This is a genomic window from Thermanaeromonas sp. DSM 22490, assembly GCF_056378755.1.
Genome location: NZ_JBJHHE010000015.1, coordinates 1 through 55200, shown reverse-complemented (window position 1 = coordinate 55200; position 55200 = coordinate 1). Strand labels below are relative to the sequence as shown.

Here is a 55200-nt window from a genome sequence, read left to right as displayed (position 1 = left end):
CGCTTCCGAGGTTATGAGCAAGGCATGCCCCCTGGCATGGTAGCCGCCGGAGTGAATGCGGCTTATGGTGCCGGGAACCCCTGGACTTTGATCGGCCGCGGGTTATCCGCCTTCTATCCTATGGGTGCTAGCACCCGTAAATGGGAGAAAGGAGAGCCCCTGGTAATCGATTATGCCGGAGTATACGGCGATTATCTTGTAGATCAAACGCGAGTATATTTTGCCGGAGAAGTTCCCCGACACTTGCGGGAGGCGCAAAAAGTGGCGGAGGAAATTGCTGTCCTGGTGGCAGATCGGGCCAGGCCCGGAGTAACCGCGGGAGAACTTTACGATCTGGCTTTGAGGAAGGCCCAAGAAGCTGGGCTGGCCGAACACTTCATGGGCTGGGGCAAGCAGGCGGTTTATATCGGCCACGGCGTGGGGCTGGAACTTAACGAGTGGCCGGTTCTGGCTCGAGGGGACAGGACTGTACTGGCTTGCGGTATGGTCATTGCCGTGGAACCCAAATTTGTCTTCCCCGGCATAGGAGCGGTAGGAGTAGAGGATACTTACGTAGTGACGGAAGCCGGCGCAGAAGCTTTAACCAGTTGCTAAATTATACTCTGGATCTTATAATGGCAGGAAGAAACCGAGGTGGCTAAAATGGAACCAAAGGAATTGCTGCGCCGTTTGCCGGCTGTCCATGAAATATTACAATGTCCGGAACTGGCCACGGCTGTGGAACAGGACCGGATAAGGGCCAGGACTTGTGTCCGGCAGGTGCTAAATAATTGGCGGGAACGCATTTTGCGGGAGAAAATAAATCCTCCTCTACCCCAGGAATTGGCAGCTGAGGCAGCTGCCCTTTTTAGCCATATGGACCGGCCCAGCTTGCGCAGGATAATTAACGCTACCGGAGTTGTCCTACATACTAATCTTGGCCGAGCTATTTTAAGCCCGTCGGCCTTGGCTGCTGTAGAGATGTGCGCGGGGCATTATACCAATTTAGAGTTAGACCTAGCTACCGGGGAAAGGGGCAGCCGCTATAGCCACGTGGTGGGTCTGCTCCGTGAGATCACCGGCGCCGAGGCGGCCCTGGTGGTAAACAACAATGCTGCAGCGGTACTCCTATGCCTGGCAGCCCTGGCCGCCGGGCGGGAGACCATCGTGTCCCGCGGCCAGCTGGTGGAGATCGGAGGCGCTTTTCGGGTGCCGGAAGTTATGGCCCAGAGCGGCACTCGGCTGGTAGAAGTCGGCACTACCAATAAGACTTATATTAACGATTATGAAAGGGCTATTACCCCCGATACTGCTTTGCTCCTCAAGGTCCATCCCAGCAATTACCGGATCTTGGGCTTTACCCAGGAAGTAACTACGGCCGAACTGGTAAGCCTTGGCCGCAAGTATAATATCCCTGTAATGGAAGACCTAGGCAGCGGCTGCTTCCTGGACCTGAAAAGTTACGGTTTAAGGGACGAGCCTACTGTGCAGGAAGAAGTCGCTGCCGGTGTGGACCTTCTTACTTTCAGCGGGGACAAGTTGCTGGGCGGACCGCAGGCAGGGATCATTGTAGGCCGGGAATATCTAATTAAAACTATTGCCAAGCATCCCTTAAACCGGGCCCTGCGCATAGACAAGATGACCCTGGCCGCCTTGGAAGCTACCTTAAGGGCCTACCGGGACCCGGAGAAGGCGCGCCGGGAAATACCAGCTTTGTGGCTTTTAACTATGCCCCAGGAGGAGCTCAAGCAGCGGGCAAAAAAGCTGTATCAACTTTTGGCGGAAAAATTGGGGCAGAAAGCCGAACTCAAGTTAAGCCAAGTGTTCTCCCAGGTCGGAGGCGGCGCGTTGCCCCTAGCCGAGATACCTTCGTGGGGGATAACAGTGCGGCCCTTCCAATTCAGCGCGGCCCAAACGGCAGAGCGGCTGCGCCAGGGAGAACCTCCTGTCCTCACCCGAATACAGGAGGATGCCCTCGTCCTGGACATACGCACTGTTTTACCAGGGGAAGAGATAGAGTTAGTCCGGGTTTTGGTCAAGGTTTTAGAATGAGGGGGAAGCACCTTGGATTATGTGGTCATAGGGACGGCTGGCCATGTAGATCACGGCAAAACAGAGCTAGTCAAGTCCTTAACCGGTGTGGATACCGATCGGTTAAAGGAGGAAAAGGAGCGGGGTATTTCTATAGAGTTGGGATTTGCGCCTTTAAGTTTGCCCGACGGTCGCCAGCTAGGGCTGGTAGATGTGCCGGGCCACGAACGTTTTATCCGCCAGATGTTGGCCGGAGTGGCAGGCATTGATTTGGTGCTTTTAGTGGTAGCCGCCGATGAGGGGGTTATGCCTCAAACTAAGGAACATCTGGCCATAATCGACCTTTTGCAGATCAAGAGGGGTATCCTGGTCCTGACCAAGATAGATCTGGTGGAGGAAGAGTGGCTGGCCTTGGTAGAAGAAGAGGTGCGAGAGGCGGTTAAAGGGACCGTACTGGAAAACGCTCCCCTAGTGCGGGTTTCGGCCCTGACGGGGGAGGGGATACCGGAGTTAAGGGAGCTCTTAGCCAGGCTTACCCGGGAGATACCGCCACGACCAGTGGCGGGCAGGATAAGATTGCCCGTTGACCGGGTATTTTCCCTGCCCGGTTTTGGCACTATTGTGACCGGAACCTTGTGGTCGGGGACTATTAAGGTAGGCAGTGAAGTAGAAATCCAGCCAGAGGGCTTAAAGAGCAGGGCGCGGGGTCTACAGGTTCACGGCCGGCCGGTGGACCGGGCCCAGGCGGGCCAGCGGGTTGCAATTAACCTTTCGGGGATAGAAGTAGAAGACGTTCACCGGGGGAGTGTTTTGGTGGAGCCAGGTCTGTGGCAACCGGTCCTGAGGCTGGATGTCAGTCTAAAACTTTTGCCTGAGGTAAAGCCCTTAAAGCACAGGCAGCGAGTACGCTTTTACCTGGGCACCAAAGAAGCCTTTGGCCGGGTGGTTTTGCTGGACAGGGAGGAGCTGGAAGGCGGCGCAACTGCTTTTGCCCAGCTCCTGTTAGAGGAACCGGTGGTAGCCGCACCCCGGGATCGTTTCATCCTCCGCACTTATTCTCCCCTGGAGACCATCGGTGGGGGTGAAATCATTGCCGTAAATCCGCCCCACCACCGGCGCTTCCAGGAGGAAGTGATTAAAACTCTGGCCAAGCGCCTGACCGGCACGTCTGGAGATATCCTGCTGTCTATAGTTGGTGAAGAAAGGGAAGGGGTGGAACTCCGCCGGGCAGCAGCCCGCGCAGCTCTGGGCTGGCAGGAGGCCCAGCAAATTTTAACACAGGCGGCCCAGGAGGGGAAGGTTATCCTTTTGCCGGCGGCTGAGGGGGATTCCTATGTGGTTACCCCAGCGGTTTTAGAACGCTGGTGGAAAATGGCCCGCGAGGCCCTGGAAGAATTTCACCGGCGTTATCCTTTAAGGGCTGGACTGCCCAAGGAGGAGTTGAGGACGCGTTTCTTTGACCGACTCGACTGGCGTACCTTCCAGGGATTGCTGGAACATTGGGTAAAGAAAGGGAAAATTGAGCTAGCTGGCAATAGTATTGTATTGGCCGGTTATAGGACGGAAATGGATGCTCGCCAGAAGAAGGCTGTAGAACAGCTCGTGGAGAGGTATAGGCAAGGCCATTTTCAACCGCCTTCGCCAGAAGAGGCCTGTAAAGATTTGGGTTTATCTCCGGCTGAACTGGAAGAATTGTTACATTACCTCGCTCGCCAGGGTATCTTAGTCAAGGTGACTGAAGGGCTTTATTTTCACCAGGAGGCTCTGAAGGCAGCCCAAGAAAAGATAAGAAAACTAGGAGAGAAGGGGACTTTTACCCTGGCTGAGGCGCGCGACGTTTTGGGGAGCTCACGCAAGTATGTTTTGCCCCTCCTGGAATATTTGGACCAAATAAAGTTCACCCGGCGTATAGGCGATAAGAGGATAGTGGTCGGTTAAAGCTTTACAGGGGTGAAGCAAACATGAAAGTGGTGGTAAGCCTTTCCCGGCGGACAGAGCCCTATTTTTATGCTGAAAGGCTGGCGAGCTTTTTAAGCAGCCGTTATCCGCCGGAGCGAGTCCATACGGTGGTGGTCTGGACCAAGTTCCCCCAGGCGGTTTTAGACCGAATGCGCAGGGTGCTCAAGGCTTACTCCCAAGTTTATGTGCATCTTACCATCACGGGGTTAGGAGGTACTCCGGTAGAGCCCAGGGTTCCTCCGCCGGAACAAACCCTGGCCCAGATTCCAGCCCTTATAGATTTTCTGGGCGACCCCCGTCGCCTAAGGGTGCGACCTGACCCTCTGCTCATTTTCCAGCGCGGCCGGGAGACCTTTTCCAATATAGAAACGGCAGCCGGCATCATACGAGAGGCGGCGGCTCTGGGAGTACAAACCTTTTCCACTTCTTTTGTGGAGCTCTACCCCAAAGTAAAGCGCAGGTTGGAGCAGCGGGGGTGGAGTGCTGCCCCTTTTACTGCGGCGAAGCGTCAACAGGTCTGGAACCAGCTAGCCGGTGTAGCAGCTTTATACGGGGCGACCCTTCATGCCTGCTGTATCCCGGAACGGCCGCTTTCCCGTTGCATTGATGGACACCTTTTAACCGCCCTTCACCCTGGGGGTGAGCCATGCCGCCTGGATAAAGCTCAAGGCCAGCGAACCCGGTGCGGGTGTACCCATTCTGTTGACCTGGGTTGGTATAATATGAGCTGCCCTTCCGGTTGCCTTTACTGTTACGCCAACGCTATTTAGGGATTTTGACTAAAACACAATATTTACGAAGTCTTCCTTCGCTACCACTGGAGCAGAAGGGGAGCAGAAGCGGAGTGGAAGCGGAGAGGGTCTTCGGTACCCAGCGTAATGGATTTAGCGAACAAACTGGATATATTGCAGACAACCGGAGTTGTGGGAAAAAGCCAGCGTCAGACTGGGAATGAGACTTATTATCTTCGGTGAAAAAAGACTTGCTTTCACGATAGGCCTGTGCTAAAATTTGTTGCAAACTAAAGGATAAAGTCAAAGCTAAAATGATGAGGGGGAGGAGGCGCGGCCCACTCCGGTAGGCGAGAGAGCTGGTGGCTGGTGGGAACCAGCCCGGAGGCTGCTGCCAGGCACCCCTGAGTGGCCGGTGAGAAATCCGCTTTGAGGGGTTCCTTAGCGGAGCAAATCGGCCCGGTCATGTCCGTTACGCATGCAGAGGGGGTCAGGATAGGCTTTGAGGGCCTTCCTGGCCAAGTAGGGTGGCACCGCGGGTTAACTCCCGTCCCTGACGAAAAAGGCAGGGACGGGAGTTTTTATTTAGTGAGATTTAAAGCAAGGGGGAAGGATTGGAGTATGACTGACAAGCAAATATTGCTTCTACCGGGGCCTACACCGGTACCGCCCCGGGTGGCTATGGCCATGGCCCGGCCTGCCATCAATCACCGGGGCCCCGAATTCGCCGAACTTCTGCACGAGGTAACCACGGGTCTAAAAGACGTCTTCCAGACCCAAAACGACGTAGTCATCCTGACTGCTTCCGGGACGGGCGGCATGGAGGCAGCAGTGGCCAATCTGCTCTCTCCAGGGGAGAAGGCTTTAGCCGTTACCATTGGCGCTTTCGGGGAGCGGTTTATTAAAATAGCTCGCAGTTTTGAAGTAGAAGTAGAGGTGATGGCCTTTCCCTATGGGCAGGCGGCTGACCCGGAAGCCATCGCTACCAGGCTGGCCAAGGATATACGAAGGGAGATAAAGGCTATTCTGGTACAGCACAACGAAACTTCTACCGGCGTGCTTAATGATATTCGCGCCATCAGCGAGGCCCGCGGTGGACACCCGGCTTTGCTAGTAGTAGATACCATCAGCGGCTTGATTGCAGCCGACTTGCCGGTGGACGCCTGGGGAGTGGATGTAGCCATTGCAGGCTCCCAGAAAGCCTTTATGCTGCCACCGGGCTTGACCATGCTTAGCCTAAATGAGCGAGCCTGGGAAGCGGTTGAACACTGTACTAATCGGCGGTATTACTTGGACCTTAAGGCAGCCCGGAATTATGGGGCAAGGGGGCAGACACCTTATACGCCTGCAGTCTCCCTTCTCTTCGGCCTTAAAGAGGCCCTCAAGATAGTGTCTGAGGAGACTTTAGCCGGCAGCTTTCGGCGCCATGCCCTGCTGCGGGATATGGTGAGGGCCGGCCTGCGAGCCCTGGGGCTGGAGCTTCTGGCGGCGGATGAAGTGGCGTCTCCTTCTGTAACTGCAGTAAAAGTGCCGGAGGGGCTAAGACCTTCCGCCATAACCGTGCCTTTAAGGGAGAAGCACGGAGTAGTGGTAGCCGGCGGTCAGGGGCAGGCAAAGGATAGCATCTTCAGAATCGGCCATTTGGGTTACGTCAACTGTAACGATATTTTAGCCGGCCTGGCTGCCCTGGAAGAGGTTCTGGGTGAGCTGGGACTGCGGAGTCCCGATGGTGCCGGTGTGGCGGCTGCCCTGAAGGTATATCAGGAACGGCAAGTCTAAGTTATCTCTGGTTTTGAACCCAGACATGTTTGTTTGGCTTGCGCTCGCTTAGCTTCCCTCGCGGCAGGACGTTTGTTAGGGATAAATTGAATATAACTTAAGGGGGAGGATGGTTTGCTGTGCGGGTACTTGCTTTAGATAATATAGATCCCCAAGGGATAAGGGTCCTGCAAGAAGCAGGCTTAGAAGTTGAGGCCCGGGGCAAAATGGACGGCGATGAGCTGAAAAAAGTGTTGTCCGAATATGAGGCCTTGATTGTGCGCAGTGCAACCCAGGTTACTGCTGCCGCCCTGGCCGGGGCTAAAAAGCTACGGATCATCGGGCGGGCCGGTGTAGGTATTGATAATATTGACGTGGCAGCTGCTACCGAAAGGGGTATCCTAGTAGTCAATGCGCCGGAAGGCAATACTGTAGCAGCGGCCGAGCATACCCTGGCCCTTATGCTGGCCCTGGCCAGGAATGTTCCCCAGGCCAATATGCTTTTAAAGCAAGGGGTATGGGAAAAGAAAAAATTCTTGGGAGTAGAGCTGCGCCATAAAACCCTGGGGATATTGGGCCTGGGCAAAATCGGTAGCGAAGTAGCGCGGAGAGCCCGTGCCTTTGATATGCGACTTGTCGCCTATGACCCTTATGTCCAGCCGGAACAAGCAGAGCGCCTGGAAGTAACCCTCTTATCTTTATCCGAGGTATTACAAGAAGCCGATTTTCTCACCATTCACCTCCCGCTAACTAAGGATACCTATCATCTCCTGGGCCGCGAAGAATTGTTTAGACTTAAGCCCGGTGCGCGCCTGCTCAATGTAGCCCGGGGCGGCATCGTGGATGAGGAAGCTCTTTATGAAGCCCTTTGTTCGGGGCACTTAGCAGGCGCAGCTCTGGATGTTTTTGAAGAAGAACCCCTAACCGAGAGCCCTCTCTTCAAATTAGATAACGTTATCGTGACCCCCCACCTCGGCGCCTCTACGGCTGAAGCCCAGGTGGCGGTGGCCCTGGAAGTAGCTCGGGATATTGTCCGCTGCCTCCGAGGTGAGCCGGTCCTAAATGCCGTAAATATACCAGTAGTACGCGGGCCACTTTGGGAAAACCTTAAACCTTATTTGCAGCTGGTGGAGAAACTGGGAAGCTTCTTGTCCCAGCTCATGGAAGGGCCTATCCTGGAGGTAGAGCTGACTACCATCGGGGATCTGGCTCAATATGACCTGTCGCCCTTAACTAATTCTTTCTTAAAAGGGCTACTTAGACCCTTGCTGGGGGATGCGGTCAACTACGTTAATGCTCCGGTGGTAGCTAAGAAGCGGGGTATCCGGGTGCGCGAAAATAAGAGCCGGGAGATGGGCTATTATACTAACTTGATAACAGCAGTTATTAAAGGCAGGCGAGAGAGCTATTCCGTAGCGGGAACAGTAAATCAGGCCGGTGAACCGCGCCTGGTAGGCCTTAACGGCTATAACCTCGATGCTGAGCTTAAAGGGCACATGCTGGTCATACCCCACATCGACCGCCCGAAAATTATCGGGCCCGTAGGCCTGGCCATCGGCAATTATGGCATTAACATTGCTGCCATGCAGGTGGGCCGGCGGGAGGCGGGAGGGGAAGCTGTTATGATTATGAGCATCGATTCGGAAGTGCCGAGGGAGGTACTGGGAGCTATCCGCCAGGTGGATGGTGTGCTGGATGTGCGTTATCTGCGCGTGTAAAATCCGATGGCAGCTACCGAGACGGGTTAAAGAGAATTTGCTAAAAGGCGGAGAATAGTGTAATAATAGTGGCAGGACCAACCAGGGACCTTGGCAAAAGGGGGATGCTTTTTGCTGGATATTAAATTATTACGCCAGAATCCAGAACTGGTAGCCCAGGGCTTAAGGCGCCGGGGTTTAACCGCTCCTCTGGAACATTTTCTGGAGCTGGATGCACGCCGTCGCAGTTTGCTTACCGAGGTAGAAGGGTTAAAGAACAGGCGCAATACAGTTTCTACGGAGATTGCTCGCCTAAAAAAAGAGGGTACTGAGGTAGAGGACTTGATCGCCGAAATGCGGGAAGTCTCCCGGCTTATTAAAGAACTAGATGCTGAAGTCCAGGCTGTAGAAGAAAAGCTGGCCCAGGAAATGCTCAATATTCCTAATCTGCCCCACCCTTCAGTACCGGATGGTCTAAGCGATGCTGATAACCAAGTGGTCCGGGTCTGGGGGGAAAGGCCTGCCTTTACCTTTGAACCGCGACCGCACTGGGAAATAGCCGAGAGACTGGGCATTATAGATTTTGAGCGCGGGTCTAAAGTAGCAGGAGCGCGGTTTGTTTTTTACCGGGGTGCTGGCGCCAAACTCGAGCGCGCTCTCATAAATTTTATGCTGGACCTGCATACGGAAAAACACGGTTATATAGAGGTTTTTCCGCCTTACCTCGTCAACAGCAGTGCCATGATCGGGACGGGGCAACTCCCTAAATTTGCGGAGGACATGTTCCATGTGACCGGTACAGATTATTATCTTATCCCCACCGCTGAGGTGCCGGTAACCAACTTGTACCGCGAAGAGATTCTGGACGGAGATCTTCTACCTATTTATCACGTGGCCTATAGTGCCTGTTTTCGGGCGGAGGCAGGAGCAGCCGGTAGGGAAACGCGGGGACTTATCCGCCAGCACCAGTTTAATAAGGTAGAGCTGGTAAAATTCACCCGGCCGGAAGAATCTTACGAAGAACTGGAAAAGATGACCCGGGACGCGGAGGAAGTGCTCCGGCTTCTGGGTTTGCCCTACCGGGTGGTCCTCCTTTGTGCAGGTGACTTGGGCTTTGCTGCGGCTAAGACCTATGACCTAGAAGTGTGGTTCCCGGCAGCCGGTACCTACCGGGAGATATCGTCGTGCAGCAATTGCGAAGATTTCCAGGCTCGCCGGGCCAATATCCGTTTCCGTCCGGCACCGAAAGGGAAACTCCGCTATGTCCATACTTTAAACGGCTCGGGGGTGGCAGTTGGCCGCACGGTGGCTGCCCTTTTAGAAAACTACCAGCAGGAAGATGGTTCAGTTATAATTCCTCCTGCCTTGAGGCCTTACATGGGCGGACTGGAGGTCATACGGCCGATTAGCCCTTAGGTTAGGGTATCCACCCCTTTGCTTAGGTATAAAGGGGGAATGGGGATGCTAAAGGCTGCTCTGGAGGGCATTTTAAGCCGTAATTGGTACCTTGTATTCTTTATCTATGGACTAGCTTTCTTCCTTATGGGGTTTAGTATTGCCCTCCAGGCTAGGCGTCACAGCGCCTTTCGCCTGGGACAGAATCTCCGCCTGCTGGCCGGCTTTGGCCTGCTCCATGGCGCAGCCGAATGGGCCTATATTTTCCTTTCCCCTAATCTTGTGGCTGAAGGTTGGGAAACCCTTAGGGGAGCTGTATTAAATGGGGGTCATGCCATTTTGATCGCCACTTCTTTTGGCTTTCTGTTGGCCTTTGGCGGCGGCCTTCTAACCAGCACCTGGGGGTGGTCGCGGGGTTGGCAGAGGGTGCCCTTTTTATTGCTGGGGATATGGCTATGGATTTTCCTTGCTTACCGCCCCAGCGATCCCGCCCGGGCGCCGGAATGGCTTGCTTTTACGGAAATAATAGCTCGCTATTTTTTGGCTCTGCCAGGGGCCCTCTTAAGCTCCCTGGCTCTAAATCTTCAGCGCAGCGAAATCAGGGGCTTAAGTTATCCTCCCTTGGAGCGCAGCCTCGGAGGAGCTTCCCTAGCCTTTGCCCTTTACTCTTTGGCTGGCGGGCTCGTGGTACCTCCGGCTCCCTTCTTTCCGGCCAACTTTCTCAATACCTCCCTTTTGCTGCAATTAGGCTTGCCGGTCCAATTTTTACGGGCCATTGCCGGTGTTTTTATGGCCTATTTCATTGTTCGCAGCCTCGATTTGTACGAAATAGAAAGCCAAAGAAGGCTAGAGGATCTGCGCCAGCGAGAGCTGATCTGGTTGGAAAGAGAGCGTATCCGGCGGGACCTCCATGATGGCGTCATCCAGGCTGTCTACGGTCTGGTTCTCGGGCTGGATCACGCTTTGACCCTGGTAAATAAAGAACCCGCCGCCTGTTCAGCCAAGCTTAAAAGTTTAAGGGACCGGGCTGATGCCCTCATTGCCGAGTTGCGCCATTATATCCAGGAGCTCCACATTCCCTCTGATTTGCCGCCTAAGGCAGTAACTATTCTGGAGGATTTGCTGGCTGATTTTACGGCCACCACCCATTTAAGGCCTGATTTCCGCCTGAGGGGTCTGCAGGAAAAGGATCTGGCCCCTAAGCAAAGGGAACACTTTTACCATATGGCGGCTGAGATCCTGAGCAATGTCCGGCGGCACGCGGCTGCTAGCAAGGTAGTGATAGAACTGGATCTGGGAAGTGCCGGGGTGCGCTTGACTATCCGGGATAACGGGGTGGGCTTTGTTCCGGAGAGGGCTATCTCCCGCGGGGGTATGGGGCTTCTTAATTTACGTGAACGGGCCGCCTTGGCCGGGGGATGGGTGGATATTCAAAGCCGTCCCGGAGAGGGTACTGAAGTTTCGGTGTGGGTACCCTATGAGGCGACGGAAGGGGGAGAGGGTCGTGGCCATTAGAGTCATGCTGGTAGAAGATCATGCCATTGTCCGGGAGGGCCTGCAGGCCTTGTTGGCGATGGAGGAAGGCATTGAAATAGTCGGTGAGGCCGGTACCGGGGAGGAAGCCCTGGAGGTGGCGGCCAGGACCAGCCCCCAGGTGGTAGTAATGGATCTACGCCTGCCCAATATGAGCGGTATAGAAGCCACCCGTGCTTTAAAAGAATCCTTTCCGGAAATAAAAGTTGTCGTCCTCAGCATGTATGATGATGAGGAGGTAGTCATGCGGGCCTTGAGGGCTGGGGCAGCAGGCTATGTACTTAAAAGGGCTGGGGTGGTGGAGCTCGTGAAGGCTATTCGCCTGGTGGCTAAGGGTGAGGTTTACCTGGACTCAGCTATTGCCAGGCGGGTAGTGGAGGGTCTGCAGAAGGAAGGAGCAGAAGAGGAACGCAAGAGAGCTGAGATGGGGCATGAACTCACCCCCCGGGAAGAGCAGATCTTGCGGCTGGTAGCCCGGGGGTTGACTAACTCCGAGATTGCCCGCCAGCTATACATAAGTGTAAAAACTGTCCAGGCCCACCGGGCAAACCTGATGAAAAAGCTGGGCGTCCATGACCGGGTCGAGCTGGTGAAATATGCCCTGAAAAAAGGCCTTCTAAAACTAGAAGAGGGAAGGGATTAGCAAGTATAACGACCGGTTTTTAGGGTTAACATCCTAGGGTATACACCTTAGAATAAAATAAGGCCCGTGGCTAATAGAAAGGGCTTCCTCCAGACTTTATAGTAAAGATAGAGATTTCAAGCACAAAGCTGGAGGGGGTCAATATGCTAAATCTTTTGCGGAGCGAACGCCTGGCACTCCTTTGGACCCTGCTCAGGATCTGGCTGGGGTGGCAATGGCTGGAGGCCGGTTTGCACAAGCTTTCGGATCCTAAGTGGATGGCAGGAGGAGAGGCTCTAAAAGGCTTCTGGGCTAAGGCGGTAGGAGCCTTGCCCAATACCCAGCCAGCCATTAAGTACGGCTGGTACAAAGCATTTATCCAGGGTTTGCTGGATGGTAAGCATTATACTTGGTTTGCTAAGCTCGTAGTTTTTGGTGAAATTTTAACCGGCATAGCCTTAATCCTCGGGGTAGTTACTGTGTTTGCCCTTCTGGTCGGCGCCTTTATGAATCTGAACTTTATGTTGGCAGGTACCGCCAGTACTAATCCCGTGCTATATACTGTATCCATCTTACTTCTCCTCGCAGGACCAGCAGCTTACCAGTACGGCCTTGACCGCTACGTGCTCCCTTATCTGCGACAATTCCGTAATAAGAGAGAAGCTTTGGCGAGCTAGTTATAGGGCTGAATCCCTCAACAAGGAGCCTCGGTGTTCTGCCGAGGCTTTTCTGATTCTTGGCCGGCAGCGGGTTTAATAATAACGTTCATTGATCTTTCTTGCTCAATATGCTATGATATCTGCGTTTCTTCAGGCAGGAAGGTGGTTGTACGATGGATCCCCTCCCACGATCATTGGTATATACGTACCTTTTCCCAATCTGTAATAAACTAACTGGTGGGGGATTGCGTCGTTTGGCCTCCTTGCCGTACCGGAATCCCCCGCCTGAAAGGGGGAATTGAAGATAGAGGGTCTGGATTTAACTATCGAGCACTTCCGGCGGTGGATCGAGGAAAGAAATTACTGGGCTTTAAAAGAGCGCCTGATCCGGCTCCCGGTGCAGGATATCGCCGAAGTCTTAAACCAGCTGGATGCCAAAAGCAGCTTGCTGGCCTTTAGGCTTCTACCCAAAGAAAAGGCCGTGGAAGTATTTGCTTATCTTTCAGAAAAGATCAGGACCGCTTTTTCCCAGATGATCGCCGAAGATGAATTAAAGAGCTTAGTGGAAGATCTCTTTTTTGACGACAAGATCGACTTTCTGGAAGAAATGCCGGCCAACGTGGTGAAGAAAATCCTGCAGCGCACGCCAGAAAGCGAGCGGAAGCTGATCAACCAGTTCTTAAATTACCCGGAGGACTCGGCTGGCAGCATAATGACCATCGAGTTTGTGGATCTGTTCCAGGAGATGACAGTGGCTGAGGCCCTGGAACATATACGCTATACCGGGCCAGATAAGGAGACTATTTACACCTGCTACGTCATCGACCAGGAACGCCGCCTGCAGGGGGCTATTTCCCTTAAAGACCTGGTCCTGGCCCGGCCCGAGGTCAAAATTAAAGAAATAATGGCCCGGGAGGTCATTGCCGTTAAAACCTATGAGGACCGGGAGATAGTTGCCGCCCTTTTCAAAAAGTACGATCTCCTGGCCATGCCGGTGGTAGACCAGGAAAACCGGCTGGTGGGTATCATTACCATCGACGATGTGGTGGACGTTTTGGAGGCGGAAGCCACCGAGGACTTTCAAAGGATAGGCGGTATTAGCCCGACGGAAGAGTCGTACCTGGCCCAAAATGTTTTTCGTCTGGCCAGGAACCGCCTATTCTGGCTGCTGGCTCTTATGGTGTCAGCCACCTTTACCGGGAGGATAATACAGCGCTTTGAGACGGTACTGCAAGGGATGGTCATACTGGCCGCTTTCATTCCCATGCTCATGGACACTGGCGGCAATGCCGGATCCCAGTCCTCCACTTTAGTCATCCGAAGTTTGGCCCTAGGGGAACTCAAACCGCGGGATGCGTGGAGGGTATTGGCTAGGGAGGCCGGGGTGAGTCTTATTGTGGGCCTAGTTTTAGGAACTGTTAATTTCCTGCGCCTTGTTTTTTTCGAGAAAGTAAGCCTCAATATCGCTGTAGTAGTGACCGTTACGTTGGTGGTCACCGTTTTCCTGGCGAAAAGCGTGGGAGGCCTTTTACCCCTGATAGCCAAGAGGATTAAAATCGATCCGGCCATTATGGCCAGCCCCCTTATTACTACCATTGTAGATGCCCTGACCTTGATAGTGTACTTTAATGTAGCTTCCTTGCTTCTGGACCTGTAGAGAGGGCTCTTAATAAGCCCTTAAGCGACGGTAGAAAGGGCAAGGGTTTTTGACAGCTTTGTTGACAGGGTATTACTTTTATGCTAAATTAGGTTAGGTATTCCTGGCGCGTTAAACGTTAGAGGAGGTGGCCGGCAGTGCGTATAGGTATAACCCTGGAGTGTACCGAATGCAAGCGCCGGAATTATACTACCACGAAAAACAAAAAGAATGATCCCAATCGCCTTGAGCTTAAGAAATACTGCAGCTATTGTGGCAGGCATACTCTGCATAAAGAAACCAAATAGGATGTGAGGTAAGCATGGTGACCAAATCAGTAGCCAAGCCTGCCAGCAATAAAGCCAAATTGGGCGAAAGAGCGTTAAAGTTTTTTAAAGGTTCCTGGTCAGAACTGAAAAAAGTCCACTGGCCTGCCCGGCGGGAACTAGCCGTCTACACGGGGGTAGTGCTGGTTTCTATACTTATTGTAGGGGTATTATTATGGATTATGGATTCCATTTACAGCTTTTTGTTTAAACTGATTCTGTAGAGGGATAACATTATGGAAAAGGCCTGGTATGTTATCCACACCTACTCCGGGTATGAAAATAAAGTTAAGGCTAATCTGGAAAAGCGCGTAGAATCCATGAATATGGGGGACAAGATTTTCCGCATTGTAGTCCCCATGGAGGATGAAATCCAAATCAAAGATGGCAAGCGGAAAATTACCAAGCGGAGGGTTTACCCCGGATATGTGCTGGTGGAAATGATTTTAACCGATGATTCGTGGTATGTGGTGCGCAATACTCCGGGGGTAACAGGATTTGTTGGCGCCGGCAACAAGCCTATCCCTCTGCAGGAGGAAGAAGTAAGGCATATCCTCCAGCGAACAGGTGTTGATACTCCGCGGCCGCGGATCGATGTTAGTATAGGAGAAAATGTCCGGGTGATAAGCGGCCCCTTTGAAAATTTCATTGGTACGGTGGAGGAGATCCACCCGGACAAGGGCAAATTAAAGGTTCTGGTTTCTATGTTTGGCCGGGAAACACCCGTAGAGCTGGAATTTGACCAGATAGAGAAACTTGATTAAAGATGGGGACGGGAGGTGGTAAGATGGCTAAGAAAGTAGTGGCGGTTGTTAAACTGCAAGTGCCGGCAGGTAAAGCGACACCTGCTCCCCCAGTGGGTCCTGCCCTGGGCCAGCACGGGGTTAATATAATGGCCTTTGTAAAAGAATTCAATGAGCGCACGGCAGCTCAGGCGGGATTAATTATCCCGGTAGAAATTACCATCTATGAAGACCGTTCCTTCACTTTTATCACCAAAACGCCGCCGGCCTCGGTTTTGCTAAAGAAGGCTTTGGGCCTCGAGACAGCTTCAGGCGAGCCCAACCGCAAAAAGGTGGGCAAAGTATCCCGGGCCACCATCAGGGAAATTGCCGAACTAAAAATGAAGGACCTGAATGCCAATGATATTGAGGCGGCCATGAGGATGATTGAAGGGACTGCCCGCAGCATGGGCATTGAAGTAGAGGGCTGAGTTTATGTTTTCCCGGGGTGGGAGGAGCAATCCGCCAGAACCACAAGGAGGAATGTTAATGCCTAAGCATGGTAAAAAATACTTAGAAGCTAAAAAGCTAGTGGACCGCCAGCGGCTTTATGATCCGGCTGAGGCCATTGGCCTAGTAAAAAAGACGGCTATAGCTAATTTTGACGAAACGGTGGAAGTAGCCATCCGCCTGGGAGTTGACCCCCGGCATGCCGATCAACAGGTGCGGGGTACAGTAGTCCTGCCCCACGGCACCGGCAAGACCCGACGGGTTCTGGTATTTGCTAAAGGTGACAAGGCCAAGGAAGCCGAAGAAGCCGGAGCTGATATTGTGGGTGCCGAAGAACTAGTAGAGAAAATCCAGGGAGGCTGGCTGGATTTTGATGTAGCCATTGCCACCCCAGATATGATGGGTGTAGTAGGGAAGCTGGGGCGGATTTTGGGCCCGCGGGGGCTAATGCCCAACCCCAAAACCGGTACGGTAACTATGGATATAGCCCGTGCGGTTAAGGAAGTCAAAGCAGGAAAAATCGAATTCAGGGTGGATAAGGCAGGTATTGTTCACGCACCTATTGGTAAAGTTAGTTTTCCCGAAGAAAGGCTTCAGGAAAATTTTCGGGCTCTTATAGAGGCGGTGATCAGGGCCAAGCCGGCCGCGGCCAAGGGCCAGTACATCAGGGCTATAAGCCTTTCCTCTACTATGGGTCCGGGAGTTAAGGTTAACCCTCTTAAAGCCGTACCGCGCTAATTTAACAATTGAATTATAACTTGGCAACCGGAGACAGCAGGTGCTCCTCTTGAGGAGCTTAAAACAAGCCTGCCGAGGTTGGCGGTATAATACTTCTTTCTTTTAAGCGAGAAAGAAGGGAGCTCCTGCTGTCCTGCAGGAGCTTTATATTTTTTTAGCCCAGGAGAGGGGGTGCTAGGGTTTGAGCAAGCAGCGGGAAGCTAAAGCAGCTGTGGTCCATGAAATAAAGGGTAAACTCAGCCAATCCTTGGCCTTTGTCCTGGCCGATTACCGAGGTTTAAATGTGGCCGAGATTACCCAATTGAGGCGGCAACTGCGGGAAGCAGGGGCAGAGCTAAAGGTAGTAAAGAACACCCTCACCAGGATAGCTGCCCGGGATCTAGGCCTTCAAGGCCTGGACCCTTACCTGGAAGGACCCACGGCCATAGTCTTTACCTATAATGACCCTGTGGCTCCCGCCAAGATACTGTCTGGCTTTGCCAGGACCAAAGAAAACTTCAAACTTAAAGCTGGCATGCTGCAGGGCAAGATCATTAGCCCGGCAGAAATAAGGGCTTTAGCCGAACTTCCGCCCAGGGAAGAGTTACTGGCCAAAGTGGTGGGCGGCTTACAAGGCCCCCTCTACGGTCTGGTCAATGTTTTGGCTGGGCCCTTGCGCAACTTGGTTTATGTTTTGGAGGCCGTACGCAAACAAAAGGAAGCCTCTTAAAGAAGCATTTTAAAAGATTATCGAAGAAATTTTAAAGATTGAGGAGGAACGAAGGGAATATGAGCAAAGTGGCTGAGATTGTAGAAGCTGTAAAAGGGATGACAGTGTTAGAGTTGGCGGAGCTAGTGAAAGCCTTGGAAGAAGAATTTGGCGTGAGCGCTGCCGCGCCAGTGGCCGTGGCTGTAACTCCTGGTGCGGCCGCAGCTCCTGCTGAGGCTGCCGTTGAGGAACAAACAGAGTTTGATGTAATTCTCAAGGCTCCCGGCGACAAGAAGATCAATGTTATCAAAGTTGTGCGGGAGATTACGGGTCTTGGCCTTAAGGAAGCCAAGGATCTGGTAGACGGTGCGCCTAAGCCGGTTAAGGAGAAGGTCAGCAAGGAAGAGGCTGAAAGTATTAAGGCTAAGCTGGAAGAAGCAGGAGCTGTAGTAGAGATAAAATAGCGATCTGGAAAGGAGCAGAAGCTGGTGGTTTGTTAAGTTAACCACCGGCTTCTGCTTTTTGACATTAAAGGTCTTATGGAAACCAATTAAAAATGGAGAAAATGGCACCACGAAAGTATACGATGAGCTGATAACGTTGCTCAAATTATATGGCGGTGCTAAGGATTAATTTACGCAGGTTCTGTAAACCTATCCGGCGGGTTTCCACGGGTATCTGGGCATAATCAAAGAACTCTAGGATTTTTTCTTCCGCCAGGGGTGTTACTCCCGTATCTAGGAGTAGAATTCGATCATAAATGGCAAAATTTTGACGGGCATCAATACTATCCCAACCAAGCCCGTTTATAAATATGTTTTTCCAGTTCTCCAGCCATCCAGGGGTCAGATAAAAGGTCTTGGCTTCCTGATTTAGTTTTATCATTTCTTCTCCTAGTAACATTTCGATGCAATTGCGTGCTGGTATTATTGATGCTCCGCAATGCCGGGCTAATACTTCCATTTCTGGATGACAACTTGTCCCGTAGACCAGAAGTAATTTTTTGCTCTTTCTGGATAAGTTGGCGATAGTATCTTCTAATATGCTGTATAGCTTATTGAGATCCACGTGTAGTGCCGGCTCTAGGTATACACGGGCAGATATATTATTATTGTCCGGGAAACCTTCATTAAAGATTTGTTCCAGTTCCTTTTGTAAAATGCCACAACAAATAAGGCATTTTGACACGTCCGGATCCCCCTTGCCTTTACGATGGTTAGTTATATAATACGTTCGTTTTTCTTCCAGCGATGCTAAAAATTTTACATTAATGTTCGATGGTAATGGCCCTCCTCCAATTTGGACTTAAACGACCAATACTCAGCGGATCGCATTATTGCGCTGAAATTTTTCGTAAAAAGCCCTGGATGTCAGATATTTTAGGTGGTATAGTTGGAACTAAATCAAAACGTAGACTGAAACTTCTTTTTTGTGACGCCAGGGGAAGGTGAAGCCAATGAAACGTTGTCTCCTATGTCTACAAGAATTACCCATATTTCGAGGATTGGACCAATCTGAGTTTGCCAATGTCTGTTATAGCGCAACGAAAAAACGGATTACAAAAGGCAGTTTTTTATTTTTCCAGGGTGAACCGGCCAACACCGTCTATTTAATCAAGGCGGGCAAGTTTAAACTTGTGCAAGTTACTGATGAAGGGCGGGAAAGAATCCTTGATGTCATTGGACCTGGAGAAGTACTTGGTGAGACAGCACTGTTTCAGAAGCAGGGTCAGGAACACCTGTTTAGTGCAATTGCTATGGAAGAAGCCATGGTGTGTTGTTTTAGCCGACAACAGTTTGAAAAACTACTTCAACAAAATCCTGGTTTTGCCGTAAAAATTATCGGTTATCTTGGGCAAAAATTATATGACACTACGCAACAACTTAGTGAAGCGATAGGTATACCGGTAAAAGAAAAATTATTACGGTTGTTAATTAAGTTGGCTGACGAGTATGGACGGAAAATACCCAGTGGAACGATCATAGAGTTGGAGATTACCCAACAGGAATTGGCCAACATGATAGGTGCCTCGCGAGTCATGGTAGCCCAAGTCTTGAAAGAATTAAGGAAAATGGACATTGTTGATCGCCATGGGAAATGTTATATTTTGAAAACCGACCCATGTATTGAAAAGTATTTTTCCTAAAAAACGACTTTCTTTACAAGGAGCTGGCAGACCTCCGGAGGCGGAATCGCATGTTAAGTAAAAAATTTTACAACCTCCGCCTGTTAACTCCTGTATACTTGGTTAAAAACAAGCCTTAAAGGAGGTAAGCCTGATGGTTATCACAAAAGAAATTCAAGAGTTAATCCCCCAGGCCCCTATTATTCCTATCGTTACTGTATCGTCCCAAGGAGAGCCCCACCTGATTGTTGTAGGCCAAGTGAAGGAGGTGCGGGAAGGGGATATTCTCGTTTTCAGCATCTATAAAATGTATAGAACTCAGCAGAATATCCAAGATACCGGAAAAATGCAAATAGTCATTGCTACCCGCGAGGGTAGTCCCAAGGGGTACCGCCTTATCGGAAAGGCATGTGTCGAGGAACAACAAGTTCTATTTAAAGCGGAAAAAGCGGAGGCACTATTATAAAAATAGTGCTGTCCCACGAGGCACCGGCATTTTTGCTGGTGCTTTTTTGTGTGTGCCCGGCAGCGCTAATTCGATGGTGAAAGCCCACTGCAGGAGAGACACCACCAGCCTGCTAGCCAAGGGCAAGGGTGTCCACCGCGAGCTGGAATCTATTGGTGCGCCGGTTCATGAACAGGGCACCGGCCCCCATGGGCGGCTCCTCCTCTACACGCGGGGAATGATGTGGCCACGCAAATCGATGAGCCTGGTCATGGGGGTAGGTAAAAAACTACCAGCCAGTGCCGACAGCCATTGCTACTACTGTAGCTCACGCCGTACTTGCCCTTTGAGCCAGTTCCAGGGAAATACCTGACTGTTTAGTTTCTCGTCAGCAATAATTTGGCCTGCGATTTGACTGAGGGTCGGAGGAGGAAACTCCTCCACCCACTCTATCACCGGAAACAGGAGGGTACAAGGTAGTAAATGCTGGGCTAGCGGTACCTGTTGTAAGAATAAAATACGAGAAAAGAATCAATTTTAAGCAGGAATTTATCTTTAGAAGTAGAATATAGTGTTATTAAAACAGGTTGCCCCACAAAATTCTTGAGGGGAGCGACATAGTTCTTCCATATGAGGGGGCTAGAAAATGGGTGACGTAATGCGGCCGATTCCGTTCAGGAAACTCTTAAACTGGATACTGGAAGAGTACAAGAGATACCAGAGCATGTTTGGTGTACCGCAGGAAAAATTTTTTCAAAAGAGGAGCAACGTCTACCTAAAATTGTTCGGAGAATATTTGGGGAACGCTATTGGACCGGCTGCCGGTCCGCACACGCAACTGGCCCAGAATATCGTGGCTTCCTACCTCTGTGGAGGCAGGTTTTTTGAGCTTAAGACTGTACAGATACTGGACAAACTGGAGCTGGCCAAACCCTGCATCGACGCTGAAGATGAGGGCTACAATGTTGAATGGTCAACCGAACTCTCCATTGAGGAAGCCTTGGAAGAATATGTTAAGGCGTGGTTTTTGCTACACGTTTTAGAGAGAGAAATGGGCGGATTGGGGCCACGCTCCTTTATGTTTAATATGAGCGTGGGTTATGATTTGGAGGGCATTAAGTCCCCTAAAGTTGATAGATTCATAGAAGCGCTCAAGGATGCCACGAACACCCAAATTTTTCAAGGGTGCAAGAGAGTATTAAAAGAAGAAATTAAGAGATTTTCTGGCGTGGATGAAAAATTCGTCGATGAGATTTCACCTAATATATGTAATTCAGTCACCCTCTCTACTCTACATGGCTGCCCGCCAGGAGAAATTGAAGCCATTTGCAAGTATCTTTTAGCCGAGAAAAAGTTGCATACCTTTGTGAAGTTAAACCCCACTCTTTTAGGCTATGAATTCGTAAAAGATGCCTTGAACAGAATGGGTTATAATTACATCCAGCTCAAGGAAGAGTCCTTTGCCCACGACCTGCAATACGCAGACGGCGTGAATTTATTAAAGCGGGTTCAAGCTTTTGCCCAGGAGCAGCAAAGGAGCTTCGGCGTAAAACTTTCCAATACCTTGCCGGTAAAAATAACCAGGGGTGAACTGCCTGGCGAGGAAATGTATATGTCGGGCAGGGCCTTATATCCCTTAACCATTAATTTGGCCTATAAGCTCGCTGCGGAATTTAACGGTCGACTTAAAATTTCCTACGCTGGCGGAGGAGATGCTTTTAATATCGCTCGCATCTTCGAGACAGGAATATGGCCCATTACCGTAGCCACGACCCTCTTAAAGCCCGGTGGTTATCTGAGACTAAGGCAAATGGCGGAGGAGCTGGAAGCCCGCCTGGAGGATGGCCAAAAGGATGTCATAAATTTGGAGAAGCTGGAAGAACTGGCGGCCAGCGTCTTTAAAGATTCGAACTACCATAAAGAAAAAAGAAGGGTAAAAAGCAGGAAAATAGCCAAGGCCCTACCTTTGACTGATTGCTTTGTGGCCCCCTGTACCGTTGGGTGTCCTATCGGGCAGGATGTCCCCGAGTATATAAGGCTGGTCGGGGAAAAAAGATACCTGGAGGCCTATGAACTTATAACTGAAAAGAACCCGCTCCCCTTCATTACGGGAACCCTCTGTCCTCAGTTCTGTGCCTCTAAATGTACCCGTCTCGATTATGAGGAACCGGTGTGCATTCGCGAAATGAAAAGGATAGCCGCCGAAAACGGTTACCAGGATTATCTACAAAAATTAAAGAAAGCAGAGAAGAGGGGCTCTGCCAAGGTAGCAATCATCGGGGCGGGCCCTTCGGGTCTGGCTGCTGGTTATTTCCTGGCCAGGGCCGGCCTGGATGTTACTATCTTTGATCAAAAGGAAAAACCGGGCGGTACCGTACAGTACGTTATTCCGCATTTCCGCATTTCCAGGGAAGCCATAGAAAACGACCTGGAGCTGATCAAGAAGGCGGGTGTCAAGTTTGAGCTGGGCATAAATCCCGATTTTTCCGTGGATAAGCTCAAGCGGGACGGCTATAAATATGTATACCTGGCCCTAGGGGCTACCAAATCTAATCCCTTAGAACTTAAGACCGGCGCAGAGAAGGTAATAAACGCCCTCGAATTCCTGGAACAGTTTAACAAGAATAGAGAAGCCGTGAGGCTGGGCAAAAATGTGGCCGTTATAGGCGGCGGGGACACGGCCATGGATGCGGCTAGGGCAGCTCTGCGGGTGGACGGCGTAGAAAAGGTTTATATCATCTACAGAAGAACTAAAGAGTATATGCCGGCCAACAGAGAAGAACTAAAAGCCGCCCTGGAGGAAGGTATAGTCTTTAAAGAGCTCTTGTCCCCGTATTCCTGGTCTGAAGGTATGCTTAGGTGTCAAAAGATGGAACTGGGCGAACCTGATGCTTCGGGAAGGCTGAGAGCTATTCCTAAAGAGGGTGAGTTTGAAGAAGTTCCTGTGGATGCCATTATATCCGCCATTGGCCAAGCGGTGGACTATGAGATTCTAAAGAAAAACGGTATCCAGGTTAGTGAACGAGGAGAAATTACCGTTAATCCGGCCACTTATGAAACTAATCTGGAAAATGTATTTATTGGTGGAGACGCCCTGCGCGGACCCTCAACAATAGTTCAGGCCATTGCTGATGGAAGCAAGGTGGCCAGGGCCATTTTAGAGAAAGAAGCTATGGCTACCGCCCAGGGCAGGGTAATGCCCTCCTTTGACGAGAAGAAGAGGCTGCAGGAGATTATCCAGAAAAAAGGTATTCTCAAAGGGGCTTCCCCGGACATGAGGGAAGAACATGAGAGATGTTTAGAATGCGGCTTTGTTTGTAATATTTGCGTAGAAGTATGCCCCAACAGGGCCAACATTGCTGTTGGGAACCAGATCGTTCACGTGGACGGAATGTGCAATGAATGCGGAAACTGTGCGACCTTCTGCCCTTATGATGGCGCTCCTTACAAGGATAAATTAACTCTTTTCTGGAGTGAAGATGACTTTGCCAACAGCCAAAACAACGGTTTCCTTTTAGTAGAAGATGGGGAGGAACCGGTCTTTAAGCTGCGGGTTGACAACCGGGTAATGACGGTAAAATTTGATGCAGCTGGCCGGGCTGAGGTGGGTCCTGATGTGGACCTGCTCAAAGGGGTGTTACACCTCATCTGGACGACCTTCAGGGGATACAAGTATTTGTTTTAACTCCGTCTTTCATCGCTAGCTTGAAAACCTTATGGCTGCTGCCTTTCTGGTAGGGGTAACTGATAACCCCTACCAGTTTGTTTTGTTTTATTTTATCCAACACATCCCCCGGTAAGATTCCGTCGTGAGCGATTCATACCCCCTCGGGTTAGACTTTAAATGAGTTACCGCGGGGGCTTGACATCTTTCTGCTCTTATGATAGTATACTACATTGCCATTATTTTGCGGCCCCACGATTAAACTTTTCCTTAAAGGGTAATAATTAGTTCAGCAGCAGTTCTGTCAAAGCAAAAGCGAGGTTTTTAAACCTTGCTTTTGTAATTTCTTTTGGGGGGGGACCTGGCCATGCCTTATCCCATTAAGGTCGGCAATCGGGAACGCTGGAGCTACGCCAACATTAAAGAGGTCCTGGATCTTCCCAACCTTATTGAAATCCAGCGCAAGTCTTACCAGTGGTTTATTGAAGAGGGTATAAGGGAGACTTTCCAGGAGATTTCACCCATTCAGGATTTTACGGGCAATCTAATCCTTGAATTCGCGGATTATTCTTTGGGCGAACCCAAGTACACCATCGAAGAATGTAAAGAGCGCGATATGACTTATGCCGCTCCTTTAAGGGTAAAGGTGCGCCTGATTAATAAAGAGACGGGTGAGGTTAAAGAGCAGGAAGTCTTCATGGGAGACCTCCCCCTGATGACTCCCAAGGGCACTTTTATCATTAACGGGGCAGAAAGGGTTATTGTTAGCCAGCTGGTGCGCTCCCCTGGAGTTTATTATTCAGAAAGCATGGACCCTTCAGGAACCAAGGTCTATGGTGCCACTTTGATCCCCAACCGGGGAGCTTGGCTGGAGTTTGAAACAGATAATACGGGCAGCGTCTACGTGCGGGTAGATCGGACCCGCAAAATACCCGCTACTGTTTTGCTTAAAGCACTAGGGTATAACACTAAAGCCCGTATCTTGGAGCTCTTTGATTATGATGTACGCATCCAGACTACTCTGGAAAAGGATCCTACGGATTCGGAAGAAGAGGCCCTGGTAGAAATTTATAAGCGGTTGCGTCCGGGGGAGCCTCCTACAGTAGAAAGTGCCAAAAATCTCCTGGAATCCCTTTTCTTTGATCCCAAACGTTATGATTTGGGCCAGGTCGGTCGCTATAAGCTGCATAAGAAATTAAATCACGGTGTCCTCACCCAGGAGGTCAACGGCCGGCAGGAATATATCCGCTGGTTGACCAAGGAGGATATCGTGCATATTATAAAATATTTGCTGCGCCTGATGGATGGCCAAGTTAAGCCGGATGATATAGATCATCTGGGAAATCGCCGGGTGCGCTCAGTAGGTGAGCTTCTACAGAATCAGTTCCGCATCGGTCTGGCTAGAATGGAGCGGGTCGTGCGGGAGCGCATGACTATCCAGGATGTAGAAGTGATCACACCACAAGTATTGATCAATATCCGGCCGGTGGTAGCGGCCATTAAGGAGTTCTTTGGGTCCAGCCAGCTATCCCAGTTTATGGACCAGACTAATCCGCTCTCGGAGTTAACCCATAAGCGCCGGCTTTCCGCTTTAGGTCCCGGGGGCCTCAGCAGGGAACGAGCGGGCTTCGAAGTGCGCGATGTGCACACTTCCCATTATGGCCGCATGTGCCCCATCGAGACGCCGGAAGGTCCTAACATCGGGCTCATTGGATCTTTAAGTACCTATGCTCGGGTCAATGAGTTTGGCTTTATTGAGACGCCTTACCGCAAAGTGGATAAAGAGCGAGGTGTGGTTACCGACGAAGTAGTCTATCTTACCGCTGATGAAGAAGACCAGCACGTCATTGCCCAGGCCAATACACCTGTGGATGAAGAAGGCCGTTTCCTGGTGCCTCGGGCTACTGCCCGCTATCACGGCGAGATTGTAGTAGTACCTGTTGAGCGCGTGGATTTGATGGATGTCTCGCCTAAGCAGATGGTGAGCCTGGCTGCCTCCCTGATCCCTTTTTTGGAGCATGACGACGCCAACCGCGCTCTCATGGGAGCCAACATGCAGCGCCAGGCTGTGCCTTTAGTGAGGACGGAGTCTCCTCTGGTAGGGACGGGTATGGAATGGCGGGCGGCTCGGGATTCCGGCGTGGTAATTTTAGCCGAAAATCCCGGTATTGTCGAACGGGTGACTTCCCAGGAGATCGTAATTCGTACCGACAAAGGGACCACCGATGTATATCGCCTCCAGAAATTTGTGCGCTCTAACCAGGGTACTTGTATCAACCAGAAGCCCATTGTGCGCAAAGGACAGCGCGTAGAAAAAGGCGAAGTGATCGCCGATGGGCCCTCCACGGAAAACGGTGAACTGGCCCTGGGAAGAAACGTATTGGTAGCGTTTATGACCTGGGAAGGTTATAACTACGAAGACGCTATTCTGATAAGTGAACGCCTGGTAAAAGATGATGTTTTCACTTCTATTCACATCGAGGAGTACGAGTGTGAAGCCCGGGACACCAAACTGGGTCCGGAGGAGATTACCCGGGACATACCCAATGTGGGCGAAGATGTGTTGAAGGATTTGGATGAGAGGGGCATCATCCGCATCGGAGCCGAGGTCAGGCCGGGGGACATCCTGGTAGGTAAAGTTACTCCCAAGGGAGAAACGGAGCTCACGGCAGAGGAAAGGTTGCTCAGGGCCATTTTTGGTGAAAAGGCGCGCGAGGTTAGGGATACCTCCTTGCGGGTGCCCCATGGAGAATCGGGCAAAGTGGTGGATGTTAAAGTCTTCTCTCGGGACAATGGAGATGAGCTGGCTCCGGGCGTAAACAAACTGGTGCGGGTCTATGTGGCTCAGAGGCGAAAAATTTCGGTAGGCGACAAGATGGCCGGGCGCCATGGTAATAAAGGTGTTATTTCCCGCATTTTGCCTGTGGAGGATATGCCCTTTTTACCTGACGGTACCCCGGTAGATATAGTTCTTAATCCCCTAGGCGTGCCCTCCCGCATGAATTTAGGTCAAATCTTAGAGACGCACTTGGGCTGGGCGGCCAAGACTTTAGGCATTTACATGGCCAGCCCGGTCTTCGACGGAGCAGATGAAGAGGAGATTAAAGAAGCCCTGCGCCGGGCCGGGCTGCCGGAGGACGGCAAGACCATTCTTTACGACGGCCGGACCGGAGAACCCTTTGACCGTCCTATTACCGTAGGCTATATGTATATGCTGAAGCTGGCCCACCTGGTAGACGATAAGATCCATGCCCGCTCTACCGGACCTTATTCCCTGGTCACCCAGCAGCCCTTGGGCGGCAAGGCGCAGTTCGGCGGGCAGCGCTTTGGCGAGATGGAGGTATGGGCTCTGGAGGCTTATGGTTCGGCTTATACGCTACAAGAGATTCTCACCGTCAAATCAGATGATGTGGTGGGCCGGGTTAAAACTTACGAAGCCATAGTCAAGGGAGAAAACGTTCCGGAACCTGGTGTACCCGAGTCCTTCAAGGTTTTGATCAAGGAATTGCAGAGCTTAGGTCTAGATGTCAAAGTGCTCTCGGAAGAAAATGAGGAAATTGAAATCAGGGACGAGGACGAAGACATCGGTGAATCCAGCAAGGAATTAGGTTTTGACCTTCATCCCGAAGAAAAATTAGTTCGCAGAACAGGAGGAAAGACAGAAGAAGAGGCCGAAGAGGAAGAAGCTGAGGAAGAGGAAGTGGTTGAAGAGTTAGACTTAGAAGAACTGGAAACTGATTTTATGGGAGACGTGGAACTGGAAGCAGACGAGGAAGAACCCCTGTCTTATCCGCACCGCTACCAGCGTAAAGTGGTTCCTAATGGCGAATTTGAGGAAGAATAACCCTTTTTGGGAGGGAGTTTCGTGCTGGATGTAAGCAACTTTGATCGTATACGTATTGCCCTGGCTTCTCCCGAACAGATCCGGGCCTGGTCCAGTGGAGAGGTGAAAAAACCAGAAACTATAAATTACCGCACCCTAAAGCCGGAGCGAGATGGCCTCTTTTGCGAGCGCATTTTTGGACCGACTCGGGACTGGGAATGCCATTGCGGCAAGTATAAAAGGGTGCGCTATAAGGGAGTAGTGTGTGACCGCTGTGGTGTGGAGGTTACCCGTTCTAAGGTGCGCCGCGAACGCCTGGGACATATCGAACTGGCCGCACCTGTCTCCCATATATGGTATTTTAAAGGTATTCCCAGCCGGATGGGCTTGCTTTTGGACATGTCTCCCCGTTCTTTGGAGCGGGTCCTGTATTTCGTTTCCTATATAGTAATCGATCCCGGGGATACAGGTTTAACTAAAAAGCAGCTCTTGTCGGAAGCCGAGTACCGGGAATATCGCGAACGCTACGGCAACAGGTTTAAAGCCGGTATGGGAGCGGAAGCCATTAAGGAGCTGCTCCAGGAGATTGATCTTGACAAGTTGGCTCAAGAGTTGAGGCAGGAGCTAAAGGAGAGCACGGGCCAGCGCCGCATCCGCGCTATCCGTCGGCTAGAGGTGGTGGAAGCCTTCCGCCAATCCGGCAACCGGCCGGAATGGATGATCATGGACGTTATCCCGGTAATTCCGCCTGAGCTCAGGCCTATGGTGCAGCTGGACGGCGGCCGCTTTGCCACTTCCGACTTAAACGACCTCTATCGCCGGGTCATCAACCGCAACAATCGTTTAAAGAGGCTCCTGGACTTGGGAGCCCCCGACATTATTGTCCGTAATGAAAAGCGCATGCTTCAGGAAGCGGTGGATGCCCTTATCGATAACGGCCGCCGCGGCCGGCCGGTGACCGGCCCGGGCAACCGCCCCTTAAAATCCTTAAGCGACATGCTGAAAGGTAAGCAGGGGCGCTTCCGCCAGAACCTGCTGGGCAAGCGCGTCGACTACTCCGGCCGCTCCGTCATAGTGGTAGGTCCGGAACTCAAAATGCACCAGTGCGGCCTGCCCAAGGAAATGGCCCTGGAGCTCTTTAAGCCCTTTGTTATGAAGAGGCTGGTGGACAAAGGGTTTGCCCATAACATCAAGAGCGCCAAGCGCATGGTGGAGCGGGTACGGAATGAGGTGTGGGATGTATTGGAGGAGGTCATTAAGGAACATCCTGTACTGTTAAACCGCGCTCCTACTCTGCACCGCTTAGGGATTCAGGCCTTTGAACCGGTATTGGTAGAAGGCCGGGCCATCCAGATCCATCCCCTGGTCTGTACGGCTTACAACGCCGACTTTGACGGGGACCAGATGGCCGTCCACGTGCCCTTATCGGCCGAGGCCCAGGCCGAGGCGCGGCTGCTGATGCTGGCCAGCAACAATATTTTAAACCCCAAGGACGGCCGCCCTGTGGTTACGCCCACCCAGGATATTGTCCTGGGTTCTTACTGGCTAACTGTAGCCCGGCCGGGGGCCAAGGGTGAAGGCCGGATCTTTGCCAGCTATGAGGAAGCCTATATGGCTTACCTGAACAAGATTATCGATCTCCATGCCTTAATTAAAGTGCGCATGGAGGACGGCCAGTTGCTGGAAACCACCATCGGCCGGCTGATTTTCAACAAAGAAGTCCCCATTCCTAAGGAACTGGGTTTCTACAATTGCGAGATAGGCAAAAAGCAGTTGGGCGAGATTGTGGCCCGCTGTTACCGGGAGCTGGGCGCCGCGGCTACGGCCCAGATGCTGGACGGCATGAAGCGATTGGGTTTCCACTATTCCACCCTGGCTGGTATAACCATTGGCCTAGATGATATTGAAGTACCAGACGAAAAACATGAGATAATCCGGCGGACGGAGGAAGAGGTAGAAAAGGTAGATCAGCAGTATCGCCGCGGCCTTATAAGCGAGGAGGAGCGCTACCAGAAGGTTATTAAGCTCTGGAACGAGGCCACCGATTCCGTCACCAAGTGTCTGGTGGAAAAGATGGACAAATTCAATCCCGTATTTATGATGGCTAACTCCGGCGCTCGCGGCAATATCCAGCAGATCCGTCAGCTGGCCGGCATGCGGGGCCTTATGGCCGATCCTTCCGGCCGCATTATCGACATGCCCATCAAGGCCAATTTCCGCGAAGGGCTGACAGTGTTGGAATACTTCATCTCCACCCACGGCGCCCGTAAAGGTCTGGCCGATACGGCCCTCCGCACGGCTGACTCCGGTTACCTCACCCGTCGGCTGGTGGATGTGGCTCAGGATGTGATCGTGCGGGAAGAGGATTGCGGTACAGACGAAGGAATTGAAATTGAAGAACTCCGGGAAGGTAATGAAATCATTGAGAATCTGGCAGAGCGTATTTTGGGCCGCTATGCCGCCCGGGATATCGTACATCCCCAGACAGGGGAGATTATTGTCCGGAAAAACGAAGAAATTACCGAAGAAGCCGTGGAGGCGATTCTAGCGGCCGGGATCAAAAAAGTTCCTGCCCGTTCGGTGCTCACCTGCAAGACCAGGTACGGCGTGTGTTGTAAGTGTTACGGCAGGAATTTAGCCACTGGCAAACTGGTGGAGATCGGCGAAGCCGTAGGTATTATAGCTGCCCAGTCCATCGGCGAGCCGGGTACTCAGCTTACCATGAGGACCTTCCATACAGGTGGCGTGGCCGGGGAAGACATTACTCAGGGCTTGCCCCGAGTAGAGGAACTTTTTGAAGCCCGCAAGCCCAAGGGCCAAGCCTTCATTGCCGAAGCCAGCGGTGTGGTAAAAATCAACGAGGTTAAAGGCCGCCGGGAAATAGAGATTCTGGCCGATAACGGTGAACGTTACACCTACCAGGTGCCTTACGATTCGCGCTTGAGGGTAGAAGAAGGGCAGAGGGTGGAACCTGGAGACGAACTTATGGAGGGTTCGGTTAACCCCCATGACCTCCTCAAGGTTAAAGGTGTGCGGGGAGTACAGCTATATCTCCTGCGGGAAGTGCAGCGGGTTTACCGTATGCAGGGTGTAGAGATCAATGACAAGCATATTGAAATAATGATCCGCCAGATGCTGCGCAAAGTTAAAGTGGAGGACCCCGGTGATACTAGCCTTCTGCCCGGGGGCTTGATAGATGCCTTCGAGTTCGCCGAGGAGAACGAAAAAACAAAGGCCAAGGGGGGCAAGCCGGCTACAGCGCGGCCGATACTTTTGGGCATTACCAAAGCCTCTTTAACCACCGATTCCTTCCTCTCGGCAGCTTCCTTCCAAGAGACCACTCGGGTTTTGACAGAAGCGGCCATAAAAGGGAAGGTAGATCCCCTCATGGGCCTCAAAGAAAACGTAATTATCGGTAAGCTCATTCCGGCGGGAACAGGCATGGCCCGCTACCGGAATATAAAAGTCGTCTTGCCGGAGGTGGAAGAGGCCACAGCCGGTGTTGACTCTGCTGCTGGAAAATGATAATATATGTAAGCGTGTGACTTTAGGAGGGTCGATAAATGTCCTACGAGCGTATACGGGCAGCTAAAAAAAAGACGGTAGGTACCAAGCAGACCACTAAAGCCGTACAAAAAGGAAATGCCCGGGTAGTTTTCGTCGCTCGGGATGCAGAGGCTCACGTTACCGAGCCGCTGTTGGCCCTCTGCCGTGAAAAAGGTGTGGAAGTGGTCATGGTAGATTCTATGGAAGAGCTGGGCCGGGCTTGCGGCATCGAGGTCGGCTCGGCCTCAGCCGCTATCCTAGAGGAATAATAAGCTGGGGAAGGAGGTGGGAAGGAGATGCCGACCATTCAGCAGTTAGTACGCGAGGCACGCGAGAAAGTAGAGAAGAAATCGGCAGCGCCGGCCTTAAAGGGGGCTCCCCAGCGGCGCGGGGTGTGTACACGCGTGTATACTACTACTCCCAAGAAGCCCAATTCAGCTTTGCGCAAAGTAGCTCGCGTACGCTTAACCAACGGCATTGAGGTTACCGCCTACATCCCCGGCATTGGCCATAACCTGCAGGAGCACTCGGTAGTGCTGGTACGGGGAGGCAGGGTAAAAGACCTGCCGGGTGTGAGATACCATATCATTCGCGGTGCCCTGGATGCCGCTGGAGTTCAGAACCGGCGGCAGGGACGTTCCAAGTACGGGGCTAAGCGGCCTAAGAAATAGAAGACCAGACCAGCTTGTGAAGGAGGGATAAAGGTGCCGCGAAGGGGGAGTGTACCCCGGCGGGAGGTTGAACCCGATCCGATTTACGGGAGTACCAAAGTGACTAAGCTCATAAATCAAATTATGCTAAACGGCAAGAAGTCGCTGGCCCAGCGTATTTGCTATGGAGCCTTTGAGATTATACGGGAAAAAACTGGTAAAGACCCGCTGGAGGTCTTTGAGCAGGCCTTAAAAAATGTCATGCCGGTGCTGGAGACAAAGGCACGCCGAGTCGGCGGTGCCAACTACCAGGTTCCGGTGGAAGTCCGGCCGGAAAGGCGCCAGACTTTGGGTATCCGGTGGATTGTAAATTATGCTCGAGAGCGCAGCGGCAAGAGTATGCAGGAGAAGCTGGCTGCTGAACTACTGGATGCGGCCAACAATACGGGCGGCGCAGTGAAGAAGAAGGAAGATACCCACAAGATGGCTGAAGCCAACAGAGCCTTTGCCCATTACCGGTGGTAGCTGTGGGGGTCAGGGGCCCAGGTATGAGGGGGTCCATGAGAATAAGACCCCCGAGGCCTGTAACCTGATACGAAAGGGTGAGAAAGCAATGCCGCGCGAATTCCCACTGGAAAAGACCAGGAACATTGGTATCATGGCTCATATTGATGCGGGTAAAACCACCACTACCGAGAGGATTCTTTTCTACACCGGACGAGTACACCGGATGGGTGAAGTTCATGAAGGCACGGCTACCATGGACTGGATGGTCCAGGAGCAGGAGCGGGGTATTACCATTACCTCGGCTGCTACCACCTGCTTCTGGCGAGGGCATCGTATTAATATTATAGATACGCCAGGGCACGTGGACTTTACCGTGGAGGTAGAGCGATCCTTACGGGTGCTGGACGGGTCGGTAGCCATCTTTTGTGCCGTCGGGGGCGTGGAGCCCCAGTCGGAAACGGTATGGCGACAGGCCGATAAATATGGGGTGCCGCGAATTGCTTATGTAAACAAAATGGATCGCGTAGGTGCCGATTTCTTCCAAGTGGTACGGCAGATAGCCGACCGCCTCGGGGCTACGCCGGTTCCTGTTCAGCTGCCCATCGGCGCCGAAGATAATTTCCAAGGCGTGGTGGATCTTGTCCGCCTGAAGGCCCTTTATTGGGTGGACGAATTGGGGACCGTTATAGAAGAGCGTCCCATCCCAATGGAGATGGCTGACCTGGTGGCTGAGTACCGGGAAAAGGTACTGGAGGCAGTAGCGGAGAGCGACGAAGAGCTTATGCTCAAATATCTGGAAGGCGAAGAACTGACGGACGACGAGATCAAGGCGGGTATTCGGAAAGCGACCATTGCCTTGAAGATGGTTCCGGTCCTCTGTGGGTCCTCCTTCAAGAATAAAGGCGTTCAGACCTTACTGGATGCCGTGGTGGATTATCTGCCGGCACCCACCGATATTCCGGCCATCCGGGGAATAGATCCGGAGACAGGAGAAGAGGATAGGCGGCGCTCTAGCGATAATGAGCCCTTTGCAGCCCTGGCCTTTAAGATTATGGCTGATCCTTATGTGGGCAAGCTGACTTTCATTCGCGTGTATTCCGGCACCGTTCGTTCTGGATCTTATGTCTATAATTCTACCAAGGGTACCCGGGAACGCATTGGGCGTATCCTGCGGATGCACGCTAATCACCGCGAGGAAGTAGGAGAGGCCTTTGCGGGCGATATCGTGGCGGCCGTGGGCTTGAAAGTTACGACCACAGGGGACACCCTCTGTGATGAACAGCACCCGATCGTCCTGGAGTCCATGCAATTTCCGGAGCCGGTTATCTCGGTGGCCATAGAACCTAAAACCAAAGCCGACCAGGAAAAGCTGAGCCTGGCTCTGCAGAAACTGGCGGAAGAAGATCCCACTTTCAGGATGCACACGGATCCTGAAACCGGGCAGACCATTATTTCGGGCATGGGAGAGTTGCACCTGGAAATCATTGTAGACCGGCTGCTCCGGGAGTTTAAGGTCGGGGCTAACGTAGGCAAACCCCAGGTGGCCTACAAGGAAACCATCCGCAAGCCCGTCAGGGCGGAAGGCAAATACATCCGCCAGACGGGCGGGCGCGGCCAGTACGGCCATGTGGTCCTGGAGCTAGAACCCTTGGAGCCGGGCAAAGGATATGAATTTGTCAATAAGATTGTGGGTGGTGTAGTACCCAAGGAGTATATCCCGGCGGTGGATGCCGGTATCCGGGAGGCCATGGAAACAGGTGTGTTGGCAGGCTATCCCCTGGTGGATGTGCGGGCCATCCTGGTGGATGGATCCTACCATGAGGTAGATTCGTCAGAGATGGCCTTCAAAATCGCGGCTTCCCAGGCCCTCAAGGATGGAGTGAGAAGGGCCCAGCCGGTCCTCCTGGAACCCATTATGAAGGTAGAGGTCACCGTCCCCGAAGAGTATATGGGCGACGTAATCGGCGATCTTAATGCTCGCCGGGGACGGATCGAAGGTATAGAGGCGCGGGCGGCATCCCAGGTCATACGCGGGTATGTGCCGCTGGCCGAGATGTTCGGCTACGCTACGGATCTTCGTTCGCGTACCCAGGGCCGCGGCACCTATGTAATGCAGTTCTCGCATTATAGTGAAGTGCCTCAGAACCTGGCTGACGAGATCATCAAGAAGCACCAGGGAGCGTGATTAACTCCGGCGGGCCGACCCGCCGGAGATGAATACTTAAAGTCTAAATCAAGAAATTAAGCAAGGAGGAAATCACTACCATGGCCAAGCAAAAATTTGAGCGTAAGAAGCCGCACGTTAACGTAGGGACGATAGGGCACGTAGACCATGGGAAGACGACGTTGACGTCGGCGATAACGTACTGTTTGTCGAAGATAGGGGGGGCCGTACCGACGGCGTACGACCAGATAGACAAGGCGCCGGAGGAGAGGGAGAGGGGTATCACGATAGCCACGGCCCACGTAGAGTATGAGACAGAGAAGCGGCACTATGCGCACGTAGACTGTCCTGGGCACGCGGACTATGTAAAGAACATGATCACTGGGGCGGCCCAGATGGACGGGGCGATATTGGTGGTATCGGCGGCGGACGGACCGATGCCGCAGACGCGGGAGCATATTCTTTTGGCGCGGCAGGTGGGTGTACCGTATATAGTAGTATTCATGAACAAGGTAGACATGGTAGACGATCCTGAGCTATTAGAGCTGGTAGAGATGGAAGTGAGGGAGCTATTAAGCGAGTATGAATTTCCTGGGGACGAGATACCGGTAGTGAAGGGTTCGGCCTTGAAGGCGATGGAATGCGGGTGTGGTAGTAGGGAATGCGAGTGGTGCGGTAAGATATGGGAGCTAATGGACGCAGTAGACAGTTACATTCCGACACCTGAGCGGGAGGTAGACAAACCGTTCCTGATGCCGATAGAGGACGTATTTAGCATAACTGGGCGGGGGACGGTGACCACAGGGAGAGTAGAGCGTGGGAAGGTGAAAGTAGGGGACGAAGTAGAGATAATAGGGTTACGGGAAGAAGTGAGGAAGACGGTAGTGACAGGGGTAGAGATGTTCCGGAAGGTATTGGACGAGGCGGTAGCTGGGGACAACATAGGGACGCTACTTCGGGGGGTAGAGCGTAAGGAAGTAGAGAGGGGGATGGTGCTGGCCAAGCCTGGGAGCATCAAGCCCCACACGAAATTTGAGGCCGAGGTATACGTATTGACGAAGGAAGAAGGAGGGCGGCACACACCCTTTTTCAACGGTTACCGGCCGCAGTTTTACTTTCGGACTACGGACGTAACTGGGGTAGTGAGGCTGCCGGAGGGGGTAGAGATGGTCATGCCTGGGGACAACATACGGATGACCATCGAGCTGATAACGCCCATAGCCATAGAAGAGGGTTTAAGGTTTGCCATACGGGAGGGCGGCCGCACCGTAGGCGCTGGCGTCGTCACCAAAATTCTGGCGTAGAGCGGTAGTATGGGGATATGTCTCTAGGACATATCCCCCTTATATGAGATGATCGGCAACTTTTAAGGAGGGAAATTAGGCCTATGGCCAGACAAAAAATCCGCATCCGCCTTAAGGCCTTCGATCACCGGGTCCTGGACCAATCTTCCCAAAGGATTGTGGAGACAGCCAGGCGTACTGGTGCGGTGGTTTCCGGCCCCATCCCCCTGCCCACCAAGAGGAGCATTTTTACTGTTTTGCGTTCACCCCATGTGAACAAGGACTCGCGGGAGCAGTTTCAGATGTGCATCCATAAGCGGCTGATTGATATACTGGAACCCACACCCAAAACGATAGATGCTCTTATGCGCTTGGATCTTCCGGCGGGGGTGGACATTGAGATCAAGCTGTAGGGGGTTTTGTCGCGTGCAGAAGGGTATCCTAGGAAAGAAGATAGGCATGACCCAGGTTTTTGATGAGGCGGGTCGCGTTATTCCGGCCACGGTGATCCAGGCCGGTCCCTGTGTAGTAGTGCAGAAAAAAACAGTGGACACGGACGGATACAATGCTTTACAGGTGGGCTTCGAGCCTATAAAGGAAAGCCGGGTCAATAGGCCCTTGCGCGGCCATTTTGCCCGGGCTAAACTAAAGCCCTTTCGTTATCTCCGGGAACTGCGTTTGGAAAACGTAGACGAGTACCAGGTGGGCCAGGAAATCAAGGTGGATATCTTTCGTCCCGGAGAACGAGTGGACGTAACGGGTATTTCCAAGGGAAAGGGCTTTGCCGGCGGAATTAAGAGACACGGCTTTCAGCGCGGCCCCATGGCCCACGGCTCTAAATATCACCGGCGTCCCGGATCGCTGGGCGCTAAAGGTCCGGCTCGTGTTTTCAAAGGGCGGAAATTGCCGGGGCGTATGGGCGGTGAAAGGGTAACTGTGTTGAACTTAGAAGTCATAAGGAGCGATGCGGAACGTAATCTCTTGCTGGTCAAGGGAGCTGTACCCGGCCCGCGCCGTGGCCTTCTGATTATTAAGAACTCGGTGAAGGGGGGCTAAGAGATCCATGCCCAAAGTAGCGGTATACAATACCCAGGGCCAGCAAGTAGGTGAAATAGAACTGGATGACCGGGTCTTCGGGGTGGAGGTAAATGAAGCCGTCCTCCATGAGGCCGTGGTCGCCCAGTTGGCCAGCAAGCGGAGGGGTACGGCTTCCACTAAAGGCTGGGCTGAAGTAAGCGGCGGCGGCCGTAAGCCTTGGAGACAAAAGGGCACGGGCCGCGCCCGTGCAGGAAGCATCCGTTCGCCTCTCTGGCGGGGCGGCGCCATAATCTTTGGCCCTAAGCCGCGGGATTATGGTTATAAGTTGCCCAAAAAGGTGCGGCGGCTGGCCCTGCGCTCGGCCCTGTCCGCCAAAGTCCAGGAAGGAAATATCATCGTGCTGGATGATCTGAAGCTTTCCCGGCCCCGAACCAAGGATATGATCGGCATCCTCAAGGCCCTGAAAGTGGAAGATGATAAAGCCCTCATAGTGACAGCAGAGAAAGATAAGAATGTAGAACTTTCCGCCCGCAATATTCCAGGAGTAACCCTTATGCCTTCTGAAGGGTTAAACGTTTACGATGTTTTAGCCCACGATAAACTCGTTATAACCCGGGAGGCAGTGGAGCGGGTGCAGGAGGTGCTAGTGTAGAGATGCGCGCTCCTCAGGACATTATCATTGCACCCCTGATCACTGAAAAAACGACCAATCTTATGGCCGATAATAAATATACCTTTATCGTAGCCCGGGATGCCAACAAGACCGAAATCAAACAGGCTATTGAGAAATTATTTAACGTAAAAGTCCTTAAAGTGAATACCCTGGTGGACCGGGGTAAACTGCGCCGCATGGGCCGCTTCCAAGGACGCCAGCCTGACCGCAAAAAAGCCATTGTGACGCTAGTGCCCGGGCAGAAAATCCCCATTTTTGAGGGGCTGGAGTAGGAAAAGGAGCGTAGGGGAAGATGGCTATTAAGAAGTTTAAACCGACTTCGCCCGGACGGCGACAGATGACGGTTTCTACCTTTGCCGAAATAACAGTCACCGAACCGGAAAAGTCGCTGCTGGCCCCCCTGACCAAGACTGGAGGTCGTAATAACCAGGGGCGTATTACGGTGCGCCACCGGGGAGGAGGGCACAAGCGCCTCTACCGCCTCATTGACTTCAAGCGGGATAAAGACGGCATACCCGGTCGCGTGGCGACTATTGAATACGACCCCAATCGTTCGGCTAACATCGCCCTCATCCACTATGCGGACGGCGAGAAGCGCTATATCCTGGCGCCGGAAAATTTAAGGGTCGGCGATGTAATATATTCGGGGCCGGACGCGGACATCAAGGTAGGCAATGCCTTGCCGTTGCGGAATATCCCAGTGGGTACCTTGGTGCATAACGTGGAGCTGAAACCCGGCAAGGGAGGCCAAATCGTGCGCTCAGCCGGATCTGCAGCGCAAGTGATGGCCAAAGAGGGGGATTATGCTCAACTTCGTCTGCCTTCCGGTGAAATCAGGATGGTACACCTGGATTGCCGCGCAACCATAGGCCAGGTGGGCAACCTGGATCACGAGAATATTACCATCGGTAAAGCTGGGCGTTCACGGTGGCTGGGCATCCGTCCGACGACCCGCGGTGTGGTCATGAACCCGGTGGACCATCCCCATGGTGGGGGCGAAGGCAAGTCGCCCATAGGCCGCCACCCGGTGACACCGTGGGGCAAGCCGGCCCTGGGTGTGAAGACCAGGAAGAAGAACAAGCCTTCCGATAAGCTTATCCTTAAGCGGCGGAAATAAGGCTTAAATCAAAGGGGGTTACAGCATGGGGCGGTCCTTAAAAAAAGGGCCTTACTGCGATCCTAAACTCCTCCGGCGCATTGTGGAGATGAACGAGAAGGGGGAAAAACGGGTGATCAAGACTTGGTCCCGTCGTTCTACCATTGTGCCGGAGATGGTAGGTCATACCATTGCCGTTCATGATGGGCGAAAACATGTACCCATTTATATTACGGAAGATATGGTAGGGCACAAACTGGGAGAATTTGCTCCTACCCGGATTTTTAGAGGCCACGGTGCTCATACAGAGCGCTCTACAGCTCTGAAGTAATCTTAGGGGGTAAAAAGGCATGGAAGCGAGAGCAGTGGCAAGGTATATTCGTATCTCCCCTCGCCGCGCGCGGCAGGTCGTAGATCTCATCCGCGGCAAGAGCGTGCGTGAAGCGGAGGCGATACTGTGGGCCACGCCCAAAAAAGCGTCCAGAATAATTGCCAAGGTGTTGAAATCTGCCGTGGCCAACGCCGAACACAACTATAATATGGATCGCGATAAGCTTTTCGTTACCAAAGCTTATGTGGATGAAGGTCCCACCATGAAGCGCTACCAGCCGCGGGCCATGGGGCGCGCTGATTTACGCCGTAAGCGGACCAGCCACATCACCGTGGTGGTAGGAGAAAAGGAGGATTGATTACGTGGGTCAAAAAGTTCATCCCAAGGGACTGCGTCTAGGTATCATCCGGGATTGGGATGCCCGCTGGTATGCTGATAAGGACTATAAAGAGCTTTTGCACGAAGACCTAAAGATCCGCAAGTTTATTAAAGAACGCCTGTACCAGGCCGGCGTTTCCGCCATTGAGATAGAGAGGGCTGCTAACCGTATCAAGGTGACTATTCATACCGCGAAACCGGGAGTAGTCATCGGCCGCGGCGGTGCCGAGGTGGAAAGCTTACGCCAGCAGATAGAGAAAATGACCGGCAAGCAGGTGAGCTTGAACATTGCCGAGATCAAGAAGCCGGAGCTAGATGCCCAGCTGGTGGCCGAGAATGTGGCTGCCCAGTTGGAGAAACGCGTGGCCTTCCGCCGGGCTATGAAGCAAGCCGTAACTAGGGCCATGCGCGTGGGCGCAGAAGGCATCAAGATTGCCGTTTCTGGCCGGCTGGCCGGGGCGGAGATTGCTCGGACGGAATGGTACAGTGAGGGCAAGGTACCGTTGCATACCTTAAGGGCAGATATTGATTACGGCTTTGCCGAAGCCAATACTACTTACGGCAAGATCGGTATTAAGGTCTGGATTTTTAAGGGCGAAGTATTACCGGAGAAGTTACAAGAAAAAGTTAAAGGCAGGATAGGGGGACGTTTGAGTCATGCTAATGCCAAAGAGGGTTAAATGGCGGAAACCCCACCGGCCGCACCCCCGCGGAAGGGCCAGCAAGGGCACGGAGATTACCTTTGGGGACTACGGGCTGATGGCTCTGGAGCCGGCCTGGATTACCAGCCAGCAGATCGAAGCAGCCCGTGTAGCCATAACCCGCTTCATAAAGCGGGGAGGTAAGATATGGATTAAAATTTTCCCCGACAGGCCCATCACAGCCAAGCCCGCCGAAACCCGTATGGGCAGCGGCAAAGGCTCTCCTGAGTATTGGGTGGCAGTAGTGAAGCCTGGCCGGATACTCTTTGAATTGGCCGGCGTGACCGAGGAGGTGGCCCGGGAGGCTATGCGCTTGGCCTCGCACAAGCTGCCCATTAAAACCAGGTTTGTTAAGCGGGTAGGATTGGATGGTGAAGTCCATGAAGGCTAAAGAGCTGCGCGAATTGACCACCGAAGAAATTGAACGCAAGGTGGTAGACTGGAAGCAGGAGCTTTTCAACCTGCGGTTCCAGCAGGCTACCGGCCAACTGGATAATCCTATGCGGCTGAGGGAAGTGCGGCGCAACATCGCCCGGGCCAAGACTATTTTGCGGGAAAGGGAGCTGCGGGAACTAAAGGAGCGCCGCCAGGCCTAAAAGCCCTATTTTAAGGCCGCTTAGGGAGGAGGTTTAACCTTGGAGCGAAATAAGCGCAAGACCCGGGTGGGCCGGGTGGTAAGCGATAAAATGGATAAGACCGTAGTGGTGGAAGTTGAAACATTGGTGCGCCACCCGCTATTGGGCAAGACCATCCGGCGTACCAAGCGGTTCAAGGCCCATGACGAGAAAAACCAGTACCGGGTAGGGGACAAAGTGCGCATTATGGAAACCCGGCCTTTGAGCAAAGAGAAGAGATGGCGCGTAGTAGAACTTATTGAGCGTCCCAGTTAATTTGCAGGAAGTTAAGGGTAACCGGGAAGGAGGTAGTCAGCGGTGATCCAGCAGCAGTCCATTCTCAAAGTCGGTGATAACACGGGAGCAAAGAAGATTATGTGCATCCGCGTTCTCGGGGGATCCAAGCGCCGCTATGCCTCCGTGGGGGATGTTATCATCGCTTCAGTAAAAGAGGCTACACCCGGAGGCGTAGTAAAAAAGGGGGATGTAGTGCGGGCGGTAGTAGTCCGTACCACTAAACCCATAAGGCGCGAGGATGGTTCTTATATTCGCTTTAATGAGAACGCGGCAGTTATCATCAACGAGCAGGGTAATCCCCGCGGAACCCGTATCTTTGGCCCGGTAGCCCGGGAGCTAAGGGAGAAGGACTTCATGAAAATTATTTCCTTGGCGCCAGAGGTGCTATAGGTAGCCAGGAAGCGAGGTGGAGGCAAACTTGACCAGGCCTAAAGTTCACGTCCGCAAGGGCGACACAGTAGTAGTTATTACTGGTAAGGATAAAGGAAAAAAGGGCAAGGTCCTTAGAGTTATTCCTTCCCAAAGGCGAGTGGTGGTAGAAGGGGTCAACATAGTAAAAAGGCATACGCGCCCTAACCCCAAGCTCCAGCAGGGCGGCATCATCGAAAAGGAGGCGCCCCTGGACAGCAGCAACGTCATGCTGGTTTGTACTAAATGTGATAGGCCCACGAGGGTAGGACGCCGTCTGTTACCCGACGGCAACAAGGTCCGCGTATGCAAGAAATGTGGTGAGGTTATTGACTAGCCTGGGAATGAGGGGTGAGCCCCGTGGTGGTGGCGAGACTGAAGGAAAAATATCTTAAAGAAATCCGTCCGGCCATGCAGAGCAAATTCGGCTATCGCAATGTAATGGAGATACCCAAACTGGAGAAGATAGTCATCAACATGGGTATCGGGGAGGCAACCCAGAATCCTAAAGCCCTGGACGGAGCAGTAGAGGATCTTATGGCCATTACCGGCCAAAGGCCAGTAGTCACAAAAGCCAAAAAGTCCATCGCGGCCTTCAAACTGCGCAAAGGGACTAAAATAGGGTGCAAGGTGACTTTGCGCGGAGATCGCATGTATGAGTTTTTAGATCGCTTGATCAATGTAGCCCTGCCCCGGGTCCGGGATTTTAAGGGTGTTTCGCCCAATTCCTTTGACGGCCGGGGGAATTACACCTTGGGTCTTAGGGAACAGCTCATCTTTCCCGAAATTGATTACGATAAAATAGACCAGGTCCGCGGTATGGACATCACTGTGGTGACCACAGCCAAGACTGATGAAGAGGCCCGGGAGTTACTGCGACTATTCGGGATGCCCTTCCGGGAGAGTTGATAAAAGGGGGACGAACATGGCCAGGAAAAGCTTAATTGTTAAACAACAGCGGCCACCTAAATTCAAGGTGCGGGCTTATAACCGCTGCCGGCGTTGTGGTCGACCCCGGGCATATTTGCGGAAGTTTGGCCTGTGCCGCATTTGTTTCCGCGAGCTCGCCCACAGGGGGGAACTTCCCGGCATTACCAAAGCCAGCTGGTAACGACCGGGAACAGGAAGGAAGGGGGTAGTTTTATACCGATGATGACCGATCCCATTGCAGATTTCCTTACCCGCATCCGCAACGCCAATATGGCCTATCACGAAAAAGTTGAGGTACCGGCGTCCCGGGTGAAGCGGGCCATGGCCGAGATCCTCAAAAACGAAGGCTATATCAAGGACTATGAATATATCGAAGATGGAAAACAAGGTATCCTGAGGATTTACCTCAAGTACGGGCCCAATAAGGAAAGAGTGATTACCGGGCTAAAACGCATCAGCCGTCCTGGCTTAAGAATCTACGCTAAAAAGGACCAGCTCCCGCGGGTCCTGGGAGGCCTAGGCATAGCTGTGATCTCAACTTCCAAAGGTATTATGACGGACAAACAGGCCCGGCGAGAGGGCTTGGGCGGCGAAGTAATTTGTTATATCTGGTAGGGTGGGTGGTTAAGGTGTCGCGCATAGGCAAGATGCCGGTCAAAATACCGGCTGGAGTAGAAGTAAAAATTGAGGGCAATACCGTTACCGTAAAAGGGCCCAAAGGAGAGCTGACTCGCACCTTCCCGGAGCCTATATCCGTCACCCGGGAGGGGGATGTCTTGAAGGTAACCCGGCCTTCCGACGCCAAACCCCATCGAGCCCTGCATGGCCTATCGCGGGCCCTGTTGAATAATATGGTACAAGGGGTAACTAACGGCTTCCAGAAATCCCTGGAACTGGTGGGTGTAGGTTACCGGGCCAGCAAGCAGGGGCGTAAACTGGTTTTGACTGTAGGATATTCACACCCGGTGGAAATTGAGCCACCGCCAGGGCTGGAGATAGAAGTGCCTGCCCCCACCAAAATTATCGTCAAAGGGATTGACAAGGAAGCGGTGGGTACGCTGGCGGCCAATATCCGCGCTGTGCGGGAGCCGGAACCTTACAAGGGCAAAGGAATTAAATATGAAAACGAATATATCCGCCGTAAAGTGGGCAAGGCTGGTGCCAAAGGCGGCGGCAAGGGCGGTAAGAAATAGGGGGTAAAGGTGTGGTATGATTAAAAAACCCACTAGAAAAGAAATAAGAGCGCGCAAAAGCTTGCGCGTGCGCAAAAAAATCTTTGGCACACCTGAGCGGCCACGCCTTTCGGTTTACAGGAGCCTGCGCCACATTTATGCCCAGATAATTGACGATACCGAGGGCCACACCCTGGTAGCTGCCTCTACCCTAGACCCGGCCCTTAAAAGCGTATTGACCTCCACGGGCAACAAAGAAGCGGCTTTTAAGGTGGGGGAGCTTCTGGCCCAAAAAGCCCTGGAGCGGGGTATTAAAAAAGTGGTTTTTGACCGGGGCGGCAATATTTATCACGGCCGCATTGCTGCTCTGGCCGAGGGTGCTCGCGCCGGCGGGCTCGAATTCTAACAAGGATAAGGAGGGGAAGGATGGCGCGGACTCGGATTGATGCCAAAGAACTACATCTTACCGAAAGGGTTGTACATGTAAGACGAGTGGCTAAGGTAGTAAAGGGTGGTCGCCGTTTTAACTTCTCAGCTCTAGTAGTGGTAGGGGACGGCCAGGGTCGTGTAGGTGCAGGCTTGGGCAAAGCAGGTGAAGTGCCGGATGCTATTCGCAAAGGCGTAGAAAGTGCCAAAAAGAATCTTATTGAAGTCCCGCTGGTGGGGACTACCATTCCCCACGAGGTCATAGGGGATTTTGGGGCCAGTAAAGTTTTGCTCAAACCGGCTAGCCCCGGTACAGGGGTAATTGCCGGGGGAGCAGTGCGGGCCGTGCTGGAAGCAGCGGGCGTGCGCGATATTCTCACCAAATCCCTGGGCTCCAACAATCCCATCAATGTGGTCTACGCTACCTTAGAAGGCCTAAAAGCCCTCAAGAGGGCTGAAGAAGTGGCGCGCCTGCGCGGTAAAGTTGGGTAAGAAGCGGTAGGGTTGAGCAGAGCTTGAAGTGATACAACGGTTAGCAAGCGAGGTGGCAAGGTTGAGCAGGCTCAAAATAACTCTTAAAAGAAGTCTTATCGGACGGCCACCCCAAGTGCGCCGGACAGCAGAGGCCTTAGGGTTACGTAAAGTGCGGCAACAGGTGATTCAACCAGACAATCCCTCGGTGCGAGGCCAGATAGCAAAACTTGCCCATCTGCTCGAGGTCGAAGAAATCGAATAGGAGGTGAGGCAGGTGCGGCTGCATGAACTACATCCGGCTCCCGGATCTCGTCCTCCGGCCACCCGCGTAGGCCGCGGCATTGGGTCGGGGCTGGGTAAGACTGCCGGTAGGGGCCATAAGGGGCAAAAAGCCCGCTCCGGTGGCGGGGTGCGCCCCGGCTTTGAAGGCGGCCAGATGCCTTTGAGCCGGCGGGTGCCCAAGCGCGGTTTTACCAACATCTTTAAGCGGCAGCTGGCAGTGATAAACGTCGGAGATCTGGAGAGGTTTGAGAGCGGTACAGTGGTAACGGCGGAACTCCTTCGGGAGGCCGGCTTGGTCAAAAAAGGACGCGACGGCGTGAAGATTTTAGGGGACGGGGAGATCACGAAACCCCTGATAGTTAAAGCCCAAGCTGCTAGCCGCCAGGCCATAGCCAAAATAGAGGCCGCGGGTGGCAAGGTTGAGGTGATATAGGTGCTAGGTACCCTGGAAAAGGCCTGGAAGCTAGAGGACCTGCGGAAAAAGATCATTTTCACCCTGCTCATGTTTCTGGTTTTCCGCCTAGGAGCCCACATCCCGGTCCCGGGCATCAATGCGGAGATTTTGAAGAGGCTTCTGGGGACGGGTACCATTTTCGGGTTCTTTGATGTGATTTCGGGCGGTGCCTTTAAGCAGTTTACAGTCTTTGCCATGGGTATCATGCCCTATATTAATGCCTCCATAATCATGCAACTACTGACGGTAGTTATACCGTCCCTGGAAAAGCTGGCCAAAGAAGGGCTAGACGGCCGCAAGAAGATCATCCAGTACACGCGCTATGGCACGGTTATCCTCAGCATGCTGCAAGCCATAGGCATGTCAGTTCTTTTAGCCCGCCAGGGGGCCTATTTAAAGCCAGGGATATTTAACCATGTGGTGACGGTCATTAGCCTAACGGCGGGCACCGTGTTTCTCATGTGGCTGGGAGAGTTAATCACAGAAAGGGGTATTGGTAACGGCATTTCCCTCCTTATCTTTGCGGGTATTGTTTCCCGGCTGCCGGCCGGCGCCGTAAGCCTATACCAGTATATAACTAGCGGGACAGCAGGCATCTTTTCGGTTTTGCTCTTTGCCATTATTGCCGTGGCAGTTATTGCGGCTGTAGTGGCCATGCAGGAAGGGCAGCGCCGCATCCCAGTGCAATATACGAAACGGGTGGTAGGCCGGCGCGTGTACGGAGGGCAAAGCACCCATATACCCTTGAGGGTGAACCAGGCCGGGGTCATTCCTGTTATTTTTGCCATGTCTATTTTACTCTTTCCCAATACCCTGGCTTCCTGGTTCCCCCACAACAGCTTTGCCCAAGCGGTAATGCGTTTATTTGATCCGCGTTCGGCCGTCTATATGATCCTTTATGCCCTTTTGATAATTTTCTTCACGTACTTTTACACTGCCGTAACCTTCAACCCCCAAGAAGTAGCTGATAACATTAAAAAGTACGGCGGCTTTATACCGGGCTTAAGGCCCGGGCGTCCCACAGCAGAGTATATTGAGAAGATCCTTGCACGGATTACCCTGGCAGGAGCAATTTTCCTGGCCTTTATAGCGCTCTTACCCAACCTGGTCATGGCCATTACCGGTATCAATGTCTATTTCGGCGGTACGTCGCTTCTCATCGTAGTAGGTGTGGCTTTGGAGACCATGAAACAGCTGGAATCCCATCTCTTGCTTCGCCATTATCAGGGCTTTATAAAATAGTAAGCAGGGGGTAGTGCAATGCGCCTGGTATTGCTGGGGCCTCCGGGGGCAGGAAAAGGTACCCAGGCCCAAGAGATCAGCCGAAGGCTGGATATACCCCATATTTCTACCGGCGACATGTTCAGGGTAGCCATAAGGAGCGGTACTGAGGTGGGCCGCAAAGCCAAGGAATACCTGGAAGCCGGACGGCTGGTCCCTGATGAGGTAGTTATAGGTCTGGTGAAAGATCGCTTAAGCCGACGGGACTGTGAAGGGGGATTTCTGTTAGACGGTTTTCCCCGGACGGTACCCCAGGCCGAGGCTCTGGATGCCTGGTTGGAGGAAAATGGATTAAAGCTGGATGCAGTTTTGGATATTGAGGTTCCGAGGGACGTACTGCTGATACGGCTTAGCGGCAGAAGAGTCTGTTTCCACTGCGGAATTAATTACCATGTGGTCTATAATCCGCCTAAAATACCTGAGCGCTGCGACCAGTGCGGCGAAGAGCTTGTACAGAGGCTGGATGACAAGGAGGCTACGGTAAGGGAGAGGCTTCAAGTTTACGACCGGCAGGCCACCCCCTTAAAAGAGTATTACCGCCGCCGTGGTGTGCTGCGGGAAATAAACGGGAATCAGGAAATTCCCAAAGTATTAGAAGATATCGGGAGAGTCTTGGGAAGAGACTGGTCATGATCATCCTGAAAGGGCGAAGGGAAATTGAACTCATGCGCCGGGCAGGGCGGGTGGTAGCAGAGGCCCTGGCAGAACTAGAGCGCCGTATCGCTCCGGGAGTTACCACCCTGGAGCTAAACCGCATCGCTGAAGAAGTCCTCGAACGGCGCGGAGCAATTCCGGCCTTTAAAGGATATCGGGGTTTTCCGGCCAGCATCTGCACATCCATCAATGAAGAAGTAGTGCACGGTATACCTAGTTTAAAGAAATTGTCAGAAGGGGATATTATTAGTATTGACATTGGCGCGGTAATAAATGGTTATTATGGCGATGCTGCGGCCACTTTTCCTGTAGGGGTTGTGGATGAGGAGAAACAACGTCTTTTAAAGGTGACTCAGGAAGCCCTGTGGCAGGGCATCAATTGCGCTGTGGTGGGCAATCGTTTGTCAGATATATCCTATGCCATACAATCCTATGTAGAGAAGAATGGTTTTTCGGTGGTACGGGATTACGTGGGCCACGGTATCGGCCAGCAGATGCATGAGGATCCGCAAGTGCCCAACTTTGGGAGTCCTGGCCACGGCCCGCGCCTTAGGCCGGGGATGACCCTGGCCATCGAGCCCATGGTCAATGCTGGCACCCACCAAGTGGTGACTTTGGCCGACGGCTGGACGGTCATTACCCTGGACGGCCGGCCGTCAGCCCACTTTGAGCATACAGTGGCGGTGACTGAAAACGGTCCCGAGGTGCTGACGCTGCTTTAGCCTTTATACAAGAAAAGCGCCGCGAGGACTATTGGAACAAGGGAGGGGAAGTTGTGCCTTTAGGGCCTATAGGGCCTAACCTGCGGGTCGGGCAATTGGTTTACTCCCGGGCAGGGCGGGACAGGGGGCGCCCATTTCTGGTTTGGGAGATGCTTTCACCCCGGCGCGTCACCCTGGTGGATGGCAAGCTTCGCCGCGTGGCCAAACCCAAGGTTAAAAACATTCTACACGTCCAGGCAGTTAACCGCTGGGCGGAGGATATAGCCGCTAAGCGGGAAAAAGGCGAAACAGTGACTGATGCGGAAGTGCGGCGAGCCATTGCCCGGCTCCTGGGAGAGGAGTAACGCGTGGCAAAAGGAGGGATGCATTGTTTGGCTAAAGAAGATGTGATTGAAGTGGAAGGGACTGTGATTGAAGCTTTACCCAATGCCATGTTCCGGGTGGAACTGGCCAATGGGCATAAGGTCCTGGCCCACGTGTCGGGGAAAATCCGTATGAACTTCATCCGTATTCTTCCAGGTGACCGGGTTTTGGTGGAGCTGTCTCCCTATGATTTAACTCGGGGGCGCATTGTTTATCGCTATAAGTGACTCTCAAGAAGGGGTGCCTTAAATTGAAAGTCAAACCTTCGGTCAAAGTTATCTGTGAAAAGTGTAAAATTATTAAGCGTAAGGGAAAAGTTATGGTCTTGTGCGAAAATCCCAAACACAAGCAAAGACAAGGTTAAATACGGAAGTGGGGTGCAGTTCATAAAATGGCACGTATTGCGGGGGTAGACCTGCCGCGTGAAAAGCGGGTAGAAGTGGCCCTCACCTATATTTACGGCATCGGGCGTTCCAGGGCCAAAGAAATCCTGGCTAAAACAGGAGTAAACCCAGACACCAGAGTACGAGACCTCACGGAAGAAGAGATTGCCAAGCTCCGCGACTTTATCGACAAGAATTATACGGTAGAAGGTGATCTACGCCGCGAGGTGGCCCTGAACATTAAACGCCTTATGGAAATCGGTTGCTACCGGGGCTTAAGGCACCGTCGGGGCTTGCCGGTGAGGGGCCAGCGTACCAGAACTAATGCCCGCACGCGTAAAGGTCCCAGGAAGACGGTAGGCGTGCGCCGGAAGAAGTAGAAAAGCTCTCTTGGTAGTGAAGGAGGGAAGTTGATATGCCACGAAAAGGAGCTCGGTCAAGGCGGCGAGAGCGCAAACACATTGAAAGCGGTATCGCCCATATTAAATCCACTTTCAATAATACAATTATTACCATTACCGATAAAGCCGGCAATACCGTGGCCTGGGCTAGCGCTGGTACGGTAGGGTTTAAGGGTACTCGTAAGAGCACACCCTATGCGGCCCAACTGGCGGCCGAGGCCGCAGCCAAACAGGCCATGGACTACGGCATGAAAGAAGTGGAATGTTATGTTAAAGGGCCGGGAGCAGGCCGGGAGGCAGCCATCAGGTCTCTGCAGGCAGCAGGATTGGAGGTAAGTGTAATTAAGGACGTTACACCTATACCCCACAACGGATGCCGGCCCCCAAAACGCCGGAGAGTTTAACAGGAGGTGGCAAAACTTTTGGCCAGATATAAAGGACCAGTATGCCGTCTTTGCCGACGGGAAGGAATTAAACTTTACCTCAAGGGAGAGCGCTGTTACACGGATAAGTGCGCTATAGCTAGGCGTTCCTATGCGCCGGGGCAACACGGACAAGAGCGGCGCAAACTCTCGGAATACGGAATTCGGTTAAGAGAGAAGCAAAAGGCGCGCCGTATTTATGGGGTTTTGGAGCGCCAGTTCCGCAATTACTTTGAGCGGGCGGAACGGGAGAAGGGCATTACAGGTGAAAATCTTTTGAGGTTGCTAGAGCGGCGGCTGGACAATGTGGTGTACCGCCTAGGCTTTGCCAGTTCCAGGGCCGAGGCCCGGCAGCTGGTGCGGCATGGGCACTTTACGGTGAACGGGCGCAAAGTCGACATTCCCTCTTATCTGGTAGAGCCGGGCGATGAAATTGCCGTAAGGGAAAAAAGCAAGGATTCACCCAAGTTTAAGGAAATAGCGGCCCAAGCCGTACACCGCACACCACCGGCCTGGTTGGAATCAGATGCAGTTAACCTTAAAGGCCGGGTGCTGTCCCTGCCAACCCGCGATCAGATCGATGTCCCTATCCAGGAACACCTTATCGTGGAGCTTTATTCCAAGTAGCTTAAGGCTAGGCATCCAGGAGTAAGGCCCACGAGAAGGAGGGGGTTATTATGCTGGAGATTGAACGACCCAAGCTAGAATGCCTGGAGATGACGTCCAAATTCGGCAGATTTGTAATAGAGCCCCTGGAAAGGGGCTACGGGATAACGCTGGGTAATTCCTTGCGGAGGGTACTCCTTTCTTCTCTGCCCGGAGCAGCCATTACTTCGGTTAAGATTGAAGGAGTGCTCCACGAGTACTCTACCATTCCTGGTGTAGTAGAAGACACTACGGATATTATTCTTAACCTGAAGACTCTGGCCTTAAAAATTCACAGCGATGAGCCCCAGATCCTACGCATTGAAGCGGAGGGAGAAGGGGAAGTTACGGCCAGAGATATCATTGCTGGTGCCGATGTGGAAATTTTAAATCCGGACCTGCACATCGCCACCCTAGAGAAGGGCGGGCGCCTTTTCATGGAGATGACGGCGCAAAAAGGCCGGGGTTACGTACCAGCCGAAAGGAATAAGAAGGAAGAACACGTTATCGGTGTAATTCCGGTGGACTCCCTTTTTTCACCTGTGCATAAGGTGAACTATATAGTAGAAAACACGCGGGTAGGGCAGGTTACGGATTATGATAAGCTGACCCTGGAAGTGTGGACCAACGGGAGCCTCGCGCCTGACGAAGCCATCAGCACCGCTGCCAAGATCCTTATGGATTACTTCCGGCTTTTTGTGGGCTTAACCGACCGGGTCAGCGCCGAGGTAGCTATGGTTCCCAAGGAAGAAGAGAAAAAGGATCGCCTGCTGGATATGACCATTGAAGAGCTGGACCTTTCCGTCCGGTCCTATAACTGCCTGAAACGAGCTGGCATCAATACAGTGGGCGAGCTTATCCAGCGTACCGAAGAGGATATGATGAAAGTACGCAACCTGGGCAAGAAATCTTTAGAAGAAGTAACTCAAAAGCTGGCCGAGTTAGGCCTTAGCCTCCGCAGCTCAGAAGAATAGGGGGGAAATCAATGGGATACCGCAAGCTGGGACGCCGGTCAGATCACCGGAATATGCTTTTGCGCAATATCGTAACCTCCTTGCTGCGGGAGGGCCGCCTGCAAACCACCGAGCCCCGCGGCAAGGAGCTTAAACGCATTGCAGATAAAATGATCACCCTGGCCAAACGGGGCGACCTGCACGCCCGGCGCCAGGCGCTCGCCTACCTGCTAGATGAAGATGTAGTTACCAAGCTCTTTAAAGAAATTGCACCTCGCTATGCTGACCGCCAGGGAGGCTATACCCGGCTGGTTAAAATAGGCTACCGTCGCGGAGACGGGGCGCCACTGGTGCTGGTAGAGCTGGTATAAATGCTCTACTTTAAGGGGGTAAGTTTTTTTTACCCCGGTGCTTCGCGGCCGGCCCTCCAAGGGGTGACCTTAACTTTGGCCCCGGGGGAGCTATTGGTGGTGATGGGGCCCAACGGTTCGGGTAAGTCTACTCTAGCCAGATTGGGAAATGGCCTACTCCTGCCCGCCGCAGGCGAAGTAGTGGTGGAAGGTCTGAACACTAAAGTAGCCGAGGACCTGCCCCAGATCCGCCGCCTGGTAGGTATGGTCTTCCAGGACCCCGATAACCAGCTGGTAGCAGCTACTGTGGAGGAGGATGTAGCCTTTGGCCCCGAAAACCTGGGCCTGCCCCCCGCAGAAATCGAAGAAAGGGTGGAGAGGGCCCTGGCTACTTTGGGAATCGCCGAATTGCGCCTTCGGCCTCCTCATCGCTTATCCGGTGGTCAGAAGCAGAAGGTGGCGCTGGCGGGGATTCTAGCTATGGAGCCCCGCTATATTCTCCTGGATGAAGCCACGGCCATGCTGGACCCCCAGTCGAGGCGGGAAGTATTGAATCTCCTTCAATTCCTATGCCGGGAGAAGGGGATAGGCATCATGCTGGTGAGCCACCTCCCGGAGGAAGCCATAGTAGCCGATAAGGTGGCGCTGCTTTATGAGGGTAGCATTGTGAAAGTGGGGACGCCGAGGGAAATTTTCGGGCGGCCGGAGGAGTTGAAGGCCTTCGGTCTGGAGGCTCCGGCCATAAGCCTTCTCGCCAGTAGGCTTTCCCGCAGGGGCTTGCCTCTATCACCCGGACTTTTAACCCCGGAAGAGATGGCTCAAGCGCTGTGGGATTTGATCTCAGGTCAAAACCAGGCTGGGGAGGAGAGAGCCGGGAGAAGGGTAAGAGAGCGAGAACTGGTCCAAGATCGGCACCCGGGGTTCCCGGAGAGCGGGAGAAATTAATTATGGAGATCCATTTACGAGGGGTTAATTTCAGTTACCAGACCGGCGGTCAGGATATTCCGGCGCTGGAGAACATAAATCTTACCGTACCACATGGCGAACTGCTGGCCGTGATCGGAGCAGGTGGGTCCGGAAAATCAACCCTGGCCCAGATCATAGCCGGTTTGCTGCGACCCACCTCCGGCGAAGTTTTTTGGAACGGCACACCGCTGTGGAACCGCAGGGCAAAAAGCAAAATTTCCTGGCAGGGGAAGATCGGCCTGGCCTTGCAGCAGCCGGAGCAACAGCTTTTTGCGGAAACGGTAGCTGAAGATGTGGCCTTTGGGCCCCGGAACCTGGGCCTGCCGCCAGAAGAGGTGGAGAGGAGAGTACGAGCCTCCCTAAAAAATGTGGGGTTGGACCAAGAGGTGGCCGGGCGGTCACCTTTTAGTTTAAGCGGCGGTCAAAAACGGCGGGTAGCGCTGGCCGGTATTCTGGCCTTAGCCCCGGAAGTCCTTATCCTGGATGAACCGACGGCCGGGCTGGATGCCACCGGGCGACAGCAAATTTTAAGGGTGATCCGTAACTACCACCGCCAGGGGAATACGGTTATAATGATTTCCCATAATATGGCCGAAGTTGCAGCCCTGGCCCAGCGAATTGTTATCCTCTATCAGGGGAGGCTGGCCTTCGTAGGGAAGCCGGCCGAAGTTTTTGTCCAGGGCGAGAAGCTGGCTGAGTGGGGACTGGCCGTTCCCCCTTTAAATCAGCTTCTCCTAAGCTTACGCCGGCGGGGTGCCCCTGTCTCGGCTACAGTTTTCACTCTGGAGGAGGCAGAGAGGGAGATTTTGCGCTGGTACAGGAGTGAGAAACATGGCCTTTGAGCTAGGCCGCTATCTGCCGGGGGAGAGTCTGATCCACCGGCTGGACCCGCGTAGTAAGATCCTGGGCTTGTTTCTATACGGGCTGGCCTTACTACTGGCGCCAGGTCCGGGCAGCCTCTTGACCATCGGTACCCTGTCCTTAAGCGGAGCAGCTCTAGCCCGGTTGAGCTGGCGTTATCTATGGTCACAGCTTAGACCCCTGGCGATTTTTCTTCTGGTGGTGCTGCTCATGCAGGCCGCCCTTACTCCGGGGACACCGGCAGCGCGCATAGGGCCTCTATCCTTTACTCGTGAGGGCCTAAGCCTGGGGCTTATGGCTGCCGGACGAGTAATTTTCCTCCTGATAGCGGCTGCCCTGCTCACGGCTACAACCTCGCCTTTAAGCCTGGCCCAAGGGTTGCAGGGATTACTAAGTCCTGGAATTATTTTTAAGCTGCCCGTGGAGGAGCTTACCCTAATGCTTACCCTGGCCATCCGTTTTATACCTACCTTAGTGGAAGAGGCCGAGCGCATTATGAGAGCTCAGGCAGCCAGGGGGTTTAGCCTGGAGCGACGGAGCATATTGAAGCAAGGGAAAAGTCTTTTGCCTCTGTTGATACCACTTCTTGTAAGCACTTTGAAGAGGGCAGAGGACCTAGCACAGGCTATGGAAGCTAGGGGCTATCAAGGGGGAAGAAAACGGACCTCCTTGCGGCAATTGAAAATGGCCTGGAGGGATTATCTTTTCTTGGGCATCAACGCCGTAATCGCCGGGTTGGCAATGGCCTTGCGCTGGCTATAAGGGACTTGGCGAGGGAGTTTTATGCGCTACCTCAAGATCACTCTGGCTTACGAAGGTACGGCCTACGCCGGTTGGCAGGTTCAGCCCGAAAAACATGGCCCTACCGTCCAGGGGGCGGTGGAAGGGGCTTTGGCCCGCCTTACGGGAGAAAAAATTCGAGTGGTAGCTGCCGGCCGCACCGATGCCGGTGTCCATGCCCGCGGCCAGGTAATAAGCTTTGGAACTAATAGCACTATACCGGCGGAACGCTGGCCCTGGGCCCTGAACAGTGTGCTGCCGGATGATATTGTGGCCCTGGAGGCGGCCGAAGTGGGGCCGGATTTTCATGCCCGGTTCTCCGCCAAGAGCAAAACCTACCGTTATTGTATTGATAACGGCTTGTTTCCGGATGTTTTCTGGCGGCGTTTCGCCTGGCATGTGCGCCAGCCCTTAGACCTCTTCTCCATGGACAAAGCGGCGGCCTACTTAAAGGGGCGTCATGATTTTCGCGCCTTTGCCGCTGCGGGCAGGCCGGTTAAGAGCTTTGTGCGAGAGATTAAAGATATCGGCTGGACACGCCGAGATAATTTTCTATATCTGGATATTACAGCTGATGGCTTCCTTTACCACATGGTGAGGATCATTGTAGGCACTCTGGTAGAAATTGGACTAGGCAAAAGACAACCGGAGGACATGGCAGCCATTTTGGCTAGCTGCCGGCGAGAACTGGCCGGCCCTACTGCTCCACCCCAGGGCTTATGTTTAGAGCGGGTGGAGTATTAGAGTTGACTTGGACTGAATATTTACGTACAATTAGGCTGAACGGGAATAGGAGGGAGAAAATGAGGACCTTTATGGCTAAACCCCACGAGGTGCAGCGCAAGTGGTACATTATTGATGCGGCAGGCAAGACTTTAGGCCGGGTGGCGGCCACCGCTGCAGCCTTGTTGCGGGGGAAGCATAAACCTATCTATACACCCCACGTGGACACGGGCGATCATGTCATCATTATTAACGCGGAAAAGGTAAGGCTTACGGGCAAGAAACTCCTACAGAAGGAATACATCCGCCATTCCGGTTACCCCGGAGGCCTCAAACGGATCAATTATGCCACCTTGCTCAAGACCCAACCAGAAAAAGCCATTGAAAAGGCTGTCTGGGGCATGATACCGCATAACCGACTGGGTCGGAAAATAATCAAAAAGCTAAAGGTTTACCGGGGTAGCACGCACCCCCATCAGGCCCAAAAGCCGGAAGTATGGGCGGTCCGGGATTAAAGTAAGGAGGCGAAGGGTTTGGCACAGGTACAATTTTACGGGACTGGGCGGCGCAAGGAAGCTGTAGCCAGAGTGCGGCTAGTTCCTGGCGAAGGCCGCATACTGGTCAATAACAAACCGCCGGACGAATATTTTGGCCAGCAGATTCTGGTGGATATGATACGGCGCCCCTTGGAAATTACCAATATGGCTGACCGCTTTGATGTCCTGGCCAAGGTGGAGGGCGGCGGGGTAACGGGCCAAGCTGGCGCCGTACGTCTGGGCATTGCTCGGGCGCTGCTGGAGGCAGATGAGGGTTTACGGCCTATTTTGCGGCAAGCAGGTTTTCTTACCCGAGACCCGCGAATGAAGGAACGGCGCAAATATGGCCTTAAAAAGGCTAGGAAAGCACCTCAATTCTCCAAGCGTTAAAGCAGAGGTGAACCAGGATGCATATTTTGACTGTAAGCCAGCCGCGGCTGCAGGAGAGCTTGAAGAGAGGTGGCTGCGGCAATTGCCACGTATCCTGTCAGTCGGCCTGCAAGACTTCCATCACTGTCAGCAATCAGCCGTGTGAGAGAAAAGAGAAGAAGTAAGGAAAGGCCGGTTTCCTTAAAGGAGCCGGCATTTTTATTCTCCTTACCTTCCTTACCCTGGCGCATCCCCACTTTTTGCAGGGGAGGCCTGCTTGGACTTGAAAGCGAGCGACTAAACCCGAGCGGCTAGCCAAACTTGAG

69 protein-coding genes and 2 other annotated features (1 of these 71 only partly in view) are annotated in these 55200 nt (G+C 52.8%); of the genes, 68 read left to right on the top strand and 1 reads right to left on the bottom strand.

Going from position 1 to position 55200, the window contains the following annotated elements:
- The 18 genes from AC1BI1_RS10670 to rplL all read left to right on the top strand — a co-directional run.
- Positions 1-594: the 3' portion of a M24 family metallopeptidase gene (locus AC1BI1_RS10670; RefSeq protein WP_476717275.1), read on the top strand. It extends 576 nt beyond the left edge of the window; the window shows 594 of its 1170 coding nt (coding positions 577-1170); the start codon falls outside the window, past its left edge; it ends in the stop codon at positions 592-594.
- 48 nt (positions 595-642) lie between these two features.
- A complete protein-coding gene (selA, locus tag AC1BI1_RS10665) occupies positions 643-2031 on the top strand; it encodes an L-seryl-tRNA(Sec) selenium transferase (protein WP_476717310.1) in 1389 nt (462 codons plus the stop codon).
- 21 nt (positions 2032-2052) lie between these two features.
- Positions 2053-3948 (top strand): selenocysteine-specific translation elongation factor, encoded by a 1896-nt coding sequence (gene selB, locus AC1BI1_RS10660; RefSeq protein ID WP_476717309.1) that lies wholly within the window; start codon positions 2053-2055, stop codon positions 3946-3948.
- 23 nt (positions 3949-3971) lie between these two features.
- Positions 3972-4739 carry a DUF1848 family protein gene (locus tag AC1BI1_RS10655; RefSeq protein ID WP_476717274.1) on the top strand — a complete coding sequence of 256 codons (768 nt, stop codon included), beginning with the start codon at positions 3972-3974 and terminating at the stop codon, positions 4737-4739.
- A 269-nt stretch (positions 4740-5008) separates the two neighbouring features.
- Positions 5009-5258 (top strand) — a binding site (T-box leader).
- A 63-nt stretch (positions 5259-5321) separates the two neighbouring features.
- Positions 5322-6479 (top strand): pyridoxal-phosphate-dependent aminotransferase family protein, encoded by a 1158-nt coding sequence (locus AC1BI1_RS10650; RefSeq protein WP_476717273.1) that lies wholly within the window; start codon positions 5322-5324, stop codon positions 6477-6479.
- 119 nt (positions 6480-6598) lie between these two features.
- Positions 6599-8176 (top strand): phosphoglycerate dehydrogenase, encoded by a 1578-nt coding sequence (serA, locus tag AC1BI1_RS10645; RefSeq protein WP_476717272.1) that lies wholly within the window; start codon positions 6599-6601, stop codon positions 8174-8176.
- 111 nt (positions 8177-8287) lie between these two features.
- Complete coding sequence (gene serS, locus AC1BI1_RS10640; protein ID WP_476717271.1) at positions 8288-9571, top strand: serine--tRNA ligase; 1284 nt, start codon at positions 8288-8290, stop codon at positions 9569-9571.
- Between the two features lie 45 nt (positions 9572-9616).
- The gene (locus tag AC1BI1_RS10635) at positions 9617-11065 is read left to right on the top strand and encodes a sensor histidine kinase (protein WP_476717270.1); all 1449 of its coding nucleotides are present in this window, start codon (positions 9617-9619) and stop codon (positions 11063-11065) included.
- On the top strand, positions 11055-11726 hold the full coding sequence (locus AC1BI1_RS10630; protein WP_476717269.1) for a response regulator: 672 nt from the start codon (positions 11055-11057) through the stop codon (positions 11724-11726). Before AC1BI1_RS10635 ends, AC1BI1_RS10630 begins: the two co-directional genes overlap by 11 nt.
- Before the next feature lie 143 nt (positions 11727-11869).
- A complete protein-coding gene (locus AC1BI1_RS10625; RefSeq protein ID WP_476717268.1) occupies positions 11870-12382 on the top strand; it encodes a TQO small subunit DoxD in 513 nt (170 codons plus the stop codon).
- 307 nt (positions 12383-12689) lie between these two features.
- A complete protein-coding gene (gene mgtE / locus AC1BI1_RS10620; RefSeq protein WP_476717308.1) occupies positions 12690-14021 on the top strand; it encodes a magnesium transporter in 1332 nt (443 codons plus the stop codon).
- A 137-nt stretch (positions 14022-14158) separates the two neighbouring features.
- Positions 14159-14308 carry a 50S ribosomal protein L33 gene (rpmG, locus tag AC1BI1_RS10615; protein ID WP_476717267.1) on the top strand — a complete coding sequence of 50 codons (150 nt, stop codon included), beginning with the start codon at positions 14159-14161 and terminating at the stop codon, positions 14306-14308.
- Between the two features lie 14 nt (positions 14309-14322).
- The gene (secE, locus tag AC1BI1_RS10610) at positions 14323-14550 is read left to right on the top strand and encodes a preprotein translocase subunit SecE (RefSeq protein ID WP_476717266.1); all 228 of its coding nucleotides are present in this window, start codon (positions 14323-14325) and stop codon (positions 14548-14550) included.
- A gap of 12 nt (positions 14551-14562) precedes the next feature.
- The gene (nusG, locus tag AC1BI1_RS10605) at positions 14563-15090 is read left to right on the top strand and encodes a transcription termination/antitermination protein NusG (protein WP_476717265.1); all 528 of its coding nucleotides are present in this window, start codon (positions 14563-14565) and stop codon (positions 15088-15090) included.
- Positions 15091-15113: 23 nt separating this feature from the next.
- Complete coding sequence (gene rplK / locus AC1BI1_RS10600) at positions 15114-15539, top strand: 50S ribosomal protein L11 (protein WP_476717264.1); 426 nt, start codon at positions 15114-15116, stop codon at positions 15537-15539.
- A 58-nt stretch (positions 15540-15597) separates the two neighbouring features.
- Complete coding sequence (gene rplA, locus AC1BI1_RS10595) at positions 15598-16296, top strand: 50S ribosomal protein L1 (protein ID WP_476717263.1); 699 nt, start codon at positions 15598-15600, stop codon at positions 16294-16296.
- Positions 16297-16305: 9 nt separating this feature from the next.
- Positions 16306-16454: a sequence feature (ribosomal protein L10 leader region), on the top strand.
- Positions 16455-16477: 23 nt separating this feature from the next.
- Complete coding sequence (rplJ, locus tag AC1BI1_RS10590; RefSeq protein ID WP_476717262.1) at positions 16478-17005, top strand: 50S ribosomal protein L10; 528 nt, start codon at positions 16478-16480, stop codon at positions 17003-17005.
- A 59-nt stretch (positions 17006-17064) separates the two neighbouring features.
- Positions 17065-17448, top strand: coding sequence for a 50S ribosomal protein L7/L12 (gene rplL / locus AC1BI1_RS10585; protein WP_476717261.1), 384 nt, complete (start codon positions 17065-17067; stop codon positions 17446-17448).
- Positions 17449-17593: 145 nt separating this feature from the next.
- Here rplL and AC1BI1_RS10580 read toward each other — a convergent pair whose 3' ends face one another.
- Complete coding sequence (locus AC1BI1_RS10580) at positions 17594-18172, bottom strand: DUF1638 domain-containing protein (RefSeq protein WP_476717260.1); 579 nt, start codon at positions 18170-18172, stop codon at positions 17594-17596.
- 268 nt (positions 18173-18440) lie between these two features.
- Between AC1BI1_RS10580 and AC1BI1_RS10575 the strand changes: the two genes are divergently transcribed.
- The 50 genes from AC1BI1_RS10575 to scfA all read left to right on the top strand — a co-directional run bounded on the left by AC1BI1_RS10575 (position 18441) and on the right by scfA (position 55059).
- Positions 18441-19130 (top strand): Crp/Fnr family transcriptional regulator, encoded by a 690-nt coding sequence (locus tag AC1BI1_RS10575; RefSeq protein ID WP_476717259.1) that lies wholly within the window; start codon positions 18441-18443, stop codon positions 19128-19130.
- Between the two features lie 133 nt (positions 19131-19263).
- A complete protein-coding gene (locus AC1BI1_RS10570) occupies positions 19264-19575 on the top strand; it encodes a pyridoxamine 5'-phosphate oxidase family protein (RefSeq protein ID WP_476717258.1) in 312 nt (103 codons plus the stop codon).
- Positions 19576-19648: 73 nt separating this feature from the next.
- Complete coding sequence (locus AC1BI1_RS10565) at positions 19649-19927, top strand: hypothetical protein (RefSeq protein WP_476717257.1); 279 nt, start codon at positions 19649-19651, stop codon at positions 19925-19927.
- A 273-nt stretch (positions 19928-20200) separates the two neighbouring features.
- Complete coding sequence (gene ygfK / locus AC1BI1_RS10560) at positions 20201-23239, top strand: putative selenate reductase subunit YgfK (RefSeq protein WP_476717256.1); 3039 nt, start codon at positions 20201-20203, stop codon at positions 23237-23239.
- A gap of 346 nt (positions 23240-23585) precedes the next feature.
- Complete coding sequence (gene rpoB / locus AC1BI1_RS10555; RefSeq protein ID WP_476717255.1) at positions 23586-27062, top strand: DNA-directed RNA polymerase subunit beta; 3477 nt, start codon at positions 23586-23588, stop codon at positions 27060-27062.
- Positions 27063-27083: 21 nt separating this feature from the next.
- Positions 27084-30566 carry a DNA-directed RNA polymerase subunit beta' gene (rpoC, locus tag AC1BI1_RS10550; protein WP_476717254.1) on the top strand — a complete coding sequence of 1161 codons (3483 nt, stop codon included), beginning with the start codon at positions 27084-27086 and terminating at the stop codon, positions 30564-30566.
- A 38-nt stretch (positions 30567-30604) separates the two neighbouring features.
- Positions 30605-30856 carry a ribosomal L7Ae/L30e/S12e/Gadd45 family protein gene (locus tag AC1BI1_RS10545; protein ID WP_476717253.1) on the top strand — a complete coding sequence of 84 codons (252 nt, stop codon included), beginning with the start codon at positions 30605-30607 and terminating at the stop codon, positions 30854-30856.
- 27 nt (positions 30857-30883) lie between these two features.
- Positions 30884-31258: a 30S ribosomal protein S12 gene (rpsL, locus tag AC1BI1_RS10540; RefSeq protein WP_476717252.1), complete on the top strand. Its 375-nt coding sequence runs from the start codon at positions 30884-30886 to the stop codon at positions 31256-31258.
- A gap of 33 nt (positions 31259-31291) precedes the next feature.
- Positions 31292-31762 carry a 30S ribosomal protein S7 gene (rpsG, locus tag AC1BI1_RS10535; protein WP_476717251.1) on the top strand — a complete coding sequence of 157 codons (471 nt, stop codon included), beginning with the start codon at positions 31292-31294 and terminating at the stop codon, positions 31760-31762.
- 88 nt (positions 31763-31850) lie between these two features.
- A complete protein-coding gene (gene fusA, locus AC1BI1_RS10530; RefSeq protein WP_476717250.1) occupies positions 31851-33929 on the top strand; it encodes an elongation factor G in 2079 nt (692 codons plus the stop codon).
- Between the two features lie 80 nt (positions 33930-34009).
- Positions 34010-35212, top strand: a complete 1203-nt coding sequence (gene tuf, locus AC1BI1_RS10525) for an elongation factor Tu (protein ID WP_476716772.1) — start codon at positions 34010-34012, stop codon at positions 35210-35212.
- A gap of 83 nt (positions 35213-35295) precedes the next feature.
- A complete protein-coding gene (rpsJ, locus tag AC1BI1_RS10520; RefSeq protein WP_476717249.1) occupies positions 35296-35604 on the top strand; it encodes a 30S ribosomal protein S10 in 309 nt (102 codons plus the stop codon).
- A 13-nt stretch (positions 35605-35617) separates the two neighbouring features.
- Positions 35618-36247, top strand: a complete 630-nt coding sequence (gene rplC / locus AC1BI1_RS10515) for a 50S ribosomal protein L3 (protein WP_476717248.1) — start codon at positions 35618-35620, stop codon at positions 36245-36247.
- A gap of 7 nt (positions 36248-36254) precedes the next feature.
- Positions 36255-36881: a 50S ribosomal protein L4 gene (gene rplD / locus AC1BI1_RS10510; RefSeq protein ID WP_476717247.1), complete on the top strand. Its 627-nt coding sequence runs from the start codon at positions 36255-36257 to the stop codon at positions 36879-36881.
- A gap of 2 nt (positions 36882-36883) precedes the next feature.
- Positions 36884-37174, top strand: a complete 291-nt coding sequence (rplW, locus tag AC1BI1_RS10505; protein WP_476717246.1) for a 50S ribosomal protein L23 — start codon at positions 36884-36886, stop codon at positions 37172-37174.
- 20 nt (positions 37175-37194) lie between these two features.
- Positions 37195-38019: a 50S ribosomal protein L2 gene (gene rplB, locus AC1BI1_RS10500; protein ID WP_476717245.1), complete on the top strand. Its 825-nt coding sequence runs from the start codon at positions 37195-37197 to the stop codon at positions 38017-38019.
- A 25-nt stretch (positions 38020-38044) separates the two neighbouring features.
- Positions 38045-38329, top strand: a complete 285-nt coding sequence (rpsS, locus tag AC1BI1_RS10495; protein WP_476717244.1) for a 30S ribosomal protein S19 — start codon at positions 38045-38047, stop codon at positions 38327-38329.
- A 19-nt stretch (positions 38330-38348) separates the two neighbouring features.
- Positions 38349-38687 carry a 50S ribosomal protein L22 gene (rplV, locus tag AC1BI1_RS10490; protein WP_476717243.1) on the top strand — a complete coding sequence of 113 codons (339 nt, stop codon included), beginning with the start codon at positions 38349-38351 and terminating at the stop codon, positions 38685-38687.
- A 4-nt stretch (positions 38688-38691) separates the two neighbouring features.
- Positions 38692-39387, top strand: a complete 696-nt coding sequence (gene rpsC, locus AC1BI1_RS10485) for a 30S ribosomal protein S3 (protein ID WP_476717242.1) — start codon at positions 38692-38694, stop codon at positions 39385-39387.
- Entirely contained in the window at positions 39365-39799 is a 435-nt protein-coding gene (gene rplP, locus AC1BI1_RS10480) for a 50S ribosomal protein L16 (RefSeq protein ID WP_476717241.1), read from the top strand. Before rpsC ends, rplP begins: the two co-directional genes overlap by 23 nt.
- Positions 39789-40004: a 50S ribosomal protein L29 gene (rpmC, locus tag AC1BI1_RS10475; RefSeq protein ID WP_476717307.1), complete on the top strand. Its 216-nt coding sequence runs from the start codon at positions 39789-39791 to the stop codon at positions 40002-40004. The genes rplP and rpmC overlap by 11 nt, the downstream gene beginning before the upstream one ends.
- 39 nt (positions 40005-40043) lie before the next feature.
- Positions 40044-40298 carry a 30S ribosomal protein S17 gene (gene rpsQ / locus AC1BI1_RS10470; protein WP_476717240.1) on the top strand — a complete coding sequence of 85 codons (255 nt, stop codon included), beginning with the start codon at positions 40044-40046 and terminating at the stop codon, positions 40296-40298.
- A 42-nt stretch (positions 40299-40340) separates the two neighbouring features.
- Positions 40341-40709 (top strand): 50S ribosomal protein L14, encoded by a 369-nt coding sequence (gene rplN / locus AC1BI1_RS10465; protein ID WP_476717239.1) that lies wholly within the window; start codon positions 40341-40343, stop codon positions 40707-40709.
- 28 nt (positions 40710-40737) lie between these two features.
- Entirely contained in the window at positions 40738-41064 is a 327-nt protein-coding gene (gene rplX / locus AC1BI1_RS10460) for a 50S ribosomal protein L24 (protein WP_476717238.1), read from the top strand.
- A gap of 29 nt (positions 41065-41093) precedes the next feature.
- A complete protein-coding gene (gene rplE, locus AC1BI1_RS10455; protein ID WP_476717306.1) occupies positions 41094-41636 on the top strand; it encodes a 50S ribosomal protein L5 in 543 nt (180 codons plus the stop codon).
- A gap of 16 nt (positions 41637-41652) precedes the next feature.
- A complete protein-coding gene (locus AC1BI1_RS10450) occupies positions 41653-41838 on the top strand; it encodes a type Z 30S ribosomal protein S14 (protein ID WP_476717237.1) in 186 nt (61 codons plus the stop codon).
- A 41-nt stretch (positions 41839-41879) separates the two neighbouring features.
- Complete coding sequence (rpsH, locus tag AC1BI1_RS10445; protein WP_476717305.1) at positions 41880-42272, top strand: 30S ribosomal protein S8; 393 nt, start codon at positions 41880-41882, stop codon at positions 42270-42272.
- A 14-nt stretch (positions 42273-42286) separates the two neighbouring features.
- Positions 42287-42850: a 50S ribosomal protein L6 gene (gene rplF / locus AC1BI1_RS10440; RefSeq protein ID WP_476717236.1), complete on the top strand. Its 564-nt coding sequence runs from the start codon at positions 42287-42289 to the stop codon at positions 42848-42850.
- A gap of 16 nt (positions 42851-42866) precedes the next feature.
- The gene (gene rplR, locus AC1BI1_RS10435; protein ID WP_476717235.1) at positions 42867-43235 is read left to right on the top strand and encodes a 50S ribosomal protein L18; all 369 of its coding nucleotides are present in this window, start codon (positions 42867-42869) and stop codon (positions 43233-43235) included.
- Positions 43236-43255: 20 nt separating this feature from the next.
- A complete protein-coding gene (rpsE, locus tag AC1BI1_RS10430; RefSeq protein WP_476717234.1) occupies positions 43256-43747 on the top strand; it encodes a 30S ribosomal protein S5 in 492 nt (163 codons plus the stop codon).
- Between the two features lie 61 nt (positions 43748-43808).
- Positions 43809-43991 carry a 50S ribosomal protein L30 gene (gene rpmD / locus AC1BI1_RS10425; RefSeq protein WP_476717233.1) on the top strand — a complete coding sequence of 61 codons (183 nt, stop codon included), beginning with the start codon at positions 43809-43811 and terminating at the stop codon, positions 43989-43991.
- 12 nt (positions 43992-44003) lie between these two features.
- Positions 44004-44444 (top strand): 50S ribosomal protein L15, encoded by a 441-nt coding sequence (gene rplO, locus AC1BI1_RS10420; RefSeq protein ID WP_476717232.1) that lies wholly within the window; start codon positions 44004-44006, stop codon positions 44442-44444.
- Positions 44445-45707, top strand: a complete 1263-nt coding sequence (gene secY / locus AC1BI1_RS10415; RefSeq protein WP_476717231.1) for a preprotein translocase subunit SecY — start codon at positions 44445-44447, stop codon at positions 45705-45707.
- An 18-nt stretch (positions 45708-45725) separates the two neighbouring features.
- Positions 45726-46379, top strand: coding sequence for an adenylate kinase (locus AC1BI1_RS10410; protein WP_476717230.1), 654 nt, complete (start codon positions 45726-45728; stop codon positions 46377-46379).
- On the top strand, positions 46376-47122 hold the full coding sequence (gene map, locus AC1BI1_RS10405) for a type I methionyl aminopeptidase (RefSeq protein ID WP_476717229.1): 747 nt from the start codon (positions 46376-46378) through the stop codon (positions 47120-47122). Before AC1BI1_RS10410 ends, map begins: the two co-directional genes overlap by 4 nt.
- 53 nt (positions 47123-47175) lie before the next feature.
- On the top strand, positions 47176-47466 hold the full coding sequence (locus AC1BI1_RS10400) for a KOW domain-containing RNA-binding protein (protein ID WP_476717228.1): 291 nt from the start codon (positions 47176-47178) through the stop codon (positions 47464-47466).
- Positions 47467-47493: 27 nt separating this feature from the next.
- On the top strand, positions 47494-47712 hold the full coding sequence (gene infA / locus AC1BI1_RS10395; RefSeq protein ID WP_476717227.1) for a translation initiation factor IF-1: 219 nt from the start codon (positions 47494-47496) through the stop codon (positions 47710-47712).
- A gap of 23 nt (positions 47713-47735) precedes the next feature.
- On the top strand, positions 47736-47849 hold the full coding sequence (gene rpmJ / locus AC1BI1_RS10390; RefSeq protein ID WP_476717226.1) for a 50S ribosomal protein L36: 114 nt from the start codon (positions 47736-47738) through the stop codon (positions 47847-47849).
- Positions 47850-47876: 27 nt separating this feature from the next.
- A complete protein-coding gene (gene rpsM, locus AC1BI1_RS10385) occupies positions 47877-48248 on the top strand; it encodes a 30S ribosomal protein S13 (RefSeq protein ID WP_476717225.1) in 372 nt (123 codons plus the stop codon).
- Positions 48249-48283: 35 nt separating this feature from the next.
- Positions 48284-48673 carry a 30S ribosomal protein S11 gene (rpsK, locus tag AC1BI1_RS10380; protein WP_476717224.1) on the top strand — a complete coding sequence of 130 codons (390 nt, stop codon included), beginning with the start codon at positions 48284-48286 and terminating at the stop codon, positions 48671-48673.
- A gap of 18 nt (positions 48674-48691) precedes the next feature.
- Complete coding sequence (gene rpsD, locus AC1BI1_RS10375; protein WP_476717223.1) at positions 48692-49318, top strand: 30S ribosomal protein S4; 627 nt, start codon at positions 48692-48694, stop codon at positions 49316-49318.
- Positions 49319-49368: 50 nt separating this feature from the next.
- Complete coding sequence (locus tag AC1BI1_RS10370; RefSeq protein WP_476717222.1) at positions 49369-50310, top strand: DNA-directed RNA polymerase subunit alpha; 942 nt, start codon at positions 49369-49371, stop codon at positions 50308-50310.
- Between the two features lie 11 nt (positions 50311-50321).
- Positions 50322-50660 (top strand): 50S ribosomal protein L17, encoded by a 339-nt coding sequence (rplQ, locus tag AC1BI1_RS10365; protein WP_476717221.1) that lies wholly within the window; start codon positions 50322-50324, stop codon positions 50658-50660.
- Positions 50661-51584 carry an energy-coupling factor transporter ATPase gene (locus tag AC1BI1_RS10360; protein ID WP_476717220.1) on the top strand — a complete coding sequence of 308 codons (924 nt, stop codon included), beginning with the start codon at positions 50661-50663 and terminating at the stop codon, positions 51582-51584.
- A 2-nt stretch (positions 51585-51586) separates the two neighbouring features.
- Complete coding sequence (locus AC1BI1_RS10355; protein ID WP_476717219.1) at positions 51587-52447, top strand: energy-coupling factor transporter ATPase; 861 nt, start codon at positions 51587-51589, stop codon at positions 52445-52447.
- Positions 52437-53228, top strand: a complete 792-nt coding sequence (locus tag AC1BI1_RS10350) for an energy-coupling factor transporter transmembrane component T family protein (protein ID WP_476717218.1) — start codon at positions 52437-52439, stop codon at positions 53226-53228. Before AC1BI1_RS10355 ends, AC1BI1_RS10350 begins: the two co-directional genes overlap by 11 nt.
- A 21-nt stretch (positions 53229-53249) precedes the next feature.
- Entirely contained in the window at positions 53250-53990 is a 741-nt protein-coding gene (truA, locus tag AC1BI1_RS10345; RefSeq protein ID WP_476717217.1) for a tRNA pseudouridine(38-40) synthase TruA, read from the top strand.
- 59 nt (positions 53991-54049) lie between these two features.
- A complete protein-coding gene (gene rplM / locus AC1BI1_RS10340) occupies positions 54050-54484 on the top strand; it encodes a 50S ribosomal protein L13 (protein ID WP_476717216.1) in 435 nt (144 codons plus the stop codon).
- Between the two features lie 18 nt (positions 54485-54502).
- Entirely contained in the window at positions 54503-54895 is a 393-nt protein-coding gene (gene rpsI, locus AC1BI1_RS10335) for a 30S ribosomal protein S9 (protein ID WP_476717215.1), read from the top strand.
- 17 nt (positions 54896-54912) lie between these two features.
- On the top strand, positions 54913-55059 hold the full coding sequence (scfA, locus tag AC1BI1_RS10330) for a six-cysteine ranthipeptide SCIFF (RefSeq protein ID WP_476717214.1): 147 nt from the start codon (positions 54913-54915) through the stop codon (positions 55057-55059).
- Positions 55060-55200: the final 141 nt, after the last annotated feature.

Excerpts from the sequence above, each read along its gene's own strand:
- rplP (WP_476717241.1), top strand. The coding sequence starts at position 39,365 with ATGCTAATGCCAAAGAGGGTTAAATGGCGGAAACCCCACCGGCCGCAC.
- AC1BI1_RS10545 (WP_476717253.1), top strand. The coding sequence starts at position 30,605 with ATGTCCTACGAGCGTATACGGGCAGCTAAAAAAAAGACGGTAGGTACC.
- rpsM (WP_476717225.1), top strand. The coding sequence starts at position 47,877 with ATGGCACGTATTGCGGGGGTAGACCTGCCGCGTGAAAAGCGGGTAGAA.
- rplW (WP_476717246.1), top strand. The coding sequence starts at position 36,884 with ATGCGCGCTCCTCAGGACATTATCATTGCACCCCTGATCACTGAAAAA.
- rplA (WP_476717263.1), top strand. The coding sequence starts at position 15,598 with ATGCCTAAGCATGGTAAAAAATACTTAGAAGCTAAAAAGCTAGTGGAC.
- rpsK (WP_476717224.1), top strand. The coding sequence starts at position 48,284 with ATGCCACGAAAAGGAGCTCGGTCAAGGCGGCGAGAGCGCAAACACATT.
- nusG (WP_476717265.1), top strand. The coding sequence starts at position 14,563 with ATGGAAAAGGCCTGGTATGTTATCCACACCTACTCCGGGTATGAAAAT.
- secE (WP_476717266.1), top strand. The coding sequence starts at position 14,323 with ATGGTGACCAAATCAGTAGCCAAGCCTGCCAGCAATAAAGCCAAATTG.
- rplK (WP_476717264.1), top strand. The coding sequence starts at position 15,114 with ATGGCTAAGAAAGTAGTGGCGGTTGTTAAACTGCAAGTGCCGGCAGGT.
- rpmC (WP_476717307.1), top strand. The coding sequence starts at position 39,789 with ATGAAGGCTAAAGAGCTGCGCGAATTGACCACCGAAGAAATTGAACGC.
- truA (WP_476717217.1), top strand. The coding sequence starts at position 53,250 with ATGCGCTACCTCAAGATCACTCTGGCTTACGAAGGTACGGCCTACGCC.
- AC1BI1_RS10350 (WP_476717218.1), top strand. The coding sequence starts at position 52,437 with ATGGCCTTTGAGCTAGGCCGCTATCTGCCGGGGGAGAGTCTGATCCAC.
- rpsH (WP_476717305.1), top strand. The coding sequence starts at position 41,880 with ATGACCGATCCCATTGCAGATTTCCTTACCCGCATCCGCAACGCCAAT.
- tuf (WP_476716772.1), top strand. The coding sequence starts at position 34,010 with ATGGCCAAGCAAAAATTTGAGCGTAAGAAGCCGCACGTTAACGTAGGG.
- AC1BI1_RS10650 (WP_476717273.1), top strand. The coding sequence starts at position 5,322 with ATGACTGACAAGCAAATATTGCTTCTACCGGGGCCTACACCGGTACCG.
- rplD (WP_476717247.1), top strand. The coding sequence starts at position 36,255 with ATGCCCAAAGTAGCGGTATACAATACCCAGGGCCAGCAAGTAGGTGAA.
- rpoB (WP_476717255.1), top strand. The coding sequence starts at position 23,586 with ATGCCTTATCCCATTAAGGTCGGCAATCGGGAACGCTGGAGCTACGCC.
- map (WP_476717229.1), top strand. The coding sequence starts at position 46,376 with ATGATCATCCTGAAAGGGCGAAGGGAAATTGAACTCATGCGCCGGGCA.
- AC1BI1_RS10565 (WP_476717257.1), top strand. The coding sequence starts at position 19,649 with ATGGTGAAAGCCCACTGCAGGAGAGACACCACCAGCCTGCTAGCCAAG.
- rplL (WP_476717261.1), top strand. The coding sequence starts at position 17,065 with ATGAGCAAAGTGGCTGAGATTGTAGAAGCTGTAAAAGGGATGACAGTG.
- AC1BI1_RS10360 (WP_476717220.1), top strand. The coding sequence starts at position 50,661 with ATGCTCTACTTTAAGGGGGTAAGTTTTTTTTACCCCGGTGCTTCGCGG.
- rpsS (WP_476717244.1), top strand. The coding sequence starts at position 38,045 with ATGGGGCGGTCCTTAAAAAAAGGGCCTTACTGCGATCCTAAACTCCTC.
- AC1BI1_RS10625 (WP_476717268.1), top strand. The coding sequence starts at position 11,870 with ATGCTAAATCTTTTGCGGAGCGAACGCCTGGCACTCCTTTGGACCCTG.
- AC1BI1_RS10355 (WP_476717219.1), top strand. The coding sequence starts at position 51,587 with ATGGAGATCCATTTACGAGGGGTTAATTTCAGTTACCAGACCGGCGGT.
- fusA (WP_476717250.1), top strand. The coding sequence starts at position 31,851 with ATGCCGCGCGAATTCCCACTGGAAAAGACCAGGAACATTGGTATCATG.
- AC1BI1_RS10655 (WP_476717274.1), top strand. The coding sequence starts at position 3,972 with ATGAAAGTGGTGGTAAGCCTTTCCCGGCGGACAGAGCCCTATTTTTAT.
- ygfK (WP_476717256.1), top strand. The coding sequence starts at position 20,201 with ATGGGTGACGTAATGCGGCCGATTCCGTTCAGGAAACTCTTAAACTGG.
- AC1BI1_RS10410 (WP_476717230.1), top strand. The coding sequence starts at position 45,726 with ATGCGCCTGGTATTGCTGGGGCCTCCGGGGGCAGGAAAAGGTACCCAG.
- AC1BI1_RS10570 (WP_476717258.1), top strand. The coding sequence starts at position 19,264 with ATGGTTATCACAAAAGAAATTCAAGAGTTAATCCCCCAGGCCCCTATT.
- rpsJ (WP_476717249.1), top strand. The coding sequence starts at position 35,296 with ATGGCCAGACAAAAAATCCGCATCCGCCTTAAGGCCTTCGATCACCGG.
- rplR (WP_476717235.1), top strand. The coding sequence starts at position 42,867 with ATGATTAAAAAACCCACTAGAAAAGAAATAAGAGCGCGCAAAAGCTTG.
- AC1BI1_RS10635 (WP_476717270.1), top strand. The coding sequence starts at position 9,617 with ATGCTAAAGGCTGCTCTGGAGGGCATTTTAAGCCGTAATTGGTACCTT.
- rpsL (WP_476717252.1), top strand. The coding sequence starts at position 30,884 with ATGCCGACCATTCAGCAGTTAGTACGCGAGGCACGCGAGAAAGTAGAG.
- AC1BI1_RS10370 (WP_476717222.1), top strand. The coding sequence starts at position 49,369 with ATGCTGGAGATTGAACGACCCAAGCTAGAATGCCTGGAGATGACGTCC.
- scfA (WP_476717214.1), top strand. The coding sequence starts at position 54,913 with ATGCATATTTTGACTGTAAGCCAGCCGCGGCTGCAGGAGAGCTTGAAG.
- rpsE (WP_476717234.1), top strand. The coding sequence starts at position 43,256 with ATGGCGCGGACTCGGATTGATGCCAAAGAACTACATCTTACCGAAAGG.
- rplQ (WP_476717221.1), top strand. The coding sequence starts at position 50,322 with ATGGGATACCGCAAGCTGGGACGCCGGTCAGATCACCGGAATATGCTT.
- AC1BI1_RS10450 (WP_476717237.1), top strand. The coding sequence starts at position 41,653 with ATGGCCAGGAAAAGCTTAATTGTTAAACAACAGCGGCCACCTAAATTC.
- rplV (WP_476717243.1), top strand. The coding sequence starts at position 38,349 with ATGGAAGCGAGAGCAGTGGCAAGGTATATTCGTATCTCCCCTCGCCGC.
- rplB (WP_476717245.1), top strand. The coding sequence starts at position 37,195 with ATGGCTATTAAGAAGTTTAAACCGACTTCGCCCGGACGGCGACAGATG.
- rplM (WP_476717216.1), top strand. The coding sequence starts at position 54,050 with ATGAGGACCTTTATGGCTAAACCCCACGAGGTGCAGCGCAAGTGGTAC.
- selA (WP_476717310.1), top strand. The coding sequence starts at position 643 with ATGGAACCAAAGGAATTGCTGCGCCGTTTGCCGGCTGTCCATGAAATA.
- AC1BI1_RS10575 (WP_476717259.1), top strand. The coding sequence starts at position 18,441 with ATGAAACGTTGTCTCCTATGTCTACAAGAATTACCCATATTTCGAGGA.